This window comes from Flavobacterium sp. GSA192, from assembly GCF_006386525.1.
Taxonomy (GTDB): Bacteria; Bacteroidota; Bacteroidia; order Flavobacteriales; family Flavobacteriaceae; genus Flavobacterium; species Flavobacterium commune.
In genome coordinates this window covers 692,058-749,728 of the sequence record NZ_VAHC01000001.1, presented here as the reverse complement: position 1 = coordinate 749,728, position 57,671 = coordinate 692,058, and the positions used below count along the sequence as shown (strand labels likewise).

Genomic DNA, 57,671 nt, shown 5'->3' with positions numbered 1-57,671 from the left:
CGAAAATAAAAACACTGCTAATCCTGATAAAATTCATGCTATTGTTACTCGTTCACTGTTACCGGAATACCGACATGAAATTATTTTAAAAGCTTTTGGAATTTTACATCAAAAAGGAATTGATTTTTCTTTAACCATTGTGGGCGATGGAATAAGATTAGAATATTTAAAAGATTTAGCAAAGAAAATCCAAATCGAAAATAAAGTAATTTTTACTGGAAGAATTCCCAATACTGAACTTCCAGAACAGCTACAAAAATCTAACTTTTATATTAGTACACCAATAACCGAAGGTGTTTCAGCTTCTTTATTTGAAGCTATGGCTTGCGGTTGTTACCCCATAGTTTCTGATATTCCAGGAAATCAAAGTTGGATTCACCATCGCGAAAACGGACAATTAATTACCGTTGACGATATTGAAATGCTGGCCAATGAAATTCTTTGGGCTTTTGAAAACGAAGCGATTCGAAACGAAGCCATTACAAACAATCGAAAATTCATTGAAAAACATGTGGATTATAGAATTAATATGAAAATCATTGCTCATAAATACCACGAATTGATTAATAATACCATCTGATTTTTTTGACCATTAAGGAATTAAGATTCATTAAATAACTCTAAGTCTTAAATTAGCTTAATTTCTTAATGGTTAAAACAAAAAACCTTACTTTTGAGCCTTCAATTCACGACTAAAAAAGCGCTTTCTTTTATGGAAATTCTAAATAATTTTTCTTTAAAAAACCACAATACTTTTGGCATTGAAGCCAAAGCCAGACAATTTGTTGCTGTTCACAGCATAGCCGATTTGAAAACGATTTTAGAACAACATTCCTCTGAGAAAAAATTCGTTTTGGGCGGTGGAAGCAATATGTTATTGACTCAGGATATTGATGCTTTAGTGATTCACATTGATTTAAAAGGAAAGAAAATCATTAAGGAAGACGAGGATTTTGTTTGGATTGAAAGTCAGGCAGGCGAAAACTGGCACGAATTTGTACTTTGGAACATCGAGCAAGGTTTTGGCGGACTGGAAAACATGTCGCTAATTCCGGGAAATGTGGGCACAACACCGGTTCAAAACATTGGCGCTTACGGTGCCGAAATCAAAGATACTTTCGTTTCCTGTGATGCGATGCGTATTGCCACTCAGGAAATAAAAACCTTCACCAATGCCGAATGCAATTTTGGATACCGCGAAAGTATTTTTAAACACGAGGCAAAAGACCAGTATATTATTACTTCGGTTATTTTTAAATTAACCAAACGCAACCATAAAATCAATACTTCTTACGGAGATATTCTAGGAGAACTAGCTAAAAAAGGCATCGAAAATCCGGGACTAAAAGACGTGAGCAATGCGGTGATTGCCATTAGACAAAGTAAATTACCGGATCCCAAAGAACTGGGAAATAGCGGTAGTTTTTTCAAAAATCCAATTGTTTTAAAAACTGATTTCGAAAAAATCCACCAAAAATTCCCGGAGATGAAATTCTACGAAGTTTCGGAAACCGAAGTAAAAGTTCCTGCGGGCTGGTTGATTGAACAAGCCGGTTTTAAAGGAAAACGCTTTGGCGATGCGGGAGTTCATAAAAACCAGGCCTTGGTTTTAGTGAATTACGGCAATGCAACGGGACAGGAAATTCTGGCTGTTTCTAAAGACATTCAAAAAACGGTTTTTGAGACTTTTGGCATTTGCATCGAGGCGGAAGTCAACGTGATATAAACCAAAAAGGGATTGTGAAAATTTTCTTTTAAAATTCATATTTTATCATTTTCAAATCCCTAATTCAATTCATACCTTTGCACTCTCCCGAAAGCTTTCGGGATTAAAAACCTATTAAACTCTGATGCTTATACTGATTCTTTACTTTTTTATTGCTGTTGTTGCTGTTCAAATTGTGTATTATTTAGGCGTTTTTGGGAAATTTACTTTTGCCAAAGCACAAAAAATAACGCCCAAAAGAATCCCTGTTTCAGTGATTGTTTGTGCCAAGAACGAAGAAGAAAATGTAGCCAAATATGTTCCGCTGTTAGCCGAGCAAAACTACCCTGATTTTGAGATTGTTTTAATCGACGATGCTTCGAGCGATAACACTTTGGAACTTTTTGAAGCATTCGAGAAACAATATTCTAACATTCGCCTCGTTAAAGTACAAAACAACGAAGCCTTTTGGGGAAATAAAAAATATGCTTTAACCTTAGGGATTAAAGCCGCTAAAAAAGAATATTTGCTATTTACCGATGCCGATTGTTTTCCTACATCAAAAGATTGGATTACTGCTATGAGTTCGCAATTTACTTTACATAAAACTATTGTTTTAGGATATGGAGGCTATGAAAAAATTGCCAATTCCTTCCTGAATAAAGTCATTCGTTTTGAAACGATATTAACTGCTGTTCAGTATTTTTCATGGGCAAAACTAGGTCATCCTTATATGGGGGTGGGACGAAATTTAGCTTATAAAAAAGAAGAATTTTTTAATGTAAACGGTTTTATCAATCATATTCAGGTGCGCTCCGGTGATGATGATTTATTTATTAACGAAGCAGCAAAGGGTTCTAATACTACCATAGCTTATGCACCGGAAAGTTTTACCTATTCGGCACCAAAAACAACATACAAAGATTGGTTTACCCAAAAAAGAAGACATGTAGCCACTGCAAAGCACTACAAATTCTTTGACAAAATGCAATTAGCAGTGTTTTTCTCTTCACAATTGCTGTTTCTTGTTTTAGCCACTTTACTGTTAGCTTTCCAATTTCAGTGGATTCTGGTATTGAGTTTAGTCGGTTTCCGCTATTTATGTGCTTGGATTATAGTAGGTATTGCCGCAGGAAAATTAAAAGAAAAGGATATTAAATTTTGGTTTCCATTTGTAGAAATTGCACTTATTTTTACGCAAATCAATGTCTTTATCACTAATATTTTTTCAAAACCAGTCAATTGGAAATAAAAACTCAAATAGAAAAAGCCAAACAAGGAGACCAAACGGCCTTTACTTTTCTATTGAATCATTATTGGAGTGAAGTCTATGGATTCATGCTCAAACGCACTGAAAACGAGACGAATGCCGAAGACATTACCATTGAAACTTTTTCGAAAGCTTTTGACAAAATAGCCACTTACAATCCTGAATTTCAGTTCAATACCTGGCTGATTACGATTGCTAAGAATGTGTATATTGATATGCTCCGTAAAAGAAAATCGAGCCTTTTTGTGGAAATCACCGAGCAGGAAGACCAAAAAGCCTACAATATTGCCGATACTACTCCGTCAAAAGAAGACGAATTGATTACGGAGCAAAATTTATCTCAATTACTGCAATACATTAAAGAATTAAAACCGCATTATCAGGAAGTAATCCAACTGCGTTATTTTCAGGAAATGAGCTATCAGGAAATAGCCAACAAAATTGACGAACCTCTCAACAACGTCAAAGTAAAACTCCTAAGAGCTAAGAAATTATTAGCCGAAATTATCAACAATAAGCGATAATTTTTTTAAACCATTAAGGTGTTTAAGTTGCATTAAGATTTTGTTTTAGTGTAGCGGTAAAAAATATTGTCACTTCTTTTTGCGTGTAAGAAATATTTTTATTTTTGTATTATATGATTAAAAATTATACGCATCAATTCAAACAAAAACATACGCATAACATACTGTTTTAGAACAAAACAGCTCAATTTATACATGTATAAACTAGTTAGGCGACATACGACAAAAACCGAGGAGAATAATGACAAAAGAATATGAAAATGAAATTAAAACTGTTTTATATGAAACAGACTTTAAAAGTGAAGAAATTTTCGATTTTGCAGATTCCCCATATGCAGAAGAATTGTCAAAAGTCTTTGATTTTTATAAGACTACCTTAACAAATAATAGTTCAAGATTTAATTTAAAGAAAAGCTATATTTTCTATTTGAATAATAGAAGTGTAAATGCCAAAGCTGGTACTACAGACAAATATAATTTGATTTGTATTAACGCTGGATTAATGATTTTCCTTATCCAAAACATTTTTGAAAAAGATGAAATTCACGAATTACTTCATTCGGACTACAACAAAATTTATAATTTTCTAGACAATCCGGTTCATATTTTAATGTATCAAGTTGCACTTCATTTTACATTTTATCACGAATTAGGTCATTTAGTTCAAAACTCTGAAAGTTTAAAATCATTTATTTTTGAAAGACCAACTGAAATTAAAGAATATGATTTAAAAATGCATAAACTGGAATTTGATGCTGATACTTTTAGCGCAACTTCAATTTCTGCACATATACATCAATATGCTTTTAAAATTTTTGGAGAAGAATTGACATCTTATCAAGTTGAATCAGTAATCGAAGTTTTCAGTAGTAGTATATTATTGTATTTTCTATCATTTGAAGCATATAAAGAGGAAATATATTATGAAGAAAACACACATCCTCATCCTATTATTAGAATTTTAAATGTAATTCTAACAATATCTAATTATTGCAAAAATAGTCCTAGACTTAAAGAAAAAGGAATTGAAATAAACCATAATAAAATTTATGATTTAACAATTCGAAATGCAATAAAAATAGAAAGTCAGATTATAAATTCTGCAAAAGCAAAAAATTTCAATAAAATGCTGGTTGATAACAAAGTAGGAATTTTAAACCATTACCAAAGAATAATTGATTATAAACCAGATGATTTTGTATCCGCTCTTGATAGATGGAATGAAACATTAAACACATAGTACGTCGCCTAATACACGCTACAACAGATTTGGGCAATTGGCTTAATGGAAATATGGTTTTGTATTTGGGATGATTTGGCAAACCCGACCGCACAGATATATCAACTCAACGATAGCGGATTTATAATCCGTGCCCACAACAGTGAGCAACTCTCTCTGGTTCTCGTTTGCAACGAGGACCTACTTTCTTTTAAATACAAAACAGAGCGTTTGCAACGCGGCTCATTAAAGAACACATCTCACCATTCGGATATATCAACGCAACGATCGCGTGAAAATGTTTTCCGTGCCCACAACAGTGAGCAACTTTGTCGAGTTACTGAATGAGATTGCTTCGTTTCTCTCGCAATGACAGGATTGCGGATAATAATATAAAAAATGAATTGGAACAGGCTTTAGCCTGTTTATAAAATAGAAATCCAATATTGGCTTTAGCTAAATCAAAACAATTTAGGCTAAAGCCTTATTCATTAATAATTCCAGCGTTTGGCTAAATCCAGACGCTATTGAATCTCGTATACTTTCAATATTTTTTTGATTTACTTATCCACAGCTTTACAATAGGTGTAAGCTGTTTTTTTTATGTATAAAATGGTTATTGAAAGATACTTAAATAAAATACTTACGTACAAATACTTAATTATTTTTCAAAAGCTGCGTTTTAGCAACTTTTAATCCAAAAAAAGCAAATAATTTTGCCTTGTAAATAAGTAATACACTTAGACGTAAGTTTGATACTTAGAAAAAAATAGTGCTAAACAATTAATTTTTTTAAAGATGAGTTCAATTTCAACAAATCAACCGCTTTCTAGTTTAAACATTTTTAGTGGCAAAGGCGTTCAAATGCGTACCTTCCACATTACCTGGTTAACCTTTTTCTTTTCATTTTTTGCGTGGTTCGGTATGGCATCACTTATGCCAATTGCTAAAGAACAATTGCACCTGACAAAAGACCAATTAGGTAACATTCAAATTGCATCTGTATCGGCAACTATCATCGCCCGATTATTAATAGGCCGATTAGTCGATAAATTTGGTCCAAGATTAACTTACACTTGGTTATTAATAATATGTTCTGTACCGGTATTATTAATTGGTACTTCACAATCTTATGAAAGTTTCCTTCTTTTTAGATTGGCTATCGGTGTTATTGGTGCTTCTTTTGTAATCACGCAGTTTCATACTTCGGTAATGTTTGCTCCGTCTATTAAAGGAACTGCCAATGCTACAGCAGGTGGTTTTGGAAACGCAGGTGCCGGTTTAGCTAATATTACAATGCCACTTATTGCATCAGGATTCGTAGGATTAGGTTTTTGTACACAGGAAGACAGCTGGAGATATGCAATGATTGTTCCAGGGGTAATGTTGTTGGTTTTTGCTTTTGTATATTTCAGATATACTAAAGATTTACCAAATGGTAACTATAAAGAACTTGGAATTGAAAATGAGAATAAGGAAAACACCTTTATGCTGGCTGTTAAAGATTACCGTACCTGGGTTTTAACCATTGCTTATGCTGCTTGTTTTGGTGTTGAAATCACTATTGACAATTTTGCGCCTATTTATTTCACGGACACTTTTGGTGCCAGTTTAGCAACAGCAGGACTTTGTGCTGGTATTTTTGGATTAATCAACCTTTTTGCCAGACCATTAGGAGGTATTGTTGCTGACAAAGTGGGTAAAAGTTATGGCTTTTCAGGTAAAAATTTATTACTGGCATTGCTGCTTGTTATTGAAGGTATCGGAATTATTTTCTTTGGTATGACGGATCAATTAGGTGTTGCTATCTTTTTAATGTTCCTATTCGGAATGAGTTTAAAAATGGCAAACGGTGCAACGTATAGTTTAGTTCCTTTCGTAAATCCAAAAGCAGTAGGAAGTGTTGCCGGGATTGTGGGTGCAGGTGGAAATATTGGAGCAATGTTAATCGCTTTCTTGTTCAAAGCCAAAGCGGTTAAATTTACTAAAGATGTAATTGATGAAACAGGTGTTTCTCAAACTAAAGATTTAATCGACTATACCAATGCTTTTTACATATTAGGACTTATCATTCTGATAACCGGAGTAATTGTTTTAGCTGTAAAATTTGCAGTTAAAGACAGAGAAGATGAAATTGAAGTAAGCGGCGAAGTAATACCTGCTGTATCTTATGTAAAATCAAAATAAAATCATTTAAAATCCACAAAGGATAATAGAAATAAATCAAAAGCTCTCATTATTGTTTAAAAAGTAAGGCTGTCCGATAAAGACAGCCTTAACTTTTTTTAGGTATTATGACCAAAAACAGCTCATTTACAACCCAACTCATCAAAGAGTACATCTCACTTTTAAAACCGGAAACGACTTATTTTATAATTATTCTAAATTATTTTCAAAAAACTAAGAATTTTACATATTAAATCCGTAACTTAATCGTTCTAAATAAAAATACCACATACGCATACGATTTAACAGAACCTTTAACCATTAAATCTATACATTATGTCAAAACTAAGTCTTTATGAAAGCAACTGGATTAATCTGGTATTCGAAAACAGAAACAAAGAGTACGGCGCTTTTCAGCTTCGTCAGGAAACAACCAAAACTTCTTTTCATGCCCTTTGCATCGGAATTTTGCTATGCACCGCACTGGCAATTCTGCCCAATTTATTAAATCTTATTCATCCCAAAGATGTTACTGAATCAACAATTCCGATAAATTCAGAAACGGTAATCGAACTAACAGATATTTATTCGGAACAAGAAAAAGAGAAGGCTGCAGCGGCGGCTCTTCCTGAACTCCAACAACAAACAGTCACTGAGGCAATAGAAACTAAACAACTCATTAATCCAATAGTGGTCAATGCCACGCAAGCTCCAGATGTCGAATTTAGCTTAGTAAAAAATAATCCTGTTGACAAACCAACCGATGGAGTTCTAAGTACCGGATTAGGCAACGGATCTTCGGAAGGAATTGCTAACGGAACCGGAACAGGCAACGGTACCGAAACCACAAACACCAATGGTAACGAGATTATTATCACTGAATTGTTAGATAGTAAACCGCAATATCCGGGAGGAATAGAAAAATTCTACCGCTATATTATCAATCATTTTAATAGTCCAACAGTTGATGCAAGTGGTAACATTCGCATTTTTGTTTCTTTTGTAGTCGAAAAAGACGGAAGTATGAGCAACATCAAAGTTCTAAACAAACCGGGAGCACTTTTAGAAAAAGAAGCCATTAGGGTATTACAATCCATGAAAGCCAAATGGACTCCGGGGATGTTGCATTCTAAACCCGTTAGAACCGCTTACAACCTACCTATTACAATACAAATTGATTAATAACGTATCTCCATACAAACAAACAGCAGCCTTAGTGCTGCTTTTTGTTTGTGTTATTTTTAACAAATCTGTACCAAAGCTTCACAACTTAAAACAACTCTTTTTAAATCAACATTGCGTATATTTGTAGCCTTAAAATTGATATATGGAAACTGTTGTAGATAACACCACTCCCGTAGTAGCAACCCGAGGCGCAGCCGAACAGAGCGTAGCTAAACCAAAATGGCTAAAAGTAAAATTACCTATTGGAAAAAAATATACTGAACTTCGTGGTCTAGTTGATAAATACAGCTTAAATACCATTTGTACTTCAGGAAGTTGCCCTAATATGGGCGAATGCTGGGGCGAAGGTACGGCGACCTTTATGATTTTAGGAAATACCTGTACGCGTTCTTGCGGTTTTTGTGGTGTAAAAACAGGACGCCCGGAAACGGTAGATTGGGATGAACCCGAAAAAGTAGCCCGTTCCATCAAAATCATGAATATCAAACACGCCGTAATTACAAGCGTGGACAGAGACGATTTGAAAGACGGTGGTTCTATTATTTGGATAGAAACGGTAAAAGCAATTCGCCGTATGAACCCAAATACGACTCTTGAAACTTTAATCCCTGACTTTCAGGGAATCGAAAGAAATATAGACAGAATCGTAGAAGCCAATCCGGAAGTGGTATCGCACAATATGGAAACCGTTCGCCGACTGACTCGTGAAGTGCGTATTCAGGCCAAGTACGACCGAAGTTTAGAAGTATTGCGTTACTTAAAAGAGAAAGGAATCAACAGAACAAAATCCGGAATCATGTTGGGACTTGGTGAGCAGGAAGAAGAAGTATTCCAAACCATGAGAGACCTTCGTGCTGCCAATGTAGATGTGGTAACTATTGGTCAATATTTGCAACCCAGCAAAAAACATTTACCGGTTAAGGAATTTATTACTCCTGAACAATTTGCTAAATACGAGCAATTTGGTTTGGAATTAGGTTTCCGCCATGTTGAAAGCGGCCCATTGGTTCGTTCATCATACAAAGCACAAAAACACATTCTTTAATCCTCTAAGGTTTACATAAAATTTGAAAACAAGAATTGCCATCAATGGTTTTGGTCGAATTGGTCGAAATCTATTTCGCCTACTTTTAAATCATCCCGAAATAGAAGTGGTTGCCATCAATGATATTGCCGATACCCAAACTATGGCACATTTGATAAAATACGATAGCATTCACGGTGTTTTGCCTCAAACAGTTATTGCTGACGAAAAAGGCTTTACAATTGACGAAACACATTTTTTATTTTTTCACGAAAAAAATATTTCGAATCTAAACTGGAAAAATTTAGACATTGATTTTGTAATTGAATCCACAGGGAAATATAAAACGTACGAAGACCTCAACAAACACATTATTGCCGGAGCAAAAAAAGTAATTCTTTCAGCACCTTCTGAAGTTGACACCATCAAAACAGTAGTTTTGGGAGTTAACGAACATATACTGGACGGAACCGAAAAAATCATTTCAAATGCTAGTTGCACCACCAATAATGCCGCTCCAATGATTAAAATAATTGATAAACTTTGCGGGATTGAGCAAGCTTACATTACTACTATTCACTCTTTTACAACCGACCAAAGTTTACACGACCAGCCACACAAGGACTTGCGTAGAGCCCGTGGTGCCAGCCAGTCGATTGTTCCTACAACAACCGGAGCAGCTAAAGCATTGACAAAAATTTTCCCTATCTTAGAGGGCAAAATTGGCGGATGCGGTATTCGTGTTCCTGTTCCTGATGGTTCTTTGACTGATATTACTTTTAATGTAAAAAAAGCGGTATCCATAAAAGAAATCAATGAGGCTTTTAAATTAGCTTCGCAAAATGAATTCAAAGGAATACTCGATTACACCGAAGACCCAATAGTTTCAGTAGATATTTTAGGAAACAGAAATTCCTGTTTATTTGATGCTCAACTTACTTCGGTGATTGACAAAATGGTAAAAGTTGTAGGTTGGTATGACAATGAAATTGGCTATTCATCGCGATTAATAGATTTAATACTTTTGACAAAAAACTAATGTACTGAATGAAATTGCAAATCAAATGCTACCTAATTTTAGTTATTTTATTTAATTCAGTTCTGTATTCTCAAATAGCAGAAACAGACAGCATTAGCTATTACAATAGTTTAGCCAATACCAATATAAAAACCAACAGCTACAAAGACGTTTTTTTATACACTCAAAAAGCAATTAATTACGCTCAGGAACATTCTAAAACAAAAGAAGAAGCAATACAACTTGCTAAATTAGGACGTTTATATTATAATCTGGAAAAATACAGTGATGCTATCGACAAACTTAGCGAAAGTATCCAGCTTTTTAAAACCTTAAGCCCTTCAGCCGAATATGCCGAAGCTAATTATTATCTTGCATTAGCTTACATTAAAAATAACAACTTTAAAGCAGCTAAAACCTACAACGAGAAAACAATTGCACTTTCGAAAGCATTACAAATTAAAGACAATGATGATTTAATTAACCTTCAAAAAGCAATTATCTACCGATCTACTCAAAAGCAAAATGTTGCAGCAACGATTCTCAACAGCATTATTTCAAAGCCCAATAAACCAGAAATATTAGACACTAAAGCGGAAGCTTTGTACCAAATGGGATTAATTGAAGCTGAGAATAACAGGAATAATTTGGCTTTAAATTATTTCAACAAAGCCTTAGACTTAAATGCAAAAAATCAAAACCTAACGCAAAAATCCAATATTCTTCTTGCAATAAGTCTTGTTTATGATAAAATGCTGGACAAAAGCAATGCTTATGCCTTTTTAAAGTTACACCTGAATCTAAAAGAAAGTATAGCCATTTCCAACAATGAAAAATTAGGAATTAACGACTACGAAACTTTCAAAGAAAACCAAAGAAAACACCATTTGGCTCTTATTGCTAAAAAGAAAAAAGAACAGGAAAAAACCGAAAGATTCTCCCGATTAATCAATTATCTGTCCATTGCATTAATTGCCATTTTATCCCTGTTAAGTTTTTCGTTGTATCGAAATAATATCATTCGAAAAAAGTCAAATCTTTTATTAAAAGAAAAAAATAATGAACTAATAAAAGCCAAAGAAAAAGCAGAAAAAGCCTCCAATGCAAGAGCTGATTTTTTATCGACAGTAAGTCACGAACTAAGAACACCTCTTAACGCAATTAACGGAATTACACATCTTTTATTAGAAGAAAAACCTAAAAAATCACAGTTACACTACCTTAATTCCTTACAATATTCCGGAAATTACTTAACTGCTTTTATCAATGATATTTTAGAAATCAATAAAATCGATTCCAATAAAATAGAATTAGAGCGTATCAATTTTGATTTAAAACAATTACTCGAAGACATTAAAAACTCTCTAATAGAAGTAGCTACAAAAAACAAAAATGCTTTTGTACTGGACATAGACCCAAAGATTCCTAATCATTTAATTGGTGATCCTATCAAGCTTTCTCAAATTTTTATGAATTTAATTAATAATGCACTTAAATTTACTAAAAACGGAAAAGTCTCTATTGTAGCCAAATTGCAAGATTTACAGGAACAAAAAGCCATTATTCAATTTAAAATAATTGATACAGGAATTGGGATTCCTCCTGAAAAACTAGACAGTGTTTTTGATAGTTTCTCACAAGGTTCAATAGAAATTAACCGAAAATACGGCGGAACCGGTCTGGGTCTAACCATTGTAAAAAAACTATTAAACTTATTAGGCAGCGACATTCATTTAGAAAGCCACTTAGGAGAAGGCTCTTGTTTTTCGTTCGAATTAGCCTTAACTGTAAACAATAATTTTGCTACAACAGAACCAAAAAAAGAAATCAGTTTTGATTTATCTAAAATTAAAGGCAAGAATATTTTAGTAGTGGAAGACAACGCCATTAACCAAATGATTACTAAAAGAATGCTTGAAAACAAGGAAATTCTTTGCGAAGTAATTGATAATGGTGAAGATGCAATTGAAGCCCTCAAAAACAACAACTACGATTTAGTGCTAATGGACGTGCATTTACCCGGAATAAACGGAACTATTGCTACTCAGGAAATCCGAAAATTCAATTCAGGAACTCCCATTATTGCCATGACAGCTATTTCGCTGAATGAAAACAGAGAAATGCTGCTTTCTTTTGGAATGAACGATGTGATAACCAAACCTTTTATTCCTAAGGATTTTTACAATCTGCTATCTAAATACCTTGAAAATTAATAACTCAAAATTAATTCTCTGATTAATTTTCGAACCTTAGGCTCTGCATTTCTGGCAGCTTCCAAAACCTCATCATGAGAAATCGTTTCGATACTGTTTTCATCACCCATATCAGTAATCACCGAAACTCCAAAAGTTTCTAAATCCATGTGACGTGCCACAATAACCTCAGGAACGGTGGACATTCCTACGCAATCGGCACCCAGAATTTTAACCATTTTATATTCAGCCAAAGTTTCAAATGTTGGTCCTTGTAAACCCAGATAGATTCCATCTTTGACTTCTATATTGTTTTTTTGAGCCAATTCTTTTGCCTGAGTAATCATTTTTTTCGAATAAGGCTCACTCATATTAACAAATCGAGGACCAAAACGTTCGTCATTCTTCCCTCGCAAAGGATGTTCCGGAACCAAATTGATATGATCCTTGATAATAACAATATCTCCTACTTTGTAATTTGGATTTACTCCGCCCGAAGCATTAGAAACAATCAATTTTTCAACTCCTAAATATTTCATCACCCGTACCGGAAAAGTAACTTCCTGCATCGAGTAACCTTCATAATAATGAAAACGTCCCTGCATAGCAACCACTTTTTTATCACCAATAGTCCCAAAAACTAAAGCTCCTTTATGTCCTTGAACAGTTGACACCGGAAAATTAGGAATTTCGGCATAAGGCAAGGTAAATTCTATTTGAATATCAGCAGTAAAATTCCCTAATCCTGAACCTAAAATTACGCCGTATTCAGGAACAAAATTTGTTTCTCCTTTGATATAATTAACTGTTTCTTGTACCAGTTCCCACATAATTTTTAATTTTTTTATCAAATTCAACTCCTTTCGAAAGAAACGAACTCTGTATTGGTAAGTAAAAAAGTTGCTCGACAGGCAAACTTCCTTTTAATCTTACATAATCTTTTTCGGTAGTAATAATAATGGAATCCTGAGCTTTAATCAAAATTTCCTGAATATCATTTTCAGAAAAATGATGATGATCCGGATAAGTTAAACAAACATCATTTGGATTTTTTAAATACGAAAAGAATGGCTCCGGCTTAGCAATTCCAGCTAAAAGCAGCTTAGCTTCACCCTGAAGCTCACTTATTTCTATCTTACTGTTTTCTGAATAAATACAATCATCATAAGCAATACAACTAAAATACAATTCTTGATTTATCCCCTTGTCATTCCGACGAAGGAGGAATCTCTTAATTCTATTTTGTTCGTCAAGCGAAAGATCTACAGGGCATTTTGTGACAATAATTACATCGGCTCTTTGCGCTCCGCTTCTACTCTCTCTCAAATTTCCTGTTGGCAGCATAAAATCATCAGCATAAATATCACCATAAGCAGTCAATAGAATATAAAATCCGGCTTTTACTTTTCGGTGCTGGTAAGCATCATCAAGTAAAATCACCTCCGGTTTTGGCGTTTTTGAAAGTAACTGTTCTATTCCATTTTTACGATTGGCATCAACGGCAACCTGAATATTTGGGAATTTTTGAAAAAACTGGAAAGGTTCATCACCCAGAATTTCAGCATTGGCATTGGCATCAGCCAAAACAAACCCTTCTGATTTTCTTTTGTAACCACGACTTAAAGTAGCCACTTTGTAATCACCGGAAAGCAACCGAATCAAGTATTCAATCTGAGGCGTTTTTCCGGTTCCGCCCACACTTAGATTTCCCACAGCAATTATGGGCAAATCAAAAGAATAGGATTTTAAAATTCCTTTATCAAAAAGAAAATTTCTAATAGCGGTTATCAAACCATATAAAATGGCAAAAGGAAAGAGTATTTTTCGAAGAATATCCATAATACGAAAGTAGAATATTTTATCTTTGAATTGAAATCAAAAAATGTTTTTGTTCATTTGGTTTTATAGCTATTCGAAAAACCAAGTCTTTAAAAATCCCTTTTCAAATGAAAATAAAAGAAATTCTTTCTGTTCTCGAAGAAATGGCACCTCTAGCCTATGCCGAGGATTTTGACAACGTTGGTCTATTAGTTGGTGACCAAAATGCAGAGGCTACAGGCGTTTTAGTTTGTCATGATGCTTTAGAAAATGTCATCGCCGAAGCCATTGACAAGAATTGTAATTTGGTGGTTTGCTTCCACCCTATTTTATTTTCGGGTTTAAAGAAAATAACGGGCAAGAACTATGTAGAACGGGCGATTATTAAAGCCATAAAAAATGATATTGCCATCTATGCCGTTCATACTGCATTAGACAATCATCAGGATGGAGTCAATAAAATATTTTGTGATGCCCTGGGATTGAAAAAAACAAAAGTATTGATTCCGAAACCGAATTTTATTCGAAAATTAATTACCTACACCATTCCTGAAAATGCCGAGAAGGTTCGCAATGCACTATTTGATGCCGGAGCCGGAAACATTGGCAATTATGAAGATTGCAGTTTCAATTCAAAAGGAATTGGAACTTATATGGGCAACGAACACAGCAATCCCGAAATAGGTGAACGCTTTGAATTTGTAGAAAGCGAAGAAATAAAAATCGAAGTCACTTTCGAGAAATATTTGGAACCCAAAATCCTAAAAGCACTTTTTAAAAACCATGTTTACGAAGAAGTGGCTTATGAAATCTATGATTTGCAAAATCCACATCAAAATATCGGTTTGGGAATGATCGGTGAATTTGAAAATCCGATGGATGAAAAAGACTTTCTGGCCTTAGTAAAAAACAAAATGCAAGCCGATGGAATCCGTCATTCGGCATTTTTAGGGAAATCCATAAAAAAAGTTGCCGTCTTGGGAGGCTCGGGAAGTTTTGCCATAAAAAACGCTATTCAGTCCGGTGCCGATGCTTTTTTAACAGCCGATTTGAAATACCATCAGTTTTATGAAGCCGAAAATAGCTTACTTTTAGCCGATATTGGACATTTTGAGAGTGAACGCTATACAAAAAATTATATTGTTGATTTTCTTAGGAAAAAAATCCTTAATTTTGCCATCATTTTATCAGAAGAAAATACAAATCCAGTTAAGTACTTATAGAATATGACTAATACAAAAGAATTAAGTGTAGAGGACAAGTTAAGAGCCATTTACGATTTACAATTGATTGACTCTAGAATTGACGAAATTAGAAACGTTAGAGGGGAACTTCCTCTTGAAGTGGAAGATTTAGAAGATGAAGTTGCTGGTTTAAGCACACGTTCTGAGAAATTGAAAAGTGAACTTGAAGTTATCGAAGAGCAAATAAAAGCTAAAAAGAATAGTATTGATGAGCACAAAGAAACCATCAAAAAATATACTAAACAACAAGAAAGCGTTCGTAACAATCGTGAATTCAACTCTTTGACTAAAGAAATCGAATTCCAGGAACTTGAAATTCAATTAGCCGAAAAACAGGTGAAAGAAATGAAAGCTTCTATCGAACATAAAAAAGAAGTTATTGCTCAGTCTAAAGAAAAATTAGAACTGAAATCAAATCACTTAAAGCATAAAAAATTAGAGTTAAACGACATCATGGCAGAAACTGCTAAAGAAGAAGAATTTTTAACTCAAAAATCGGCTGAATTTCAAGAGCAAATCGAAGACAGATTATTAGCCGCTTACCACAGAATTCGTTCTAGTGTTCGTAACGGATTAGCTGTTGTTTCTATCGAAAGAGGAGCTTCTGCAGGATCATTCTTCACTATTCCACCACAAACACAGGTTGAAATTGCTTCCCGAAAGAAAATCATCATCGATGAGCATTCAGGAAGAATTTTAGTTGACAGCAGTTTAGCTGAAGAAGAAAAAGAAAAAATGGAAAACTTGTTTGCAAGTATCTAAATAAAAAAAATCCCGTCTCGAAAATAGACGGGATTTTTTTTGCATTCAAAAATTAAGATTGACTAATTCAAAAAATCGTATGTAACTTTTCGATACGTTCTTTAGAATTTACTTTTTTAGCTGTAAACTCGGTACTATTATAATGTTCAACATTACCGTTATATTCCATAGAAAAATCAACATTCTCCTGAGTTGATGTCAGTTTACCGTTAGTATAATTACTGGCTGTACCTTTTCCAGAGAAATTCACTTTGTAAGTTTTAGCATTTTCAGTTACAGTAAAAACACCTTCTGTAGGCTTAATACTAATACCATTGGCAACCATCAAACCTTTATCTGTCGATGTAATATTGATACCTAATAAGGATTGTCCCCATTGCGTATAAGTATTGGGTAAAGCTGACGAATAATTTCCCAAACTGTAATTTCCTTTAGCTAATTTTTTCTCTTGAGAAGAAAACAATTCAAAATACACCGCAGCAGCAGCATTGCTATTTCCTGAAAGCGTTTCGGAACGGGCTGAAAAATCGATATTATAGGAATCTCCTTTTTTACCATAATTTTCCAAATACGCTTGTGCCAAAGCAACGGTTTGATCTCCTATTTTAAGAAAACCTTGATTGTTGGTATTTTGGTTATTCACTTCATCATTTGAACATGAAATGAATAAACTAGCAAAAACCAACGAAAATAATTTGATTATAGTATTCATAATTATTACGTTTTAATTGTGTTTAGTTTCAAAAAAGCAGGAGGCAAAGCCCATGAGTTTTACCTCCTTATTTTAAAACTTATTTAATAATAATTTTGGTTGTCAAACCTGATTTTGCACTTTGAATCAGATAATAACCCGTAGGTAAATCACTTACCGAAATTTCGGTTTCAAGACTGCTGGTATTAATTTGTTTTACAACAACACCCGTTGCCGAAACAATATTCACAGTATCATTTTCAAGTGATGATTTTAAGGTCACACTATGTTTAGCTACCGACGGATAAGCATAAAACGCCTCTAATTTTTTCCAACGGGCATAAACCGTAGTATTTTGGGACTGCGAAACATCAAAAGATGTAATTTCATCTGAATATGCCGCATCCGAATACCAACCCATAAATCGATACCCTCTACACTGTGCTTCCAATAAGTGATAAACAGTACCAATCGATACCGTTTTAGCATTTGGATTGATTACCAATTTAGGCAGGTTTAAATACGAAATGGTATAAGTTGTAGGTGTGTTTACAATAGGTTTATTATTACCTCCTTCGCCCCAAAAAGCATAAAACACCTGAGTTCCTGTTGCCGTTGAAGGAATTGACTTAATTACATTAGGCACAGTAGCTGAATTTGACCAACCAAAAAACACATAACCATCTAACAGAGGAGTTGGCAATACTGTTGTGCTTCCTTCTCTATATTCTAAAGGAGAAAGTGTTGTAATTGTTTGTCCATCAATTGCATTCATAAAGCTAATTGGCGAAAAAGTAGCCGTTGCTTTTAGCCATCTAGGATCTCCTAGGGCAACTCCTCCTATTCCTGCTGTAGCCAAAGGTGAAAATTTAGAAAAACTAAAATCCCCAGCTGCCGGATTTGGAAACGAAAGCATTGGCATAGCTAAACCACTTAGTGTTTTAACATTAGTTTCCGCCACCGAAACCGTTCCCTTTACCGACTGAGATACAACTCCTAACACAAGATTATTATCTAAAACTGTAGTTCCTGCACCGGCAACATTAGTAGAACGGAACATGAAAATGGCTTTAGGATTTTCTCGTACATCCTGCATGATGTTGTTTTTAAAAGTAAAGCTTGAAGCACTACTATAACGATTATCAACTGTCACAAAAGCATTGTTATCCTGACTACCAATATTGAAAATGGTGTTATTCTCAACCGTAACTTTGATAGCTTGATCTATCGCATCTTTATTTTGAAGAAGAATAAAATGATTCCCTTTATCAAAATTATAAATGGTCGAATTTTTAACTGCAACCTCGGTAACAATACGCAAATCGGGTTGAATAAAATTATACCCGTTAACTGATGTTCCATCGATAATACAATTATCAAATGAAATTTTAGAAATTGGATGTTCACTAACTCCTTCAGTAACTAATAAACTTTGTTTAACCCCTTTGATTGTTGCATTTTTAATTTCTATAGCCGAAATAGAAGCTCCATTTTTCAATTGGATAAGATTAGCATTGGCATTTGATAAATCAAAATCAACACCATTAAAATCAAAGCTACCAGAATTTACCGCTGTATTATCAGCATAAAAAGAAGCTGCAAAAACTGGTTTTGCATTCGCATCAGGAACAAATCTATATTTATGGTTTTTAACTGAAAGCGCATTAGGAGCTGTATAAGTACCTGTTGCCATAATAAACTTGGTACCGTCTTCGGCTTTATTGTATTTTTCAATAAAATCCTGAGGATTTACATAAACATCCAGACTACCATTTTGGTTAGTTGTAATGTGATTTACAATGCTGTTGATATAAACTTCTATATTAGTATATCCTCCATCAAGTGTCTTCAAATTACCATCAGTAGCATTTGCAGGATTCAAACCTTTCTCTGTTTCCCAAGTATTTGGCATACCGTCACCATCAGTATCAACTGGTGCTTCAGCAGTAGGCAATTCTGGCCATCCACCGGCAGCAGTTTGGGTATCAATATACCCATTTGTACTTCCGTTACCACCATTCATAATAGTTGCAGTACCAGATCGTGTATCATCAATCGCTCTTTTATCGACTGCATCTCTATATAAACTTGCACCTACATGATCTAAAACCAGCTCATACGCTTTTGTTGCACTGTGAGTAGTTATCTCTCCTGGATTGTGAGGCACATCAATTTTGAATGCTTTTTTATCTGCATCACTAACAGGAAGCTGACTACCATGAAACTGATTATAAACACCATAAGTCCAGTTATCTTGTGTTGTTCGTGGTGAACCATTTACAAAATTTCCATCAACATAGAATTTACCCCAAATTCCGTAAAGTGGTGATGTAGAATCTAAACTTCTTCCTGTTGACAAAATACGTTCTTTAGTAGAATTAGAAGTTCCTGGTCCTGGTTTCCAATAATTATTTACCAAATTCACATTCATAGCGTCTCCACCGTAACAGCTGTTACCTCCCCAATTGTAAATAACGTTATTACGGATATCAACCAAATCAGTTAAGGCAAAAGGATCATTAGCATATTCACCTAATCTTGGGTTACGGCTATCATGATGTGCTAACAAATTATGATGAAAGGAAGCATTTTTACCTCCCCAAACACCGCCATAACCATGAGCTCCTTTACCATGAACCGAATTTCGAAGACTCTCTGAAATAACACACCATTGCAATGTGAAATTTTCATTTTGATAAAAAGAAACACATTCATCCGTTGACCAGCTCATAGAGCAGTGATCCACTATAATGTTTTTCTGGAAACGTCCTCCCAAAGCATCATTCTCCACATTTTTAGCATCTCCCATTCTAAAGCGTAAATAACGAAGAATAACATTATCACCTCTTACTTTTACATTATAATCTCTCAGGGTAATCCCACCACCAGGTGCCGTTTGACCCGCAATAGTAATATTATCAGTTATATTTAATTCACTTTCTAATTTAATAGTTCCCGATACTTTAAACATAACAATTCTAGGCCCACTTTGATTGATGGCATCACGAAGAGAACCTGCTCCTGAATCATTCAAATTGGTAACATAAATTACTTTACCGCCACGACCACCAGTTACATATTTACCATAACCTTCGGCTCCAGGAAAAGCTGGAGTTCCTTTATCATTTGCTCCTGCTGTTCCCCAAAAAGCATAAAAAGTTTGTGCCCCTTTAGTAGTTGATGCAATTTCTTTTATCGAATTAGGTACTGTGGCAGAGGTTGACCATCCATAGAAAGTATATCCTTGCATACTTGGAATAGGCAATGTTAATACTGTTCCTTCGGTATATTCTTTCGGAGTTACATTTGTTAATGCCACACCACCTATTGAATTCATATAAGTTATCCCTGATTTAATAATAGGATCTGGCTGATTATTACCATTAACACCCCAAAACGCATACAACACTTGATTGCCCGTTGCAGTAGCACTAATTTCTTTCATCGAATTTGGCACTGTTGCAGAAGTTGACCATCCAAAAAAAGTATAACCCTGTAAAGATGGTATAGGCAATGTTAGTGCTGTACCTTCGGTATATTGTATTGGAGTCAAATTAGATATCGCTATATTTCCAATAGAATTATTATAAGTTATCGAAGAAGTTACTACTCCTCCCACAGTTACAGTACTCACCTTACTCAAACCTCCGTAAGCATTAGCCGACTGTACTGTATATTCATGAGTACCACTAGCTGTTGCTGTATCTACATAAGTAGGATTGGTTGTAATAGCGACCACTTTACCATCTTTGCAAATTACATAACAAATAGCATATTGATTCGCATCCCAATTAAGAGTATTATTACTGATAACCAAATTAGCCGGAGCTGCAATTTGTTCGACTATTTCAAGAGGATTCCATTTATCAGTTCCGCTTAATACATTTTCTATTGTATAAGCATCCGCCTGCTCCTTAGTTAATACCGGATTGTAATTTCCTGTTTGAGGAACTCCGTTTACATTAAAAATATTGGTTCTGTTATCGGTATTTACTTTAACTCCACTCCCGTTAACGCTATTGTATTCGGCAAAAAGTGCTGGTACAGTTCCCATAGAAGCCCAACCCTGAGTATGAGGTTCGTTCAGCATTTTGGTATTCAAATACACCGCTCTGGGTGCATTTTGCCAAGGGCGACCTAAATAATAACTTCCAGTAGCCGTAATAGTGTTGTTATTAAAAATATAACCATACTGAACATTGGCATCATGATTTGGTGCTACAAGATAGCCATCTGCAACCGAAACTAATTTACATTCCTCAAACCAGTGAGTTCCGCCTCCGCAAATAAAATCCACATCGCCTTCGATGGTCGATTTATAATAAAAACTTCTGTTACCTCCTGTTACCTGGGTATCCTGCTTACTTCTCAGTCTCACTCCGTTATAAACGTTTCTGTCTCCTGCAGGATTTAATGCAGGTCGCTGACCAGATGTTGTGATTCCGTCTTTGTGCTCAATGGTTACATTCTCCATGTATAAATCATTGGCTTCAATTGAAAGTACGGCATTTTTAATACCCCAACCCGGATTTCCCTGAAGAATAACCTTATCCTTTGATTGCGCAATTAAAGAAACATTATTTTTTCCCGAAGGAAGTTGCAAAACGATTCCTTGCGGATTGGTACCATCACCACCCAAATTATAAGTCCCATTGGTAATCAATACAAGAAATTTTGTTGAAGAATTAGAAGGTGCTTTATTAAATGCTTCGGCTATGGTTTTCACATATTTTCCCGAAGTAACTTGCTCATCGGTTGCATTAGCATCCACAACCAAATCAAAAGTACGCTTAGCAGGAATTGGTTTTGCCATTGTTGTGAAAGTCAACTCAAATGCGGCAGCATTATTACCCGAAATATCTTTAATGTATCCTGCCGGAAAACTGAAAGTATATTGTTTATTATATTCCAATCCAAAATAACTGAATTTCACCGTTTTGTTTACAAACTCAGCATTTAGATTTTTACCGTTAAGAGTGGCTTGTCCTGCGCCAAATTGAACTGATTCATCATAAGTCAATATAATATTACCGCTCGCTCCTGCAGATGTAGCTGCAGCTGCCGGAATACTCGATTGAAGAATAGGTGCGGTTGTATCAACAACTAAAACTTCATCCGCTTTAACCATCACATTAGATAAAACTGTAGCAGTTACATCAGTTGCGCTTCCGTGTTTTGTACCATTTACATTAGGAAACCATCTGATATAAACTTTTTCTTTTCCTTCGGCTTCAACTGGTAATAATCCTCCAATAGGCGTAATCGAACTGGTATTAATAGTTGTTAAACTAGAAATATTTTGAAAGTTTACACCATCTAATGAATATTGAAAAGTCCATTCGTCACAGCCGTAATAATACCCAATAAGCCCTGATGAAATATTAATGTTTTTGTATCCAACTGTCGAGAAAGAAGTCATAAAATAGAAAAACTGTCCTCTGGTAGTATTCCATACACCTACTCCATTTGCTCCTCCCCGATTTAATAGTCGAATGTTTGGTGTAAAAACATTGTCAGCAATATTATAGGCAAACAACTGTGGTCTGTTTTCTACTTTAGAATACAATTCGGCAACTCTAGGGTTAGCATATTGATCGTTCTTAAAAGTCCAGCCGGCTATGAACGATACATTGTCAAAAGTTCCTATAACATTCGTATCATTATTTATAGTCACAGCAGTACTTAGTGCTGTAGATCCATTAGACCAATTATTGAATTTTATAACATCATTTTCAATTGCCGTTATCGTAACATTCGTTCCTTTTTCGTAAACCGAAAAAGCACCATCTTTACCTGCGGGTACAATAGAAAATTCACCTAGACCATAGGCTCCTTGAGAACTTGCTGTTAGAGTGTATGTTTCAATTGTTTCGTACTCCGCCACCAATGTAGTATTGGCATTAATTGTAAATGTATAAGGGTTTGCTGTTGAAACTAAGGCTCCATTAGCATCTACCCATCGTGTAAATTTATATCCGAAATTTTTATTAGCTGTCAATGTAACTTCCGTTCCCTGATTAAGTGTAGTTCCGGCTGGATTAGCACTAATAGTTCCCGCAGCTGCAGGAGCTATCGAAGTTGTTAAAGTATAAGTAACTGCATTAGGATTATTCGTTACTTTTTCAAAATAATCTAAATTGAATAAATATCCTGTATTTGTTGGGTGTTTAAAAACAAGATATAAATCATGCGTCCCTGTTGTGGGTGTAAGTGCTGCTGAGAAAATTTTATAATCAGACCAGCCCGTACTTCCGGAGACTGTTGCGGTACCAATTAAAGTACCATCGGCGGCATCTAACCGATATTCTATAGTACCTCCTGTAGTTCCTGAAGCTTTTGCATCAAAACGAATGTCATATTCACTAAATACATGGGCTGTAAATTTAATCCAAGTATTATTTTTAATGTAACCTACATTTCCCGTACCTGAAAGAGTTGCATTCGTTTCTGCTCTTGCTCCCGAAGCGGTATTAAAAGTTTCTGCTTCAATTCGCTGAATTGTCTGCGAAAATCCCATTGCTGAAAAGAGTAACAGCAATAGAAACATAAAGTATTTTTTTTTCATTTTTTGGTTTAGTTTAGTTAAATAGTTTATTATCATCTCCTTAATTCAAAATTTCAATCATTTCAAATCAATTCTGAAGGTTCATTAACTTGATTCAAGAATTCTTTTATTTCATATTTTTTTCAGATTTAAGTGTTAGTATTTTTTGATTATAAAAAACCTTCTAAAAGCAATCCGACCGGAATGTTTTATTGGATTATTTTTACCTGACTTTTAACTGATTCTGTTAATTTCACCTTATCAAAAACTATTTTCTTAGTATTTGATTGCAACGAAATCGCTTTTGTTTCGGCACCTCCCACCCAGAACAATTGGTTTTCTCCGGCAGCTTTAAAACTTTCAACAGTTACATTTTGACTATTAGAAAGACTTGCAGCTATACCCGGTTTGTCCAGTCTTAAATCAATATTTTGAAAATCAATTTTATTGGCATAATTCATTTGGATACCCAAATCCGAGCGAATAATCATATTTGTAAATTGAAGATTTTCAACAGGCATTTCGGGAATTCCCATAATTTTCAAAGCTTGTTTGGCTCCGTTGACATAAATATTTTTGAAATACATATTTCTAAATGCAGGAGTTGTTTCTGAAACCGGCATTTTAGCAACAGTTACTTCGCCTGTTTGTGGATCTTCTTTAATCGCTTTTTCAAAATAGTACAGGTTAAAATTGATGGCATCAGTAGGGATATTGTTCATTCGGATATCTTCCATCCAAATATTTTCAACCACACCACCACGACCTCGGACAGATTTAAAACGCAAACCACAATCGGTACCATTAAACGTTAGGTTTTTAGCAAATATATTTTTAACACCGCCCGACATTTCGCTACCAATGGTGAAACCTCCATGAGCGTGATACACCACACAGTCGGTAATAACAAATAATTCGGTTGGTTTTCCTCTATCACGTCCTTCTTTGTCTTTTCCTGATTTGATACAGATTGCATCGTCACCCACATCAAAACGACAATTGCTTACTGTACCTATCCGGCAGGATTCTATATCCAGTCCGTCTCCGTTTTGAGAATACCATGGATTACGGATTGTTAAATTTCTTAAAGTCAAATGTTCGCATAGCAACGGATTGACATTCCAGGCTGGAGAATTTTGAAAAGTAACTCCGTCCAACAGTAGTTTTTTGCAATTCACTAAACTTATCATCACCGGACGAAGCGCCTGCTTGTAAGGTTCCATATTTTCAGCCGTAGCAATTTTTGGAAGTTTATCTTTTTCTTCATTGCCAATTAATGCTCCCTGAGAAGGATACCAAATTTTACCATCCTTAGACAAAACGCCTCCTGATTTAATTAATTCCTGCCATTGTCCAGCGGTCATTTTACCAATTTTAACCGGACGCCAAGCCGAACCATTTCCGTCAAAAATTCCTTCTCCTGTTATGGCAATATTTTCTAAGTCCATTCCCATGATAGGTGACTCACAGCGAAGTACCTTGTTTCCTTCAAAATAAGATTCTATCAGTTTGTATTGATTTAAATCGCTGGTAAAGGATACAAAAGCACCGTTTTTAGTATGCAGATTAACGTTACTTTTCATTTTTATTGGACCTGTAGTCCACAATCCAGCAGGAATAACAACTACTCCTCCACCGGACTCAGAACATTTTGTAATTGCCGCATTAATTGCTTTGGTACAAAGTTCCTCGGTATTTGGAATCGCTCCAAAATCGACAATATTCAAAGTATCAGCTTTAAATATTGGAATCTGCACCTCTGGCATTTTGAAAGGAAGATTACTTTTTACAGCTGGCTTATTTTGAGCAAAAATTATATTACTACAAGAAATAGCTGAGAACATTAGCGCAGCAATAAGAAAGTTTGTTTTAATTTTTATCATCATTAATCTCTATTTTACTTTTTATGACTATCCGTTTCTTATACCAATTATTGAGAATGGTACACAGACGAAACTGATTTTAACGGATTATCACAGATTGTGATTTACCAAAGAGCTATGAAAAATCCGTTTTTATCTGTTCAATCAGTGTCACCTGCCTGTCGGCAGACAGGTCTGTGTCCTATTTTTTTATTTAGTCCGCTAAGCGGACAGTCATTTTTATTTTTTGTCTAAAATCCGTTGTAATTCAATCCCTGCCATAATAAATGGTCCAACCGCTTTAGCATCATCGTTCCTGATAGGTTCTGAAATATAATATTCGAATGAGCCGTCACGATCTTGAGGATTTTTTCCTCCTAAACCTGCAACAGCACAACATTTTGTTATCGAAATAGTATTATCGGGATTTTCTTTTATGAATTGTTTCAGAATTCCGTTAAAACCTTTTTTAGCTGATTTCAGATAAGCTTTACCCACATATCCATTCCGATATGCTTTGGCAAACGAATAGACAAACATCGTTGAACAGGTTGATTCCAGATAATTGCCTTTACGCCCTGGTAAATCCATCACCTGCCACCAAACTCCGGAATCTTTCTCCTGAGCTTTGAGAACAGCCGTGAATACTTTTTGAACAATTTGTATCAGCTCCTCGCGTTTTGGATGATTTTTTGGAACAAAATCTAAAATATCTACTAAAGCCATGCAATACCAACCTTGAGCGCGTCCCCATACGTGAGAAGATTGACCGGTTTGTTTGTTCGCCCAAAACTGTTCCCGCTTTTCATCATAACCATGAAAATTCAATCCTGTTTTTGAATCAAAAGTGTGTTTCTGAATCAATTCTACCTGTAAAATAACATCATCAATTGCTTTTGGGGCATTGAAAACCGCTCCATATTCTGCCGAAAAAGGATCAGCCATATAAACACCGTCCAACCACATTTGCCACGGATAAGATTTCTTATGCCAATAACCGCCGTCTGAATTTCTTGGATGGGTTTCCAACTGTTTGTGGAGTACATCCATCGCTATTTTATAGCGTTTATCGTCTGTTTTCTTATAAATTTCAAAAAGTATCTTTCCAGAATTTATTAAATCCAGACTATACTTTTCCAGTTCATAACCTCCCAATATTTTTCCTTCCTTATCAATCAGTTGCTCAACATAAGCAAGGGAGTAATCCCAGTATTTTTGCCCTTTGGTATAATCATATAGTTTTTGATTCGCAAGCGTAACCAATCCGTTGGTGTAATTCCATTTAGGAAATTTTACCCCATCCAGAAATACCGGATTCGGAGTACGTTTTTGGTCAGAATCGGCCATTTTTTTAGACCATTCAATCGGCGAAACTCCTTCAAAATCACTTTTAACTTTTGATTGTCCAAATGAGATCCAATGGCAAACCAGCAAAGAGAAAATGTAATATTTGATTTTATTTTTCATAGCCATGTTTATTTTTTAGTGGTCAACTTATTTATTGTTTTGCAATTGCAAATTTGTTGACAATGCTATTTTCTTAACATCATTATTACTTTCTACCCTAAACCAATCGTAATCGGCATAACTGCTATCATTAACAGCCTTAGTGCCCGTTGCAAACAATCCGATTTTTGCTCCTACCCAACGACCTGCACGTGGCGTGAATGCTTTTCCAAATACTTTAAAACTCTTACCATCAGTACTATAATAAAAAGTAACTTTTGCATCAAAAGGTTCAATGTTTTGCACCATCTCCACCTTAGTTCGGAAATAGATGTTTTTTTGATCAATAGCTATAGATGCGATTTCAGTCTCCAAATCCTTAGAAGTACGAGCATCTTTAAGTGTGCGTTGTACTAATTTCAATTTACCTTCTTTGTCTTGCTCAATAGCGATGTATGAATAGTCTTCACCAAAAACGATCAAACCAGTACTGCATTCTCCTGCATCGGGATTATGTTCAAAAGTAAGTTTGGCAGTAGCTGTAAAATTATCAGCAGGAAATTTTTGCAATAAAAGATTAGGCATCATCCACATGGTTTTCATTTCTTCCGGACGTGGAATACAATTTAGGCGCATGAATCCCAAATTGGCTGATAACCATCCCCACTGCTCACTAGGATTTTGATTGGCTTGCCATTGCCACTGTAATCCAAATTGATGACCATTGAATTCATCCGAAGAAACTAACGGCGTTGCAGGGTAATTTTTCCCTACATTGGGTTTTGTCCATTCCATTATTGGTTCTCCAATTCCATCTTTGTTAGTATCTTTCCCCATAATTGGCCAACCTTCTTTCCAGGTAACAGGTTGTAAATTAACAATACGCCCATAAGCCCAACGATCCTGAAAATGTATAAACCATCCTTCTCCATTAGGAGTTTCAACATAACCTCCCTGATGTGGCCCGTTCATTTCGGTATCACCCTGATGCAAAACCACTCTGGACTCATAAGGCCCCCAAACATTCTTAGAACGCATTGCCAACTGCCATCCCGGTTTTACTCCTCCTGCTGGAGCCATAATCCAATAATAACCATCACGTTTGTACATTTTAGAACCTTCAACGGTAGTATGTCCATTATGTCCGTCAAAAACCATCGCCGGATTACCAATTAATTTAGTACCATCGGGAGCCAATTCAGATAACATTAAAACTGTTTTTACATTGGCACGACTACCCGCAAAAGCATAAGACAGATAGGCTTTTCCATCCTGATCCCAAAACGGACAGGTATCAATAATTCCTTTAGCCTCTTTTACCAATACCGGTTCATCCCAAATCCCCGCAGGATTTTTGGTTTTCACCATATAAATTCCAAAATCAGGATCACCCCAATAAATATAATATTCGCCTTTATGGTAGCGAATGGAAGGAGCCCAAACACCATCGCCGTGACGAACAGTTCTATAATACTCTACAGGAACCTGATTTTGCAACGCATACCCAATTAATTCCCAGTTAACCAAATCCTTTGAATGAAGAATAGGCAGTCCAGGAGAACTATTAAAACTGGAAGCAGTCATATAATAGCCATCCTCGCCTGCGCATACATCCGGATCTGAATAATCAACATGTAGAATTGGATTTTTGTACTTTCCATTTCCTAAATCGGCATTCCATACCTGAGCATTTGCTCCTAGCGTAAAAACTGTCAAACTTATGGACAGTAATAATTGTTTTAATCTCATTTTAAATGGTTTTCAGTCAAATAGGTCTAAAGAAGTATCCATTGCGGATACTCCTTTTTAAACCTATTCTATTTAGAAATTATTAATAGTTCTTTTTAAGGAAGCCATCTGGTATCTCCCACTCTATTAGTAACAATTGGAGAATTGGAATCTTTAATCATTAGATTTCCTTGAGCAGGATTCACAAATAAATCCTGAGCACTGATTCCTAATTCAGTTCCCTGAATGGCCGATGCCCCAAGTAAGAAGTCGGTAGTGGTGTAATTGTTGCCAAATGTTGTAGTCGAATTAGCCGCAATAGCCTGAACAACTCTACCGGTAGCCGAAGCCAACAACACATTTTTGAAAATCAAAGTAGATCCTACCGCAGCCGGAATATTGATCAGTGCTCTGTTATAAGCATAATCATAAATAGTAATATTTTGATATTCCAAATGAATTGGATAAGTTGATGTTCCATAATCAAATAAATGTCTGAAGTTCAATGTCAAATTAGTAGTTTGATAATGATCTCTCATAAAAGTACAATTAGAGAAAACAGCTCTTTTAATATTATCGGCTCCACCTGAAGCAATAGCAAAAGTTCCATAAGGTCCTGAATGTCCACCAACTTCATCAAGTGTACAATAACTCATTTCTAAACTTCCAATCTCTTTGTATTTCCCATTACCCTGATGTCTCCAAAAACCACGTTTAAAATGATTGAATACGCAGTTGTAGAATGTAATTTCGCCTATTGTCCATGAAGTTCCACTATTAAAGAAGTAACTGGCATCAATAGTTTGGTAAAAACGAATGTTTTCAAAAGCTAAAGCAGACAGAAAAGATCCTTCGGCAATATTCCAGTTTCCGGTCATTTCAATTTGAGGACGTTCGCCTTGAGTTCCTCCGATAAGTTTAAAGCCTTTTAATATGGTAAAAGGAGTAATTTTAAATAAAGAACCTGCTTCAAGGAAATATTCAGTCCCTTCAGGAATAGTTGGATCGGAATTATTAGCTCGCAATAAGGCATCCAGGTCAGTTCCTTTTTCCACCAAAATAGTCTCAGCCGACGGACCTGCCGAGCGGAAAGTTACCTGATTATAAGGTTTATCATAACGTCTTGTCTTATTATTGTCATAGACATTTACATTGTATAAGGTGTTTTTTTCTAAACCTGTAATTGTAGCTTCTCCACTACTGATTTCTTCAGCTGTCAGGTAGCGACCTATAGCAGGAAGTTCCTTAGCCAATGCCGGTACCACCGAAATACTATCAACCGGATTTTGAGCATCAATTGTCCAACTTACCTTAACCGATGTTTCAGAAATATTGATCTTTTCCACCCTTTGTAAAATTGGCTCAAAAGCCGGACGATCTTCGGTCAAAGCACTAGTATAAGCCCATTGTGAATTATGTGCTGCATCAGCATGATTGGCTCTAAGCCTGATATAAAACTGCGTCTTGTATGGAATATCATCCATAAAAATCTGCGTATCAGTAACTGTATATTCTTTGTATAAACTTTTATAATAGTTATCGGTATGCAATTCTACCGTATATGAATCGGCATCATTGACTTTGTACCACACTAATGCAATCGAATTACTTTCGACCAATGGGGCGGGTAATAGAAATTTGGGTTGAAATAAATCCTTTACATCACTGTAAATCAAATTATCAGCCTGACAGGATTTTAACATTCCTCCTAAAACTATAAAGCCTATGAATGATAAAATACAAATTGTAATCTTTTTAATTTTTTTCATGATCTATTCAGTTTAATAATTAAAACCATAATAATTTTGAATAGCTCCACGGTGATCTGTAATTACTTTTGACGGATATGGACATAAATAACGTACAGGGTCATTAGGCGACACACTTGAAGCATTGTTGAAATTGATGAATCCTCTGAAACTCCATTTGATGTCATTACGAGGTTCGTAAGCTGCAGTCTCACTGTTTAGTGAATACCAACTGGTTGCAAAAACCTGCTCGGTATAACCTGCCGGACGGGCTTGCAGAATTTCGTCAATACCCTGAATATCTAAAATTGTTCTGGACGCATTATTTGGATCCGGAATATTTTTCCAATAAATACTACCCGGTGCTTCGTCAATTCCCGGAACAAAGGCACCATTAGCTACACGTCCCCAGTTAATCAAAGTGTGGTATTGATTGTAAATTACCTCACCAAATTTATTCCAACGTGCCAAATCAAACTTACGCTTACTCTCTCCTCCAAATTCCCAGGCACGCTCATCCATAATGGCTTTAAAAAAAGCCTCTGAAGTTGTTTTAGAATCCACATAATTTTCTACTTTTTCTGACCAGCTTGTCTCAGTAAACGCTCTGCGACGCACACGTTTTAAGCATTCTCGAGCATCATTACGAGGGCCAAAACGCTCATTAACCGCTTCGGCATACATTAACAATACGTCAGCAAATCGCATCCAGGAATAATTTACTCCGGTTCCTTTTCCGCTGGTGCTTCCCAGAGGATCATCCATATACAATTTTGACCATTTGGCTACAGCCAAGCGAGCTAAATCCAGACGTATAACCTGATTCAAATTTTCATTGTAAGAAAAAGGCGCGCAAGTCATATCACGACGTAAATCGTCTTTATCAAAAGAATACAAATAAGTTCCGCATAAACTAAGATTTCCTGAAGCTCCTCCAAAAGGATGATTCCCTTCGGTAATTGGCACACCAATATAAAAAGCATATTCACCTGAAGAATTTTTCAACAAAGGCAAAGAGAAAAGCACATCATCATCAACAGGCGTTTCCCAATTGTTTTGTTTAATCCAAAAATCGCGATAGCTCAATTTCAAATCATGTTTTTGCTCCTGAATTACTTTTCCTAAATATTCAATCGCTATGTCATAATACAATTCATGGTTTGTTCCGCGTACCATCTGCCCAATGCTGGCAGGATTGTTAGTATCAGGACGCAAAGTCCATCCTCCACGGGTCAATGCCAATAAACCAATCAATCCCTGATTGAAACTTTTTGAAGCACGTTCTACACCATAATCCAATTCATTGGCGTATTGCATTAAAGGCTCTACCGACTTCAAATCGTCAATTAAAAATTCCAGAATTTCGTTTCTGTCTGTGACTCCTACAGCAAAATTTTCTCCTCCAGATGATGATTGCGTACGAAACACCACATCTCCCCAAATACGAATCATATCCAGATACACCATGGCACGAAGTGTTTTCACTTCGCCATACAATTGCGTTACATCGGAAGCAGTGTTTTTGCTGGCCGCCTTATACACATCCGATTTTTCGATTCCTTCGATAACATCATTAGAGAGATTAATAATTTTATACATCGAATTCCAGGTTGAATTTAATGTTGTCCAATAAGGTTTTGGCTCATAACAGGCCAAATCCGAACCGTTAACATTGACCGTATTAGTCGAAACTCCCGTCATTTCCACATCAGTATTCATATTGAAAACAAAAGCAAGACGGTTAGAATAGGCATCTTCACTCAGCATAAGCGTATAAACACCGGCTACGGCAGATTGTATCTCTTTCTCCGATTTGAAAACATCTCCCTGAGTAAAACCTGTTGCCGGCTCCACTTCCAAATAGTCTTCGCAGGCTGTAAAAACCATTACGAAACTTAACAGCAGACTTAATAATATCGTTTTATTCATATATGTAAATTTTATTCGATTAAAATGAAAACTGCGCTCCAAAAGTGTAGTTTCTTGATCTTGGATAAGCGTTATAATCAATGTTTGGTGTTAATCCTGTTTCTAAATTAACCTCAGGGTCATATCCTGAATAATTAGTCCAAACAAATAAGTTAGTACCTGTTGTATATAAACGCACTCTGTTGAATCCAATTTTTCTGGTAATTTTTTGAGGAATTGTATATCCAATACTTAGAGTATTCAATCGTAAGAAAGAACCATTTTCAATAGCATAAGACATTGCAATAGGACGACCTATTGAAGTAGGATTCCACATGGTGGCATTTTTATTGAATTCGGCTAACAACTCTGGTTGGTAACGGATTTCGTTCCCCATATCATCATAGTTTCTCCAACGATTATCTAATGAAACTTCCATTCCTAAATTGTTTTGATTGTTTTGATACCAGGAAGTCATCATGATTTTATTAGCATTGTAAACATCAAATCCAACCATGAAATTGAAGAAAGCAGTAAGATCAAAGTTTTTCCATACGGTATTCACTCCAAAACCTCCTGAAAAGTCAGGGTTAGTATCTCCAATTACCTTTCTGTCCTGATCTCCAATTACAAAAGTGTTAGGATCGGTTAAATCAATCGGAGTCAGTTTTTTGAACTTTGCATTCCCCGGACGAGGATCTCCTGAAAGATTTTTGGAATTCACTACACCTTCTTTTAATTTCCAGGTTCTGGTTTGCGAATCAAAAGATTCAAAATCATCCATAGTATAGAAGCCATCATTAACAAAACCATAAATCAAACCTTTTGTACCTCCTACATAAGCACGGTAATCATCATCATTCAGCAACTGGTTTCCCGCCCAGCCGGAACTCAAAATCCATTCTTTTTCGCCACTGGCCAGGTTGTCAATTTTGTTTTTATTATGTCCGATGTTGAATGACAAATCCAATTGCCAGTCTTTTCTCTGAACCACACTGGCGTTCATAGCAAACTCCAATCCTTTATTAGTGGTTTGTCCCACATTGGTCATAATTTTATTAAAACCTGCCACACCCGGAATATCAGATGGTACTAATAAATCTTTCACCGTATTTTTATAGAAATCAATATTTCCTGTAATACGCTCTTTAAAGAAACCAAAATCAATCCCCAGATTTCGCGTATAAGTTGTTTCCCATTTTACATTAGGATTACTTAAAAAATTGGTGTTGTAAAAATTATAATAGTAATGATCAGTCTCTCCCCATCCCACTGAACGGTTTCGGGAAACACCATAATATTTAGCATACAAATCCCCGCTAATTCTGTCATTACCGGAAACACCGTAACTCAAACGTACTTTTAAGTTAGAAACCGTTTTACTATCCTTAAGAAAATCTTCGTTTGACATTCTCCAGGCAAAAGCAGCTGCCGGGAAAACTCCCCAACGATTGCCGGGACCAAACTTTGTAGAACCATCGGTACGTGCTGTAAAAGTAGCCAGGTATTTATCATCGAAACCGTAATTTACACGCCCGAAGAAAGAAGAAATTCTATTAGGCGAACCGGCAGAAGAACCATTTTCAAAAGGAGTTCCCAAGGCTAAATTATCCAAGGCTTTAGATCCTGAAATATCCTCCGGAAAATAACGCGTTCGAAAAAACTTGCCGGCGCTTTTTTGCTCTTTCATTTCCTGCCCCGCCATCAATTGGAAATCATGAACATCTTTTAACTTAAATGAATAATTCAATACATTGTTCAACTGCCAACGCGGACTTTGGGTCATTCCCCAATATACCACCGGCTGATTGTTATTGGCATTAGCCGTACCGGTGTCAGTTCCCCAGAAACGACCGTCTTCGCTGTATTTGTACTCATAACCGTAAGAACTGCGCAGGCTTAAACCATCAATGATATGCCAGGTTAAAGCTCCGACCGTATTAAATGTTCTGGTGTTGCGTTTGCGGTAATTTTTTGCGGCCTCTTGTATAGGATTAAAACGTACGGTTACCTGATAATCCTCCGGATCAAAATAAGTATCATCCTCCGGCAAAGTCATATAATCTTCTAACCCCAGAGTAGGTGCCTGACGCAGGGCATCAAGTAAATTAACTCCATCAGTTCCCGAACCATTAATGGTTTGATTAGAAAAACGCGTCTGAAATTCGAAAGTAAATTTATCAGACAATTTAGTATTCATTATTAAGTTTAAATTGTTTTGTTTTAAACCTGTTCCTAACAAAACTCCCGGTTGATCCTGATTGATATAAGCAAATTTGTACTTTGTATTCTCATTACCGCCGTTCATACTAAAATCCATGTATTTAGCCACCGGGTTAGTTCCAAAAATTTCATCCTGCCAGTCAACTCCTTTGTTACCCTGATAGATATACAATTCATTGGCACGACCATAACGATTGAAAAAAGCTGTTGGATTTGAATTACGCTGACGTTCAAACTCATATTGTATCATCACAAATTCGTAAGGATCCATTACATCCAGACGGTTAGCCAGTGTTTTCATCTGAGCATAACTATGTATATTTATTGAAACCTTACCTGCTTTTGGTTTTTTAGTAGTTACTAAAACTACCCCATTAGCTCCACGGGCTCCATAAATAGCCGTTGATGCAGCATCTTTTAACACCTCTACCGATTCGATATCTGTAGGTGGAATATCATTTAGATTTGCCACCTCAAAACCATCTACTAAAATTAAAGGTGAATTATCCTCTGTAATAGAACCACCACCACGCACCCTAATCATTACCTCAGCACCCGGTGAACCATCTGATGAAGTAACCTGAACCCCCGGAAGTCTTCCTACCATGGCTTCGGCTACCGAAGCGGTTGGAACTTTGGCTAATTCAGAACCTTTTATACTGGCAATAGCTCCGGTTAAATTTCCACGTTTTTGTGTACCATAACCGATCACAACTACTTCATTTAACTCACTGGTAGATTCTTTCATCTGGACATCAATTCCTGATGTACGCCCTTTAAGAGGCACTGTTACATCATTCATTCCTATGAATTTAATCAATAAAACAGCGGTTTTTGGATCGCTTACTTTTATCGAAAACTTTCCGTCTATATCAGTAGCTGTATTTGCGTTTTGATTCACTACAATAACTGTTGCCGAAGGAATCACCCCCATATTATCTCGTACTACCCCTGTCACAGTTACACGTTCCTGAGCATAACTGTTCAATGCCAAAAGCAAAACAGCCCAAACGCCCACGATATGTTTTTTTATCGTCATAACTAGAATATTTTATTTAAAATTGTTTTTAAAGTCTAAGCACTATTTGGTTAGTTGATTTTTTGCCGTTGGAGCCTCACCATTAATAAGCAGTTCATAATTCTCAATAATTGGGGTATCGGCATCGTTCAAATTAAAACTGATTTGTGTTACTCCATCAGCTAAAATTGGAAAAGAACCCGAAATCTCTTTTGTTTTTACAACCGCCAAATCATCGGTCATAAAATCAATACGGATACTCACTTCATTTGCCTCTTCATCGGTTTGAAATACAATAAAATCATCGGTGTAATTCACTCCTCCGGAAGTTGTTTTCTTCGTTCTGGAAACTTCCATGTCTTCCTGAATAAATGTTTCATCAACTACTTTGTAACCGCTGCGTTTGACCTCAACAGTTACTTTAATATTTGTATAACTTGGATCGGGAGTAATGTCTTTAGCCTTTAGACGCAATATTCCCGTTCTGGTAAGAATGTTCATTGTAAGTGGTTCTTCAAAAGGAGAGTCATAAGGTATAGCGGCAGAAAGATTGACCTTTTGATCAGCAAGAACGGGTTGCGGAATAATTAAATCATTTAGATTTACAGGAGATTTAATCATTTGCTCAGGAATATCGGTAGCTACAAATTTGTATTTTCCATTTTCTAACGCAAAAGAAAAATGCGAACTATAGTTGGCAAAAAATTCACCGTCGTTTTCATAAATAAAAATCGGTTTGGTTGAAATCCCGGTATTCAGACTCCAAGGTTCGCCATTTAACTGAATCTCAAAATTCTTAACAACCGATGTGTCATATTGTAATACATCCTTGCTGCAAGCGGTTACTAACAAAAGTAACATTACACCAAAAAGGATACTATTGATGCTATTTTTCATGCACTGTAATTTTAAAATTGAAATTGGTTAAAGAAGATAACAGCGGCTACATAAACTTTAGGCACTGTTGTTGAGGCTAATTTTAAACTGAAGTTTTGCTTTCTTAATAATGGAATCAATTGCCTCAATTTATCATTGTGATAGCAATACACTATAAACATCCCAGGCAGGATGAAAGTGCTCATTTGTTTCATAAGCTTAATTTTTTAGTTAGTTAAATAGTTTTATAATCCTGAGAGATTACTTTGGTTCGGATGTAAAACTAGAAATAGCATATTGCAATGCGGTGGATAAATTGCTTTTCGAAAAGGGTGAAATTGCTAATAAAGCAACTAAGGCTTTCAAGCGGTTGAAAGAGGTAGAAAAATTGATAAACAACAGGGGGTATTTGTCTAAATTGAGTGAAAAAGACATTGATTTTTTAGCTGCACAAAATCACAATAAACACTAAAAACCAAACATTTACACACACAAACCAACACTCATTCCTAAAAAACAATATAATATCCCAATCATATCAGAAACTTACTAACCTAGTTTTTTAAATCCCCCTAAAAAACATCATTTGAATATTGAAAAATGAACTAAAAATAGAAAGGTCAATATACAAGATGAAAGATTATTTCTTCGTGTATATTGACCTAAAGGCTATCTATTTTCGAATAACTATTTAACGATACAAACGACGGTATTCGGCTGGGGTATAATTGAATTTTGCTTTGAAACATTTTCCAAAATATTTCAGATCGCTAAAACCAACCTCAAAGCAAATTTCCTTGATAAGCATATCTTCATTTTTAAGCATCTCGGCAGCCTCATTCAATCGGATATCACGAATGAAAACTACTGGCGATACTCCTGTCAAATCTTTTAATTTATTAAAAAAACTGGCTCGAGACATGTACATTAGCTTTCCTAATTCTTCCACCGAAAAATCAGTTTTAGACACATTATCCTTAACTAATTTAATTACCTGAAACATAAACTTATGATCCTGATTTGAAATTTGTAAAGGCTCTTCGACTGAAATCTCAGCTATATTTCCGCTGGAATATAAGAGTTGTAATCTTTTACGCTGTTCTAAAACATTTTTTACTCGGGCTCTTAAATAACTCACATTAAAAGGCTTAACCATATATTCATCGGCACCATATTCCATTCCTTCTAATTTGTTTTCTATTGCAGTTTTAGCGCTGAGTAAAATTACCGGAATGTGGCTTGTGGCAATATTTTTCCGAATTAACTTAAGCATTTCTATCCCATCCATTTGCGGCATCATAATATCACTAATGATAAAATCAGGACACAATCTGGCTGTTTTTAAATGACCTTCGATACCGTTCTCAGCAACATGAATGGTATAATCTTCTTCTAAAACTGAAACTATAAAATCCCTTAATTCAGGATCATCTTCAACGAGTAAGCCTAGGGGTTTTCCTTTGCTATTCTCTTCCGTTTTGGGTATAACAACTTCATTTTCTAATCCTGTAGTGGTTGTTAGATCTTCATCGGCTTCCTCAAATAAAATATCCACATCTTCATCAAAATGATGAAAACCTTTTAAAAAGCAAAGCTGGAAACTACTGCCTTTACCGGCTACACTATCCACCATTATAGTTACCCCGTGTTTATCAGCCAAATCCTTCACTATCGAAAGTCCTATTCCTGTACTCGGATTATTAGGGTTTTCGTTATAATTAGTAAAACGAACAAACAACCGCTTTTGAATCACAGGATTGATTCCCGGCCCATTATCGCTCACTTTTAGCAAAACTTGTTTTTCGGTTTCCTCCACAACTACTTCGACCGTATCGCCTTTATGGCAATACTTGAAAGCATTTGAAATTAGATTGACCAAAATTTTGTCCAGACTATCGGCATCGGCCCAAACAATGGGAGTTGTAGCATTCACTTTTAGATCTAAACGGATCTTACTCTGCAAGCTTATTTCTCTGAAGTTTTCACATACTTTAGCGGCAAATTGACCTAAATTAATCGCCTTAACTTCTAATTTTCTATTTTGAATTTTCCTTAAATCTAAAATTTGATTGACTAAATTCAGCAAACGATTACTGTTTCTTTCAATTCCCTGAAGTTGAATTTTTATTGATTCCGGTATATTGTTATCCGATAGCATTTTTTCAACCGGAGCAGTAATCATGGTCAGCGGCGTTCTGATTTCATGTGAAATATCAGTAAAAAACTTCATCTTCAAATCAGATACCTGTTTCTCAATTTGAACATCATTTCGCAATTTCAGGATGGTAGAAAATGTACGCCTGATGAAACTAAAAAGAGCTATAGCCAGTAAAATATAGCAGATTATTGCCAAATTAGTCCACCAAATCGAAGGAAGAATCGTGATTTTAATTTTTCGTTCATTGTTCACCCACAAATTATGATCGTTAGTAGAGGCTATCAAAAGCGTGTATTTTCCTCTGCTTAAATTCGTATAATTGATAGACTGCCCCCCTTTTATATAATTCCACTGATTGTCAACTCCTTCTAATTTATAACGGTAAACAATATTTTCGTTTTTCACATAATCCAATGCCGAAAACTGTACCCTGAAAAAATTCTGGTCGTGTTCCAGCCTGACTTCCTGCAACAAATCAGGATTGCTGGGAGTTTCAGGATTTATTTCGTGCAACTCCTTATTATTAACGGTGAAACTGGTAATAGCCAAATAAGGTCTGAATCGAAAAGGTTTAATGTTTTCAGGCTTAAAAACCACTGCCCCACTGGAATAACCTAAAACAATTTCGCCATCAGGAAGACGACATTTAGTAGCTTCAGAGAATATTTCGTTTCCTATAAGCGATTTCAATTCAGGAAAAGTTTCAGAGGTAGCATTTTTAGAATCAAATCGCACAATTTGATTGCTCCCCATAAGCCATATTTTACCTAATTTATCCTCCTGTATAGACACAACCCCATCAATAGGGAAACCAATAGTTTCTTCTCCAAAAGATTGTACTTTTAGCTCCTTTTTTTGATTCAAATCAACTAATAGCATCCCTTTTCCATTCGTTGCCAATGCTAATTTATTTTCTGAAGTTACCAGTATGTCCAAAATATCATTGCCTGAAACCTGCGGGTATTCCTTAAATTTTAATGCGTTTGGGGATTGTTTTTTTCCGGAAAAAGAAAACAGTTTATAGGAAGAAATAAAAAACAGTTGATGATCCTTACTTTCAACAATAGACCGCACCCTATCAGCCGATTTTATTGGGTAATTTTTCAATTCATTTCGATAATTAATGAACTGAATTTTAGAATTGGATTCCCTGATTAAATTGACTCCTCCGCCCCAGGTAGCCAGATAAATTTGCCCTGAAGCAGCCTGAAAAACCCTGTAAATATCATTCGAACTAATACTGTATCGATTAGCCTCATTGTACTTATAATGAACTACTTTATAATGGAAAGGCTTTGCCGTTGGCAACAAACAATACAATCCATTACCTCTGGTAGCTACCCAAATTCGACTTTTATTATCCTCTAACATGTGGTAAATATCGGCACCCCAGCCCGGACTGCCGGCAGACAAAGTTCCATCGGATCCTAACACGCCTATCTTCCTTTTTTTGGAATCAAACAATGTAATTTTATCGGTACGACTGGCTAGCCAAAGATTGCCTTTTCTATCGGCCATTAAACCTCTGACATTATTTTTTTTTCTCCCTGGAGACACATCTAATTTTAAAGCTGAAAAATGCTTGTTGTCAAAAGTCATCAAATCCAGCCCTTGTCTATATGAACAAAACCATAAATTTCCGAGGCGGTCAAATGTAGCGGCGTGCATCACATCAGAAACAACTTCTGCTGATTCTTTCATAGCATACGATATAGACACCAGCTTATCCTGTTTTTTATCCCAATAAGCCAATGCACCTCCTCGGGGTTGTGTCCAAATAGTTCCATCAGGAGCAGTAATTAAAATGGTTTTTCTGGAAATTCCCTCCGCCGTAGGATCAGTTGAATCGACCTGCAAATGCTTCAACTTTCTGCTAAGCAAATCAAATCGATATATTCCTAAAGCATTGGTTTCAAACCAAAAATATCTGGAATGGGTCAAGCCCAAATACTTACTATTCGTATCCGGAAATCCTGCTGTGGTTTTACTGTTATACACATCCAATTTGGCTGTTTTCATATCATAATAACCAATGCCCTGAGTCTTAGTTACAATAAGTACTTTGCCGCCTCTCACATATTTTATTCGGTCAATATCAGCATTTATTCCTAATTGAACATCAAAAAAAGCATTGGACTGTTTAGAATAACGGGTTAATTTACCGGCAGTTCCTGCAAACCATAACTCGTCTTTAGTTTCCATAACCGAATTATAAGAATACGACCTGCCCGAAGGTCTGGACATATTGAAAAAGAAATATTCAGGCACTTCAGCCGATTTCTTTAACCTGCAAATCCCTTTGCTGGTCAAAAACCAGGTTGTACCCATAGTATCTTCAAATACTTCCTGGATTTTTCCTCCCTGAAGTTTAGCCTTTTCAAAAGAAATTTCACTTAAACTGTTATCCGTTTCAAAAACAACTGCTGTATTTTTATCTTGCGAAAACAACCACACCCTGCCCGAAGACATCAGTCTGAATTCTCGAAATGAATTATTGGAATATTTTTTAGAATAAGACTCTAAAGGCGAGTGATAATTTAGATTCTTAGTGTCAAAATAATAGATTTCGTCCTGTTCTGACTTAATCCAGATTCGTCCGTTTTTATCAAATTTAAAACTCGAAACCCGATTAGACAACAAATTTAGCCTTCCTCTTTGCAGTACTTCAAAATTTTGAAAAGTATTGCCATCATATCTTATTAATCCGATATAAGTACCTAACCAAATGAATCCTTTTTCATCTTGTTGAATATCCAGAATACGGGACTGACTTAAATTAGCATCAGCTGAAAACCGCTTTAAAACTCCAAATGGCTGTGCCAGAGAGAATGCAGATAGCAGACAAAAAAAGGCAATAATTATATTTTGCTTCAAAATATTTTTTTTTTTAAATCTTAATCATTACAAAAGTATCAAAATTACAGTCTGAACCTAAAACAACGGCTCTTCCTGGCTAAATACCCCTACTTAAATAGCAATTTGTCCACCCTTTCACTATCCTGAAAATTAAAAAATTACAACTTCAAGCTGTACGACATCCCCTAAATAGCAATATGCCCTAAGCTAAAAAGGCTTAAAAATCTAATTTTGTTTTAATTGTAGCTGATCACGTAAAATCTTTTATAAATTAGAAACAACTATTAAAATAAATCAACCTAAAATATTAATCAATAATATGAAAACAATAAACTCTTTAGTGTTTATTATTAGTCTGACAACAATAACCACTTTTGCACAGCATGATTTCAAGTTTACCAATACTGCATTGCCTGTTGAAGAACGCGTAAATGATTTGGTATCCAGAATGACTGTTGACGAAAAAATAAGCCAATTAATGGATTCCTCACCGGCTATAGAACGTCTTGGTGTACCGGAATACAACTGGTGGAACGAATCCTTACACGGTGTTGCCCGTGCCGGATATGCCACAGTCTTTCCGCAATCCATTTCCATCGCCTCTTCCTGGGACAGAAAATTAATATTTGATGTGGCCTCTGCCATTTCTGACGAAGCCCGTGCCAAACACCACGAATTTTTAAGACGAGGACAACACGGTATGTACCAGGGATTGACCTTCTGGTCTCCTAATGTCAACATTTTCCGTGATCCTCGTTGGGGTCGTGGTCATGAAACTTATGGGGAAGATCCTTTTCTGACCTCGCAATTAGGACTTAATTATGTTAATGGTCTTCAGGGAACCGATAAAAAATACCTGAAAGTGATTGCCACCGCAAAACATTATGCTGTGCATTCAGGTCCGGAACCATCCCGTCATCAATTTAATGCCGAAACCAGCGATATTGATCTATACGAAACCTATCTTCCTGCCTTTCGAACTTTAGTCAAAGAGGGACAGGTTTACTCGGTAATGGGGGCTTATAACCGTTTTAGAGGTGAATCGGCCAGTGCCAGTCCCTTTTTATTTGATATTCTTAGAAACAAATGGGAGTTTAATGGCTATATCGTATCCGATTGTGGTGCTGTAACTGATATTTGGAAATGGCACAAAATTACACCTGATGCGGCAACGGCTTCTGCTTTAGCTGTAAAAACAGGACTGGATTTGGAATGTGGCAGCAGTTACAAATCATTGAAAGAAGCATTGGAACGCAAATTGCTGACCGAAGCCGACATTGACATCACTTTAAAACGTTTGTTTACAGCTCGTTTTAAACTGGGCATGTTTGACCCGGAAGAAATTGTACCTTATGCCCAAATTCCATTTTCGGTAAACAATAATTCGTCTCATGACTATTTGTCCAGGGTAGCTTCGCAAAAAAGTATTGTTCTTTTGAAAAATCAGAATCATACACTTCCGCTTTCCAAAAACATTAAAACAATTGCTGTAATTGGACCTAATGCCAATGATATACAATCCTTATGGGGAAATTACAGCGGAATTCCAAGCAATCCTGTCACAGTATTAAAAGGAATCCAAAACAAATTAGAGCCAAACGCAAAAGTGTTGTATGCCAAAGGTACCGATTTGGCCAAAGGTGTTCCTGAAATGAAAATTATTCCATCTGTTTATTTTCAAAATGAAAATGGTACACAAGGCTTAACAGCAGAATACTTTGATAACACCAAATGGGAAGGGAAACCGCTTTTTAGCCGAATTGACGACAATATCAATTTTCAATGGGACATCAACACTCCGGATTCCCGATTGAAAATGGGGAATTACAGTGTGAAATGGACGGGTTATCTTGTGGCTCCAAAAACAGGAACTTACAGTATTTCAGAATGGTCAAAACCATTTATGACGGTGGAAATTGAAGGCGGAAAAAATACCGGTGGAAAAAACAACCACCATCCACGTTTTCGCCCGCAAAAAGTAGAACTGGAAGCTGGAAAAAGATACAAAATAGAGGTAAAATACCAAAACTTCTATGGCGATGCCATAGCCCAACTTTTATGGGCTGAACCACAGGAAAATGTATTACAGCAAGCTGTTCAAACGGCTAATCAGGCGGATGCTGTAGTTCTGGTATTGGGATTAAATGAACGTCTGGAAGGCGAAGAAATGAAAGTAGAAGCAGATGGTTTTGATGGTGGAGACCGCACCAGTCTTAACCTGCCATCTAATCAGGAAGAATTGATAAAAGCTATGGTAGCCACGGGAAAACCTGTTATTCTGGTTTTAATCAACGGAAGTGCACTTTCTGTAAACTGGGCTAACGATAACGTTCCTGCTATTCTAACTGCCGGATATCCGGGGCAACAAGGAGGTAATGCCATTGCTGATGTCCTTTTTGGCGATTACAATCCAGCGGGTCGATTACCGGTTACTTACTACAAATCTGTTAATCAACTTCCAGATTTTGAGAATTATAATATGAAAGGTCGTACCTATCGTTATTTTGATAAAAAGCCATTATATCCGTTTGGATTTGGTTTAAGTTATACCAAATTTAAATACAGTAACCTTCAAATTCCTGCCAATGTTAATGCTGAAAAAGATTTTGAAGTATCTGTTGATGTAAACAATATTGGCGACCGTGACGGAGATGAAGTAGTAGAATTATATCTAAAAGACGAAAAAGCTTCTACTCCACGGCCTATTGTGCAACTAGAAGGTTTTGAACGTATTCATTTAAAAAAGGGAGAGACTAAAACGGTTCGTTTTACAATAACACCAAGGCAACTTTCTTTAATCAATAACAAAAAACAACGCGTTGTAGAACCCGGATGGTTTACCATCTCAGTAGGAGGAAAACAACCCGATGATTCAAAAGACAACCAAAGTGGTCGTTTTAACATCAACGGCAAAACGCTACAACTCGAAAAATAGTTTTCTTATACTTCAAAACCGTCTCGCAAGCTGAGGCGGTTTTTTTTATAACCAAAAAGTGGCTTTTTACAACTATTAAAATATAAATAGTTTATAGCTGGTAAAATCGTAAATTTGCCGTTATAGTTACCACATAAAATGGCAGTCAGCATCAAGTATATTTTTGCCTTATCATTTTAAATTTTGTAAAATGAAAATTGAAGTAGCTAACGTTTTTTTGATTATGAAAAAAGCCCTTTATTTTTTATTCACTAAGTCTATAGGTTTATACATCAACCTCTTGAGTTTTATATTTCCTAAAAAAGCAAACCAGCTGGCTTATGCACTTTTTAGTGAACCAAGAGACGGAAAATTACTCAAAGAAAAACTTCCTAATGTACTTAAAGAAACAGATCAGGAAATTTACCAACATGAAGGCGAATATTTTCAAACCTACACCTGGAAAGGCAACGAGAATGTCATTTTGCTGGTACACGGTTGGGAAAGCAATGCTTCGCGTTGGGAAAATTTATTGACCTACCTAAAAAAATCCAACAGCACCATTGTTGCTCTGGATGCTCCGGGACACGGATTATCGAGTGGAAAAGAATTCAATATTCCGCAATATGCTGCCTTTATTGATATTCTGGTTCAAAAATACCAACCCAAACATCTTATTGGTCATTCTCTGGGCGGGAAAACCTGTCTTTACTACCAATCGACTTATCAAAGTAACAGCATAGAAAAAATGGTGATTCTGGGCTCTCCAAGTGATTTTAAAATTATCCTTAACAATTACATCAATTTGTTGAGCTTAAATTCTAAAATATCCAAAGGACTCGAAAATTATTATCTCCATCATTTTAATCTTCAATTAGAACATTTTTCAGGGAAAGTTTTTGCTTCGAAAATAAAAACCAAAGGACTCATTGCTCATGATACCGATGACAGCATTGTACTATTTGAAGAAGCAAAAAAAATAGCCAGTAGCTGGCAAGATGCTATTTTTATAGAAACCAAAGGTCTTGGTCACAGCCTGCATGGCGAAGAATTATATCAAAAAATTTACGCATTCTTATTCGAATAATTTTTAAAAATTACTGTTTCGCAAAAATTCGCAAAGTAAAAGACAAAGTCTCGCTAAGTTTTTTTTTTTAAAATCCATGTAAAACTATCAAATTAGGTTTCCCCCTATTCTAATGACGTCAGTAAATTAAATATTTCTTTGAGTCTCTCTGTGATTTACTTTGCGAATCTTTGCGTAATAACCAATTTTCACATTCTCAAATTACTTACTTTTGCACTATGGAAGAAAATCTAAAACGTCTCAACAAATTCATAGCCGAAACCGGTTTTTGCTCCCGTCGTGAGGCCGACAAATATATTGAAGAAGGTCGTGTAACCATCAATGATGTCGTTCCGGAACTTGGGACAAAAGTGGGTATAAATGACGAAGTGCGCATTGATGGCAAACTAATTCATGAGAAAAACGAAAAACCTGTTTATCTTGCTTTCAATAAACCTGTTGGGATTGAATGTACTACTAACCTGGAAGTCCGCAACAACATTGTGGATTACATCAACTATCCCAAACGTATTTTCCCTATTGGACGTTTAGACAAAGCTTCGGAAGGATTGATTTTTATGACCAATGATGGTGATATTGTCAATAAAATATTGCGTGCTCGAAACAATCACGAAAAAGAATATACTGTAACAGTAAACAAACCTATCACCGATCGTTTTATCCAACGAATGGGAAATGGTGTTCCTATTTTAGACACCGTAACCCGAAAATGTAAGGTAGAGCAAATTAGCAAGTACATTTTCAAAATCATACTTACCCAAGGTTTGAACCGTCAAATTCGCAGAATGTGCGAATATTTAGGCTATGAAGTAACTGCTTTGAAACGTATTCGAATTATCAATATTTCGCTTGATGTTCCTGTGGGACGCTACCGCGATTTGACCGATGCTGAAATTAAAGAATTAAATGAATTGATCGAACCTTCGAGCAAAACCGAAGAAGCGAGCTTACCTAAAGTGGAAGTACCAAAACGCCAAACGGAATTCATCAAAAAAAATGATCCCCGATTTAGAAAACGCGGGGATTATTAACTAAAAATCATATACAACAACAAAAAGGGGAAATTCATTTCCTCTTTTTTGTTTATTTCTCTATTCCTAAAGATAGAAAACAAAACAATTCGTTAACCTTTTCTTCGAACTATAGTAAACTACAATTTGGATGAAGCCCCTAATTTTGCGATATAATCCAATATAATACCATTGAAATTTTCATTCCCCAACGTTCGCAATTTTAGAACTCAAATCTTTTTATCATTTTCAGTAATGATTCTTTTAATCATTATCTGGTTTCTAACCTACCTCACTATTGATCGAAAAATAGACCATCTGAATAATTTCAGCTATAAATCGTATCAGGTTTCTCAGGACTTTAGTACTAATATCAAACGGTTTCAAACCTTTTTGCTATACGGTTACAAGGAGAAAGATTTTTACATCCATCACAATCAGAAAGATTTAAGCCAATATATTTCTAATTTAAATAGACAAAGAGCAGCTATTAATTCGATTTATAAGGAATCCCGGGAACTCCAAATCGAAATTAACGAAAAACAGATGCTCAGGCTTTTTAACAAAATTGATCTGCTTATTGCAAATGTCAATCAGTACAAAAAGATTGCTTTAATCAGAGGATTTAAAGATTATGGTATTGAAGGCAAAATGCGTAACAAAGCACATTTTTTAGAAGAAAAAAAATATTTAAAAGCTTTTACCATTCTCCAGTTTCGCCGCCACGAAAAAGACTATATGCTGCGATCTGAAAAAACCTATCTTCAAAAATTTCAAAATTTATACAACAACACCATACAATCTAACGAAATCAGCCCGGTTTCAAAACAAATTCTTAAAGATTATAAACGCTATTTTGACACCTTGGTAATGCTAACAAACCAATTAGGTCATGCTCAAAATCTGGGATTAAACGGCAAAATAAACCAATCCAACGAAGAAATTGAAAACCTATTCAACCTCATTATTTCTTACAACGAAATCAGGATTAATCAATTAAAAGCCAATTTATTTTATTTCCAAATTGGACAAACCTTGTTAATGATTGCCATTGCTTTGTTTTTATGTGTTTATATCTCCAAATATTTTACCAAAGACATCAAATTACTTTCATTGGACATTTCGAATTTCATTTTTTCGAATTTTAAAAACACTAATTCTAACCTACTCCAACAATCATCTATCAAGGAAGTTAATTTTTTATTGAACAGTTATAAAATACTAAAAGAAAAACTCAATGAAAACCTGGTTGCTCTTGAAAAAAACAATGAAACAGCTAACAATACTGCCAAATTTAAAACCCAGTTTCTGGCAAATATGAGCCACGAAATCCGCTCGCCCCTAAACGGTGTTATCGGTATGTTGAATATCCTTAAAACAAGTCCTTTAAACAGCGACCAATCGGAATATATTGAAATTGCCGAACACAGTGCCAATCATCTTTTAGGTATTGTCAACATGATTTTAGATCATTCTAAAATGGAAGCCGGAAAGATCAAACTGGAACAACATCCAACGCATCTTAAAAATGAACTTTCAAAATTAATCCGATTATTCGAATACCGCATCAAAGACAAAAACATCGCCTTGCATTTTAATTTTGATGAACGCATTGAAAGCAATATTCTTTGTGATAACTTAAGACTCCAGCAGGTTTTAATCAATCTTTTGGACAACGCCATTAAGTTTACAACTGTAGGCAATGTCAAACTGGAAGTAAGTCATATTGAAGAACATGACAATATTCAAAAAATCAATTTTAGGGTGATGGATTCCGGAATAGGTATTGATGTTAATAAAACCGAACAACTGCTACTGGCCTTTGAACAGGCTGATTTAACAACTACCCGAAAATACGGAGGAACGGGTCTGGGACTCACCATTTCAAACCAATTAATCAGTTTGATGGGAGGCTCTAAATTAAACATCATCGCTTTAAAAGAAGGAGGATCCAGTTTTAGTTTTGATATTCCATTCAAAATAAATAAGACTTCGTTAGTTGTCGAAAATACAGCTAATACATCGATAAGTTCAAACAAAAATAGCGTTAATAAGGCCTTAATTGTTGAAGATAATTTAATCAATCAAAAGGTATTAAGAAAACTTCTGGACAAAATAAATATCCCTGCCGACATAGCTAACAACGGAATAGAAGCCGTTGCCCTTTTCGAAAAAAACGATTACGACATCATTTTTATGGACTTACACATGCCGGAAATGGACGGTTTTGAGGCTACTAAAAAAATCCATTCGTTAGCCAAATACAAAGCTAAAAACATTCCAATTATTGCCGTTACCGCCAGTGCTTTTGATGAAGATAAAATCAAAGCCATAGCCAATGGAATGGATGATTTTGTAAGCAAACCTATTGTACTAAAAAATCTGGAAGAAACTATTGTAAAACAAATGAAACTGCATTATAGCGTATAAAAAAACAAACCCAAAACTTTTCAGCTTGGGTTTAATTTTTTTTTTTATCATTTCAAATCCAGTGTTTCATAATACAAAACTTTAGATATAAAATTCACATTTTGATATTCTGATAATTCTTCCGTTTTGCCATTATCTAAATCATTAGATTCCTCCGGATACAAACCATAATATATTTCATCATTATAATTTAAACTTCCAAGAAATTCCTTGTCAATTCCCTTGTTTACCGAAATATTATAATTGCTAATCAAATTCCCCCAATTGACATAGCTGCACAAAAGAATTAAACCATAAAAATACCATAGCATTTGGTTAAAAAGAAAGGCATTGGTTTTCTGTTTTACAATTTTTAAAAAAGAATACCACAATCCAACAATTGCCAATCCTAAAAACGCATACACTCCTAACCTTTTATAGGTCAATCCAAAATGAGAGATGTATTCGGTATTTTTAATCACAGCACTTACAATCAAAACTGCGTTCAGAATAATCCACATTTTAGCTAATTGTTTCAGATTTTTTGCTTTCTCATCAAAATTAAATCCGCCTTTAAAATAAAATAAGATAACACCAATAGCCATAACAATGGAGAAAATAACTGCATTGACACGCTCATGTGTATCTGCACTTAGTTTCGATTTTTCGACAACTTCAAAAAATTGCTCATAATTATAAGTCACTATAAAAATCAAAAGCAGTACATTGAGAAAAAACAAAGTGATTTCGCCACTCCTTCTTTCAAAATCAATATCAAGGAATGAAAAAGTGCTTTGATTTTGAAGTTTAGCCTCATCGTTGAAATTATTAGCCAGTAGTTTATTTTTTTCATAGCAAACTTCAGGAATCCAATAATTCCAAAAAGTAAACGAGATATAAAATCCTAAACTTGAAATCACAAAAAGTATCCAAAGATTAATATCGAAATAATAATCGGTAAAAAGCGAAGAAAAATGATTGCTACCAAAAGAATACACTATAAAAAACAAGGCTAAAAATACCGCCGGAATAACAAAATAGGCTATTAACTTTTTAGCAAAATCATTATTGATTTCTCTTTTGGGCAAATACTGACTAAACATCAGTACACGCCCCAAAGACGTAATTCCGTTTAAAAATAGCAATGGAATCACCTGAATGATTTTAAGTTCCTGATTTTGTACCCGGAATTGTAAAAAAACCAAAGACAGGAATAATGCCAGAAAAGAAGCAAAATCAGCATACCAAGCAAAAGCCACACAAGATAGAAATGAAGTTCCAAATAACATCCTATTCAAGCTGTCTTTGAATTTACTCCTGTTATTATAACTTACTAATCCTAAAAGAAATAGACCAAAAACCCCCACATTCAGGCCTATTGTTTCCTTGTAAAAAAGCAGTATAAAAACAAGACTGCTCACTAAAATCAAATGGTATTTTTTCATGATTTAAAATTTTAAAGTACTTTGTATTTCAAAGCTTAAGGTTAAAAAAAAGGATTATTTAGAATTGATTAATTTTTCGAGAAAATTCAAATGCTCTTTAAAAGCTAATCGGCCAATATTAGTAACACGATAAGAGGTTTTCGGCTTTTTACCCACAAACTCTTTCTTAATTTCTATGTATTCTGATTTTTCCAATGCCGTGGAATGACTTGCCAAATTACCATCGGTAATATTCAACAAGGCCTTCATTTCGGTAAAATCCACCCAGTCATTAACCATTAGGATTGACATAATACCTAATCGCACCCGACTTTCGAAATTTTTATTTAATTTATCAATAATTCCCATGAACTATTTGTATTTTTTTAAAAGGAGTAATCCATAAAAAATATGCAAAACACCAAATCCAATCATCCAGAAAACAAAACCACTTCCCAGAAAAAACAAAGCGATAATGCCCAAAATCACTTCCGATATTCCCAAATATTTGATGTCCGAAAAAGTATAATGTGCTGCATTAATCAAAGCTAAACCATAAAAAATAAGGGTTGAAGGAGCCACTAACACAAACATACCGTGGTAAATCAAAGCAATACAAAATAACCCTCCTGCCAGAAGCGGTATCAACAAACCCAACAACATCTTTTTGGTTGTAGCAGTCCAAATAGCCAGATTATTTTTTCTGCTTTTTCTAACAGTGAACAGGATTCCAAAAAACAAAGCCAGCAACAATATTAAACTCGCAATGGTAATGAGCTGTTGGATTAATTCGGGACTATACTCCTGATTCTTTCCGTCTAAATAATCAATTCCATTAGCTTCTAATAATTTAAAAGCAAAACCACCTCCTATTAATGCCGAAATTCCGGCAAAAACACCTGATAATCCGCTTAAGGATATAAATCGGGAAGAACGCTCCATCATGGAACGTATGTGTAACAAATCTTCTTGATGCTTCTGAACCATATTTAAAGTACTTTGAAATACAAAGTTATATTTTATTTTTGAAACGAAACAATAAAAATTGATTTTTTTTTAATCCTTTTCAAAATACAAAATCCCCAGTAAAAGCAGCAGTTACAATTGCTTTTACTGAGGATATTTGTGTTTTTTTATAAAAGTTATTACAGCTGTTTTTCTAAAATCTTTTTTAAAGATTCATTGGAATGGTGTCCTAATTCTGGATTTACTACCTCTCCTTTTTTATTCACCAAAACATAATGTGGAATTCCGGAAATATTAAATTTTTGGGTTAAATAATTCCATTCATCTTCTGAAACTCTGTAGTGTTCGCCTTTTATATTTGGAATGCTGTTATTCCATGTTTTTTCAGGAGAACTTTGGTTTGTTATATACAAAAAGACAACTTCTTGATCTTTCATCTCGTCTTTTAGTGGTGCAATTTCTTTAATTCCTTGCATACATGGGCCACACCAAGTTGCCCAAAAATCGACATAAACTACTTTTCCTTTGAACTTAGCTAACATCGAATCAAATAGTTCATCACTTTCGGTTTTCTTAACCGTATTAACTACAAAACCTGTTTGTTTCTTATTCATTTCTATCTTAGCTTTAATTCTATCATTTTCTCTAACAATAGAATTAGACAAAAAAGGATTCTTTATTTTTCCTTGTATCCATTTTAATTGAGTATCAGTATATGGAGTAAAATTGCTTTCTAAGTCACCTGCTTTATCCTGTAAAGTAAATACATCATATACAAAAGCCTCTTTGATACCAAAAATTTTATTTAGCTTATCATTCAACTTTTCAAATTCTTTTTCATCAGCAATCACCTGAATATTTTCCTTGTATTTTTCATTAAATAACTTTAAACTTTCTCCATATTGGTCATAATATTGTTTTTGGATAGCCAATTCCTCTTTGGTTAATTGAGATAATTTAAATTTTTTCAGCAATTCATTTTCTTCAACTGTAAGTGTTATACCCTGAGTTTTCAAATAAGCTGCCAGAGCTTCAACCGAAACTCCAATCTTTGGATTGTCTTTTTGCAATTTACTGTACGCTTCTTTATGATTGGTTTGGAATTTTTGAATTTCAGTTCTATTAGTGTCAAAAAAACCAATAGTTCTCATCATATTCTTTTCTACTTTTCTACTGGCAGCAGCCATCTGCAACTCGTCTGTAGATAAAGTAACCCCTGATTTTTGAAGCGATTCAGCTGTTTCAGAAGTTAAATTATAAAAAGAACTAACAACATTGTTTCTAAAAATATTAGCAAACCTTAACCTATTTATAAAAATATAGTAACTATTAGTTACTACTGCTGTTACATTATTTAAAACCGATGGAGTTAAAAAATCATAATAGGATTTATCTAACTTAAAATCTTCTGTTTCTGAATCAAATTGATTATTTTCTGACAATTTACTTCTTTTAAAATCTTCTCTGTACATATCATAACTTAGAATATTCTCCAAAGCCATATATTCAATATCAAGCTTTTTAATTTGAAGTGCTTTCTGGCTAATAAATTGCTTTTTAGTAATAGACTCTATAATTTGAAGTTGATTATTTTTTATATCCAGACAAGCCTTTTTATAATCCTCAGGACTTATCTCTAAAATTTTGCCCAATAGTTTTCTATATTCTTCATAATGACTATAAGGTTCACCAAAACTTAGAAGATCAGAATTTATTCTGGCACAATCTCCCATAAACAATGGAGTGTCCCTATCGACAACCATAAAGGTTTCTTTCCCAGGTTCTACAAAAACAGAAGATCTATTCCCAAGAATATTTACATAAATAGATTGCGGATGATTAATTGGAAACTTGACCGAAAAACTGCCATCATCTGCAATTTTAACCAAATGCGAATCTTGATTTCCTGTCAAAACATTACTTACATGTATCGTTCCTGTTTTTCTAGCTGCTCTGCCAGTATAACCTTTTATAAAACCGGAAAAAGTAGCGGAATCTGATTTAAAAATAGCAGAAGTATAGACTTCATCATTAGTTAGTTTATAGTTTGGATTATCTATTTTTTCGGTACTATAAGTTGCTAATTTTTCTTTATTGTCTCCAAACTTAACTCCTTCTTTTTTATCGATTTGAGCATAAATAGTCTTTTCCTTTCCAGCGTTTTCTAGCACAATAGTATAATTGTTTTTTTTGCTTTCTACAGTTTTATATTTCCAAACTGCTTTGTCAACAACCGCCTGATTGGCATAAAATCCGTAATCCCATTGATTACTTCCATCGGTTAGAAACCAATTTCCCTGTAAAACTTTGGGTATTAAGGATTCCGAATCTTTTTCATTAATTACAATATCGTAGATAGACCAATCCCCACCTTCATTGGCCTCACCAAAATCTACTTTATTTACCGTATTATCCAATTTAGGAAAATACAATTTATAACTCACTTCTCCACTTTCGGGCATAGTATATCTTTCGGCTATGGGAATGCCTTCCGTTTTAGTTACAAAAATTTTCTCTCCTCCATTGACATCTTGTATAAAAGATTCTTTAGGAATAAAAATCCATTGTCCCGGATAATATTTAATGTAAAAATGAATGATTGTTGCCGAATCGGTCAATTCAATTTTAGTTAATTTCCCAGGAAGATTACTCAAACCATAGTCTGGTTTGTCAATTGTTTTCTGCGAGAAAACACCACAGCTCATCAGAAGTGCAACAAGAATACTAAAGATTTTTTTCATGTTTTTTTTGGTTGGTTAAATTGGTTTAATAAAAAAGCTATAAGCTTTTTTAGCTTAAAACTCTTCAAACTTAATTATTAATTCAGAAAAAGATTATAATTATTTGTTAAAAAGAGAGAAAATACGTTAATAAAACTTGCATATTATGTATCAGATTAATTTCTAAAATACATTCGGCTTGAATTATCTATGTCAATATTAATCGTTCCATCTACAATAACACCATCAATGTAAGAATCATTAGTTAAACTTCCTGACAACATTTTGGCTCCTTTTTGAGAATTTAGATAAAGCTTAGTTTTATCTAATTGCAAATTCATTTTTTCAATATTATCACCATTAAGACGCAAATAAGAATTTTTAGACTCAACATTTACATAAGCAGGTTTATTAAAATCCCAAAAGAAATCTGAACTATTCAAGTTGATTGACAAACTATCCACCTGATAATTTCTTAAACTAACATTCGCTTTTTCTTTGGCAATAATAGACTTCACGTTTTTACAATAGACTTCGGGAACAATTACAAAATGCCCCCTTTTAGATTCTTCTTTTCTAACAGAATATATATATAGAGTATCATTACTAACTTCAAAATGAGCAAAATTAGGATGAACATCTTTCAAATAACTCTGCGAAACACTAAACTCTCTACCATTCTTCAAAACGAAAAAGGAACCTGGTTCAGCAACTATAACCGAGAAAGGAGCGGTTTTCTTTTCTTGAATAGCAAAATCAGCTTTATAATCAACTCCTTTATAGTATTTCGAACCGATAAATAATAAAGTAATCCCTCCGAAAAGAAAGGTTAAAAATGAAATTAATATAATGTTAGATATTTTCATGATCGTTATTTTTTATAGCCGTTAATAATTCGTTTAAATCGGCAGAGTTTAGTTGGAGTAATTTTACTTTAAGAAGAAAATCAGGTAAATCCTGACTGAAAAAATTGGCTTTTTCATTGGCTTTAATGAGTTCGAAAGCTTTTTCGGAAACAAAAAATCCAATGCCCCGTTTGTTGTCAAAAATCCCGGATTCCTGCAAATTAGCATAAGCACGCATGACCGTGTTGTGATTCACTTCAAACTCGGCAGCCAAATCCCGCACTGAAGCCACTCGGTCTCCAGCTTGCAATTGTCCTTCTAAAATTTGCCTACAGAGATTATCTACTATTTGCAAATAAATCCCTTTGGTTGATTTAAAATCCATATTAAGCCTCCTTTTCTTTTAATTTAAAATAAGCGATTGGTAAAAAGAATACCCAAGAAAGTAACGACAAGGATAACAAGGAAAATTCAGTACTGTCAAAATTCTCAGTCACTTGAAAAGCATAAAATTGTATATCAAAAAATCGAGGTGCTGAATAAATAATTTTGGATAGTAACATAGAAAGCAAAATGCAACTAAAGAATAAAATACCCGAAATCACAACGGTTTTAACCAAAGCATATCTTTTAAAGAAAGTTGTTCCAGCAAAGAGATAAGTTCCGTAGGAGAAAAAACCAAAAATCATAAGCAGTATTTGCCAAATATCCCACAACTTACCCTCTCTGGTTACTAAAAGGCGATATTCAAAATAAGGAACTACAGCTGGATCAAAAAATTGATTTCCATTAATCATTTCTGGAATTAAAGAAGCTTTGGCTAAACGAATGGCAATCCAAAAAATCCCCAAAGCTAAAGGAATAAAAATTCCTATTCTCAATAAAAACTGCACCAAAAATTTTTCGAAAGTTGAGCCTGGAGCAAGCAAATAATTTGCGGTTTTAATTTTATCGATCAAATCAGGGAATGCAGTGCCTACAATAACCCCTACTCCCATCATAAAAAACACAAAACAAACCATATAAAGATTATTGATATTTTCAGCATAATTCATTATGCTACTTTTACTCGAACTAAGAAACCAATAGGTCAATAAATAAGTTATCAATCCTAATCCAAGAATAGCCAAAAGGTATTTTGTTCTATTAATTAACAAATCCTGCTGAAATAAACGAACAAATCGGTTGAAATTAAAATGGTTATTAAACGACATGATTTATAGATTTTAAAGTTACTTTATTGATAATGGCATTAAAAAGCAATTCAATGTCAATTTCGGTTTCTTCTAATTCATTTACTGCTGTAATGATTCGGTAACCGCCCAGGCATTTCTCTTGGTAAATTGGATTTTCTATCCCTGCTAAACTAGTCACGGTTTTAAATTGCCATTGTTTACTGATATCAAGAATCGTTTCGTTGTAAACCATCTTACCTTCGTCTAAAACCACAATGGTATCAATTATGGTTTCAATATCTTTTACCTGATGGGTTGAAATCAAAACCAATTGTTCATCAGAAACTGAGCTCACTAATATTTTTCGAAACAAACTCTTAGACGGAATATCTAAACCATTTGTGGGTTCGTCCAGAATAAGCAAACTACAATTAGTCGATAAAGCAAAAGCAATTAAGAATTTCTTGCGTTGTCCGTGCGAAAGTCCGTTCAGATTTTTTTTGGATTCTAATTCGAATTCCTGCAAAATGTGATTCATTTTTTCGTAATCGAATTTAGGATACAAAGGAGCTGTTGCCTTTATATACAAACCAATAGTTATGGAAGGAAACGAAAACTCCTCAGAAACCATATAGACATCTGACAAGAAATCAGGCAATCGATCAAAAGGTTTAAAACCATTAATGTTTAATGCTCCTATTTGAGGTTTTAGTAAGCCTGTAATTAACTTCAAAAAAGTTGATTTACCAGCTCCATTTTTCCCAAGCAGCCCTACAATGCTTCCATTGTACTGCTCAAAAGATAAATCAGTAAATAAAGCGTCCTGCTTTTTATACTGAAACGTTAAGTGTTGAATGCTTATCATAATATATTTTATTAGTGTACTAGTTTTCTAGTACACAAAAGAATAAAAAAAGTAAATACAAAACAAGTGTTTCGATAAAAAATCTTACTTATTTAAATCTAAATCTCTGAAAAAGCCATATATAGCTAGAAAAAAGCAACTAAAAAAATGTATTAATTGATATAAAAAATCAAAACCATCGCTTTCTTTTAAACAGAAACACACCAAAAAGAGACAACAAAAATGAAATAGAGATTACAATTCCTATTCCGTAAGGATTATTTTCTAAATTATTAGGCACGTTCATTCCGTATAAACTCGCAATCAAAGTAGGAATCATCAAAATTATCGAAATAGAAGTCATTTGCTTCATGATAGTATTCATATTATTCGAAATCACAGAGGCATAAGCATCCATAGTCCCTGTTAAAATGTCGCTGTAAATATTAGTGGTTTCCTGTGCCTGACGCAATTCAATTTCTACGTCTTCTAACAACTCCGGATCAAAATGTCCTCTTTGGGATTTTATATTTCGAATGCGCTGTAGCAAAATATCATTTCCTTTCAAGGATGTCATAAAGAAAACCAAGCATTTTTCTATTTGCAAAAGTGCTTGTAATTCTTCGTTTTTGATGGATTTCTCCAGATTATTTTCGGCCAGTTTGATTTTTTGATTGACTTGTTTCAAATATTTCAAATACCACACACTGGAAGACAAGAGCAACTTTAAAACCAAATCAAAATTGTCTTTGATATTAATGCGTTTTCGTTTGGTATAAGCCACAAAATCAGTAAGCATCTCCGTTTGCTGAAAACTTACCGTAACACAAATTTCTTCCTTAAACACAATACCCACAGGAATAGTTTGAAAAGGTAATTTGATATCCTGACTCTTCACCGGAATCCGCAGAATAATTAACGTCCAGCCGTTTTCTATTTCAATACGCGGTCTTTCGTCGATATCTTCGATATCATTATAGAATGCTTCGGGAATCTGAAGCTCACCAAGCAGGTATTTTTTTTCTGATTTAGTGGGACATTCCACATTAATCCAGCAGTTGGGAGTCCATGTTTCAACCTGAGTTAATCCGT

At 35.0% G+C, this 57,671-nt stretch carries 38 protein-coding genes (2 of these 38 cut by a window edge); 16 read left to right on the top strand and 22 right to left on the bottom strand.

All coding sequences use genetic code 11. The features are described from left to right. From FDM27_RS03155 to FDM27_RS03110, 10 genes are all read left to right on the top strand, one after another. Positions 1 to 580, top strand: partial view of a glycosyltransferase gene (locus tag FDM27_RS03155; protein WP_140485137.1) — the 3' portion only. Its footprint begins 482 nt before the window's first position; the window shows 580 of its 1,062 coding nt (coding positions 483-1,062); the start codon falls outside the window, past its left edge; it ends in the stop codon at positions 578 to 580. Positions 581 to 712: 132 nt separating this feature from the next. Beyond that, positions 713 to 1,726: a UDP-N-acetylmuramate dehydrogenase gene (murB, locus tag FDM27_RS03150; RefSeq protein ID WP_140485302.1), complete on the top strand. Its 1,014-nt coding sequence runs from the start codon at positions 713 to 715 to the stop codon at positions 1,724 to 1,726. A gap of 124 nt (positions 1,727 to 1,850) precedes the next feature. Beyond that, the gene (locus FDM27_RS03145) at positions 1,851 to 2,957 is read left to right on the top strand and encodes a glycosyltransferase (RefSeq protein WP_071185289.1); all 1,107 of its coding nucleotides are present in this window, start codon (positions 1,851 to 1,853) and stop codon (positions 2,955 to 2,957) included. After that, entirely contained in the window at positions 2,948 to 3,499 is a 552-nt protein-coding gene (locus FDM27_RS03140) for an RNA polymerase sigma factor (protein ID WP_140485136.1), read from the top strand. The genes FDM27_RS03145 and FDM27_RS03140 overlap by 10 nt, the downstream gene beginning before the upstream one ends. Positions 3,500 to 3,740: 241 nt before the next feature. Continuing rightward, positions 3,741 to 4,739, top strand: coding sequence for a hypothetical protein (locus FDM27_RS03135; RefSeq protein ID WP_140485135.1), 999 nt, complete (start codon positions 3,741 to 3,743; stop codon positions 4,737 to 4,739). Between the two features lie 777 nt (positions 4,740 to 5,516). Continuing rightward, entirely contained in the window at positions 5,517 to 6,905 is a 1,389-nt protein-coding gene (locus FDM27_RS03130; RefSeq protein WP_071185286.1) for an MFS transporter, read from the top strand. Between the two features lie 315 nt (positions 6,906 to 7,220). Continuing rightward, positions 7,221 to 8,066 (top strand): energy transducer TonB, encoded by an 846-nt coding sequence (locus FDM27_RS03125; RefSeq protein WP_071185285.1) that lies wholly within the window; start codon positions 7,221 to 7,223, stop codon positions 8,064 to 8,066. 145 nt (positions 8,067 to 8,211) lie between these two features. Beyond that, the gene (gene lipA, locus FDM27_RS03120; RefSeq protein ID WP_071185284.1) at positions 8,212 to 9,114 is read left to right on the top strand and encodes a lipoyl synthase; all 903 of its coding nucleotides are present in this window, start codon (positions 8,212 to 8,214) and stop codon (positions 9,112 to 9,114) included. A gap of 22 nt (positions 9,115 to 9,136) precedes the next feature. Further along, positions 9,137 to 10,132, top strand: coding sequence for a type I glyceraldehyde-3-phosphate dehydrogenase (gap, locus tag FDM27_RS03115; RefSeq protein ID WP_071185283.1), 996 nt, complete (start codon positions 9,137 to 9,139; stop codon positions 10,130 to 10,132). 8 nt (positions 10,133 to 10,140) lie between these two features. After that, positions 10,141 to 12,324 carry an ATP-binding protein gene (locus FDM27_RS03110; RefSeq protein ID WP_232227089.1) on the top strand — a complete coding sequence of 728 codons (2,184 nt, stop codon included), beginning with the start codon at positions 10,141 to 10,143 and terminating at the stop codon, positions 12,322 to 12,324. Here the strand turns inward: FDM27_RS03110 and FDM27_RS03105 are convergent. Continuing rightward, the gene (locus FDM27_RS03105) at positions 12,321 to 13,133 is read right to left on the bottom strand and encodes a purine-nucleoside phosphorylase (RefSeq protein ID WP_140485134.1); all 813 of its coding nucleotides are present in this window, start codon (positions 13,131 to 13,133) and stop codon (positions 12,321 to 12,323) included. The two genes, FDM27_RS03110 and FDM27_RS03105, sit on opposite strands and share 4 nt — an antisense overlap. After that, on the bottom strand, positions 13,105 to 14,142 hold the full coding sequence (lpxK, locus tag FDM27_RS03100; RefSeq protein WP_140485133.1) for a tetraacyldisaccharide 4'-kinase: 1,038 nt from the start codon (positions 14,140 to 14,142) through the stop codon (positions 13,105 to 13,107). Before lpxK ends, FDM27_RS03105 begins: the two co-directional genes overlap by 29 nt. Positions 14,143 to 14,249: 107 nt before the next feature. On the opposite strand from lpxK, the gene FDM27_RS03095 reads away from it, so the two are divergent. Next, positions 14,250 to 15,344, top strand: coding sequence for a Nif3-like dinuclear metal center hexameric protein (locus tag FDM27_RS03095; RefSeq protein ID WP_140485132.1), 1,095 nt, complete (start codon positions 14,250 to 14,252; stop codon positions 15,342 to 15,344). A 3-nt stretch (positions 15,345 to 15,347) separates the two neighbouring features. Next, positions 15,348 to 16,127, top strand: a complete 780-nt coding sequence (locus tag FDM27_RS03090; RefSeq protein ID WP_071185280.1) for a zinc ribbon domain-containing protein — start codon at positions 15,348 to 15,350, stop codon at positions 16,125 to 16,127. A 67-nt stretch (positions 16,128 to 16,194) separates the two neighbouring features. Here FDM27_RS03090 and FDM27_RS03085 read toward each other — a convergent pair whose 3' ends face one another. The 11 genes from FDM27_RS03085 to FDM27_RS03035 form a co-directional block, all read right to left on the bottom strand. After that, positions 16,195 to 16,839 carry a hypothetical protein gene (locus tag FDM27_RS03085; RefSeq protein WP_140485131.1) on the bottom strand — a complete coding sequence of 215 codons (645 nt, stop codon included), beginning with the start codon at positions 16,837 to 16,839 and terminating at the stop codon, positions 16,195 to 16,197. Between the two features lie 79 nt (positions 16,840 to 16,918). Next, positions 16,919 to 23,383 carry a pectinesterase family protein gene (locus FDM27_RS03080; protein WP_181161622.1) on the bottom strand — a complete coding sequence of 2,155 codons (6,465 nt, stop codon included), beginning with the start codon at positions 23,381 to 23,383 and terminating at the stop codon, positions 16,919 to 16,921. A gap of 188 nt (positions 23,384 to 23,571) precedes the next feature. Further along, positions 23,572 to 25,248 carry a glycoside hydrolase family 28 protein gene (locus FDM27_RS03075; RefSeq protein WP_255510450.1) on the bottom strand — a complete coding sequence of 559 codons (1,677 nt, stop codon included), beginning with the start codon at positions 25,246 to 25,248 and terminating at the stop codon, positions 23,572 to 23,574. 216 nt (positions 25,249 to 25,464) lie between these two features. Then, positions 25,465 to 26,691 carry a glycoside hydrolase family 105 protein gene (locus FDM27_RS03070; RefSeq protein ID WP_219846397.1) on the bottom strand — a complete coding sequence of 409 codons (1,227 nt, stop codon included), beginning with the start codon at positions 26,689 to 26,691 and terminating at the stop codon, positions 25,465 to 25,467. A 27-nt stretch (positions 26,692 to 26,718) separates the two neighbouring features. Then, complete coding sequence (locus FDM27_RS03065) at positions 26,719 to 28,419, bottom strand: glycoside hydrolase 43 family protein (protein WP_140485129.1); 1,701 nt, start codon at positions 28,417 to 28,419, stop codon at positions 26,719 to 26,721. Between the two features lie 95 nt (positions 28,420 to 28,514). Beyond that, on the bottom strand, positions 28,515 to 30,167 hold the full coding sequence (locus FDM27_RS03060) for a DUF5123 domain-containing protein (RefSeq protein ID WP_083382114.1): 1,653 nt from the start codon (positions 30,165 to 30,167) through the stop codon (positions 28,515 to 28,517). A gap of 12 nt (positions 30,168 to 30,179) precedes the next feature. Then, positions 30,180 to 32,075 (bottom strand): RagB/SusD family nutrient uptake outer membrane protein, encoded by a 1,896-nt coding sequence (locus FDM27_RS03055; RefSeq protein WP_071185275.1) that lies wholly within the window; start codon positions 32,073 to 32,075, stop codon positions 30,180 to 30,182. A gap of 19 nt (positions 32,076 to 32,094) precedes the next feature. After that, positions 32,095 to 35,316 (bottom strand): SusC/RagA family TonB-linked outer membrane protein, encoded by a 3,222-nt coding sequence (locus tag FDM27_RS03050; protein ID WP_198033417.1) that lies wholly within the window; start codon positions 35,314 to 35,316, stop codon positions 32,095 to 32,097. Positions 35,317 to 35,358: 42 nt separating this feature from the next. Next, entirely contained in the window at positions 35,359 to 36,192 is an 834-nt protein-coding gene (locus tag FDM27_RS03045; RefSeq protein ID WP_071185274.1) for a hypothetical protein, read from the bottom strand. 11 nt (positions 36,193 to 36,203) lie between these two features. After that, on the bottom strand, positions 36,204 to 36,386 hold the full coding sequence (locus FDM27_RS03040) for a hypothetical protein (RefSeq protein ID WP_140485128.1): 183 nt from the start codon (positions 36,384 to 36,386) through the stop codon (positions 36,204 to 36,206). Between the two features lie 476 nt (positions 36,387 to 36,862). Beyond that, complete coding sequence (locus tag FDM27_RS03035; protein ID WP_140485127.1) at positions 36,863 to 41,203, bottom strand: response regulator; 4,341 nt, start codon at positions 41,201 to 41,203, stop codon at positions 36,863 to 36,865. A gap of 301 nt (positions 41,204 to 41,504) precedes the next feature. Here FDM27_RS03035 and FDM27_RS03030 point away from each other — a divergent pair, with 301 nt between their 5' ends. The 4 genes from FDM27_RS03030 to FDM27_RS03015 all read left to right on the top strand — a co-directional run bounded on the left by FDM27_RS03030 (position 41,505) and on the right by FDM27_RS03015 (position 48,626). Then, positions 41,505 to 44,120, top strand: coding sequence for a beta-glucosidase (locus FDM27_RS03030; protein ID WP_140485126.1), 2,616 nt, complete (start codon positions 41,505 to 41,507; stop codon positions 44,118 to 44,120). Positions 44,121 to 44,310: 190 nt separating this feature from the next. Continuing rightward, positions 44,311 to 45,186, top strand: coding sequence for an alpha/beta fold hydrolase (locus tag FDM27_RS03025; RefSeq protein ID WP_232227085.1), 876 nt, complete (start codon positions 44,311 to 44,313; stop codon positions 45,184 to 45,186). Positions 45,187 to 45,404: 218 nt separating this feature from the next. Next, positions 45,405 to 46,217: a 23S rRNA pseudouridine(2604) synthase RluF gene (gene rluF / locus FDM27_RS03020; protein ID WP_140485125.1), complete on the top strand. Its 813-nt coding sequence runs from the start codon at positions 45,405 to 45,407 to the stop codon at positions 46,215 to 46,217. A 234-nt stretch (positions 46,218 to 46,451) separates the two neighbouring features. Beyond that, on the top strand, positions 46,452 to 48,626 hold the full coding sequence (locus FDM27_RS03015) for a response regulator (protein WP_140485124.1): 2,175 nt from the start codon (positions 46,452 to 46,454) through the stop codon (positions 48,624 to 48,626). Between the two features lie 47 nt (positions 48,627 to 48,673). Here FDM27_RS03015 and FDM27_RS03010 read toward each other — a convergent pair whose 3' ends face one another. From FDM27_RS03010 to FDM27_RS02970, 9 genes are all read right to left on the bottom strand, one after another. Next, the gene (locus tag FDM27_RS03010; protein WP_140485123.1) at positions 48,674 to 50,050 is read right to left on the bottom strand and encodes a DUF4173 domain-containing protein; all 1,377 of its coding nucleotides are present in this window, start codon (positions 50,048 to 50,050) and stop codon (positions 48,674 to 48,676) included. 54 nt (positions 50,051 to 50,104) lie between these two features. Continuing rightward, complete coding sequence (locus FDM27_RS03005; protein WP_071185268.1) at positions 50,105 to 50,398, bottom strand: winged helix-turn-helix domain-containing protein; 294 nt, start codon at positions 50,396 to 50,398, stop codon at positions 50,105 to 50,107. Between the two features lie 3 nt (positions 50,399 to 50,401). Continuing rightward, a complete protein-coding gene (locus tag FDM27_RS03000) occupies positions 50,402 to 51,016 on the bottom strand; it encodes a hypothetical protein (RefSeq protein ID WP_071185267.1) in 615 nt (204 codons plus the stop codon). Between the two features lie 158 nt (positions 51,017 to 51,174). Next, positions 51,175 to 53,736 carry a thioredoxin-like domain-containing protein gene (locus FDM27_RS02995; RefSeq protein WP_140485122.1) on the bottom strand — a complete coding sequence of 854 codons (2,562 nt, stop codon included), beginning with the start codon at positions 53,734 to 53,736 and terminating at the stop codon, positions 51,175 to 51,177. A gap of 155 nt (positions 53,737 to 53,891) precedes the next feature. After that, on the bottom strand, positions 53,892 to 54,581 hold the full coding sequence (locus tag FDM27_RS02990) for a hypothetical protein (protein ID WP_140485121.1): 690 nt from the start codon (positions 54,579 to 54,581) through the stop codon (positions 53,892 to 53,894). Further along, entirely contained in the window at positions 54,568 to 54,945 is a 378-nt protein-coding gene (locus FDM27_RS02985) for a GntR family transcriptional regulator (protein ID WP_071185264.1), read from the bottom strand. Before FDM27_RS02985 ends, FDM27_RS02990 begins: the two co-directional genes overlap by 14 nt. 1 nt (position 54,946) lies before the next feature. Next, on the bottom strand, positions 54,947 to 55,774 hold the full coding sequence (locus FDM27_RS02980; protein ID WP_140485120.1) for a hypothetical protein: 828 nt from the start codon (positions 55,772 to 55,774) through the stop codon (positions 54,947 to 54,949). After that, positions 55,764 to 56,600 (bottom strand): ATP-binding cassette domain-containing protein, encoded by an 837-nt coding sequence (locus FDM27_RS02975; protein ID WP_071185262.1) that lies wholly within the window; start codon positions 56,598 to 56,600, stop codon positions 55,764 to 55,766. The genes FDM27_RS02980 and FDM27_RS02975 overlap by 11 nt, the downstream gene beginning before the upstream one ends. 169 nt (positions 56,601 to 56,769) lie before the next feature. Continuing rightward, positions 56,770 to 57,671, bottom strand: partial view of a magnesium transporter CorA family protein gene (locus FDM27_RS02970; protein ID WP_140485119.1) — the 3' portion only. The gene runs 25 nt beyond the window's last position; 902 of the gene's 927 nt are visible here — the last part of the coding sequence; its start codon lies off the right edge, out of view; its stop codon occupies positions 56,770 to 56,772.

Excerpts from the sequence above, each read along its gene's own strand:
- murB (WP_140485302.1), top strand. The coding sequence starts at position 713 with ATGGAAATTCTAAATAATTTTTCTTTAAAAAACCACAATACTTTTGGC.
- FDM27_RS03145 (WP_071185289.1), top strand. The coding sequence starts at position 1,851 with ATGCTTATACTGATTCTTTACTTTTTTATTGCTGTTGTTGCTGTTCAA.
- FDM27_RS03135 (WP_140485135.1), top strand. The coding sequence starts at position 3,741 with ATGACAAAAGAATATGAAAATGAAATTAAAACTGTTTTATATGAAACA.
- FDM27_RS03130 (WP_071185286.1), top strand. The coding sequence starts at position 5,517 with ATGAGTTCAATTTCAACAAATCAACCGCTTTCTAGTTTAAACATTTTT.
- FDM27_RS03125 (WP_071185285.1), top strand. The coding sequence starts at position 7,221 with ATGTCAAAACTAAGTCTTTATGAAAGCAACTGGATTAATCTGGTATTC.
- lipA (WP_071185284.1), top strand. The coding sequence starts at position 8,212 with ATGGAAACTGTTGTAGATAACACCACTCCCGTAGTAGCAACCCGAGGC.
- FDM27_RS03110 (WP_232227089.1), top strand. The coding sequence starts at position 10,141 with ATGAAATTGCAAATCAAATGCTACCTAATTTTAGTTATTTTATTTAAT.
- FDM27_RS03105 (WP_140485134.1), bottom strand. The coding sequence starts at position 13,133 with ATGTGGGAACTGGTACAAGAAACAGTTAATTATATCAAAGGAGAAACA.
- lpxK (WP_140485133.1), bottom strand. The coding sequence starts at position 14,142 with ATGGATATTCTTCGAAAAATACTCTTTCCTTTTGCCATTTTATATGGT.
- FDM27_RS03095 (WP_140485132.1), top strand. The coding sequence starts at position 14,250 with ATGAAAATAAAAGAAATTCTTTCTGTTCTCGAAGAAATGGCACCTCTA.
- FDM27_RS03090 (WP_071185280.1), top strand. The coding sequence starts at position 15,348 with ATGACTAATACAAAAGAATTAAGTGTAGAGGACAAGTTAAGAGCCATT.
- FDM27_RS03085 (WP_140485131.1), bottom strand. The coding sequence starts at position 16,839 with ATGAATACTATAATCAAATTATTTTCGTTGGTTTTTGCTAGTTTATTC.
- FDM27_RS03080 (WP_181161622.1), bottom strand. The coding sequence starts at position 23,383 with ATGAAAAAAAAATACTTTATGTTTCTATTGCTGTTACTCTTTTCAGCA.
- FDM27_RS03075 (WP_255510450.1), bottom strand. The coding sequence starts at position 25,248 with ATGATGATAAAAATTAAAACAAACTTTCTTATTGCTGCGCTAATGTTC.
- FDM27_RS03070 (WP_219846397.1), bottom strand. The coding sequence starts at position 26,691 with ATGAAAAATAAAATCAAATATTACATTTTCTCTTTGCTGGTTTGCCAT.
- FDM27_RS03065 (WP_140485129.1), bottom strand. The coding sequence starts at position 28,419 with ATGAGATTAAAACAATTATTACTGTCCATAAGTTTGACAGTTTTTACG.
- FDM27_RS03060 (WP_083382114.1), bottom strand. The coding sequence starts at position 30,167 with ATGAAAAAAATTAAAAAGATTACAATTTGTATTTTATCATTCATAGGC.
- FDM27_RS03055 (WP_071185275.1), bottom strand. The coding sequence starts at position 32,075 with ATGAATAAAACGATATTATTAAGTCTGCTGTTAAGTTTCGTAATGGTT.
- FDM27_RS03050 (WP_198033417.1), bottom strand. The coding sequence starts at position 35,316 with ATGACGATAAAAAAACATATCGTGGGCGTTTGGGCTGTTTTGCTTTTG.
- FDM27_RS03045 (WP_071185274.1), bottom strand. The coding sequence starts at position 36,192 with ATGAAAAATAGCATCAATAGTATCCTTTTTGGTGTAATGTTACTTTTG.
- FDM27_RS03040 (WP_140485128.1), bottom strand. The coding sequence starts at position 36,386 with ATGAAACAAATGAGCACTTTCATCCTGCCTGGGATGTTTATAGTGTAT.
- FDM27_RS03030 (WP_140485126.1), top strand. The coding sequence starts at position 41,505 with ATGAAAACAATAAACTCTTTAGTGTTTATTATTAGTCTGACAACAATA.
- FDM27_RS03025 (WP_232227085.1), top strand. The coding sequence starts at position 44,311 with ATGAAAATTGAAGTAGCTAACGTTTTTTTGATTATGAAAAAAGCCCTT.
- rluF (WP_140485125.1), top strand. The coding sequence starts at position 45,405 with ATGGAAGAAAATCTAAAACGTCTCAACAAATTCATAGCCGAAACCGGT.
- FDM27_RS03015 (WP_140485124.1), top strand. The coding sequence starts at position 46,452 with ATGATTCTTTTAATCATTATCTGGTTTCTAACCTACCTCACTATTGAT.
- FDM27_RS03010 (WP_140485123.1), bottom strand. The coding sequence starts at position 50,050 with ATGAAAAAATACCATTTGATTTTAGTGAGCAGTCTTGTTTTTATACTG.
- FDM27_RS03005 (WP_071185268.1), bottom strand. The coding sequence starts at position 50,398 with ATGGGAATTATTGATAAATTAAATAAAAATTTCGAAAGTCGGGTGCGA.
- FDM27_RS03000 (WP_071185267.1), bottom strand. The coding sequence starts at position 51,016 with ATGGTTCAGAAGCATCAAGAAGATTTGTTACACATACGTTCCATGATG.
- FDM27_RS02995 (WP_140485122.1), bottom strand. The coding sequence starts at position 53,736 with ATGAAAAAAATCTTTAGTATTCTTGTTGCACTTCTGATGAGCTGTGGT.
- FDM27_RS02990 (WP_140485121.1), bottom strand. The coding sequence starts at position 54,581 with ATGAAAATATCTAACATTATATTAATTTCATTTTTAACCTTTCTTTTC.
- FDM27_RS02985 (WP_071185264.1), bottom strand. The coding sequence starts at position 54,945 with ATGGATTTTAAATCAACCAAAGGGATTTATTTGCAAATAGTAGATAAT.
- FDM27_RS02980 (WP_140485120.1), bottom strand. The coding sequence starts at position 55,774 with ATGTCGTTTAATAACCATTTTAATTTCAACCGATTTGTTCGTTTATTT.
- FDM27_RS02975 (WP_071185262.1), bottom strand. The coding sequence starts at position 56,600 with ATGATAAGCATTCAACACTTAACGTTTCAGTATAAAAAGCAGGACGCT.